This is a genomic window from Shewanella sp. AS1 (assembly GCF_021412565.1).
Lineage (GTDB): Bacteria > Pseudomonadota > Gammaproteobacteria > Enterobacterales > Shewanellaceae > Shewanella.
In genome coordinates, this window is record NZ_JAKCLJ010000015.1 from 1 (window position 1) to 57671 (window position 57671).

The following is a 57671-nucleotide window of genomic DNA, read 5'->3' on the forward strand; positions in this document are numbered from 1 at the left end:
GCATCTTCAGTGACGCCGCCAATCATGTCGACAGTGAGCACAGGGGTGTCGTTGGTGCCGGTAATGGTGATGGACACCGTCTTGGTGTCGGTGCCATTGGTGTTGCCATCATCGACGGTGACATCAAAGCTCAAGGTGATGGTTTCCCCTTCGGCGAGGAACTGCACCGTGCTGTTCAGGATACTGTAATCCCAGCTGTCGCTGTCGACACTGAAGCCATCGATGAGGCTATTTATCTCATCGGCAGTCAGTACCGAGCCAAGGTCTGTGTTGGCGCCGCCAGTCCAGCTGATATCACCATTGTAAACTTCAGTAACGTTGTGAGTGTCATTGACATCCACATCGGTAAAGCTGAGCACGCCGCTGTCGGTGAGGTTAGGGTCGGTAGCATCTTCAACTACGCCGCCGGTCATCTCGACGTTGAGTACCGGAGTATCGTTGGTGCCGGTAATGGTGATGGACACCGTCTTGGTGTCGGTGCCATTGGTGTTGCCATCATCGACGGTGACATCGAAGCTCAGGGTGATGGTTTCCCCTTCGGCGAGGAACTGCACCGTACTGTTCAGGATACTGTAATCCCAGCTGTCGTTGTCGACACTGAAGCCATCGATGAGGCTATTTATCTCATCGGCAGTCAGTACTGAGCCCAGGTCAGTGTTGGCGCCGCCGTTCCAGCTGATATCACCATTGTAAATTTCAGTGACGCTATGGGTGTCATTAACATCCACATCGGTGAAGCTGAGCACGCCGCTGTCGGTGAGGTTAGGGTCGGTGGCATCTTCAGTGACGCCGCCAATCATGTCGACAGTGAGCACAGGGGTGTCGTTGGTGCCGGTAATGGTGATGGACACCGTCTTGGTGTCGGTGCCATTGGTGTTGCCATCATCGACGGTGACATCAAAGCTTAAGGTGATGGTTTCCCCTTCGGCGAGGAACTGCACCGTGCTGTTCAGGATACTGTAATCCCAGCTGTCGCTGTCGACACTGAAGCCATCGATGAGGCTATTTATCTCATCGGCAGTCAGTACCGAGCCCAGGTCGGTGTTGGCGCCGCCGTTCCAGCTGATATCGCCGTTGTACTGCTCGGTGACAGTGTGGGTGTCATTAACATCCACATCGGTAAAGCTGAGCACGCCGCTGTCGGTGAGGTTAGGGTCGGTGGCATCTTCAACTACGCCGCCAATCATGTCTACTGTCAGAACAGGAATATCGTTGGTGCCGGTAATGGTGATGGTAACCACTTGTGTGTCTGTGGCGCCAAATTCATCGGTGACAGTTACCAGGAACTCTTCGACCACTTGTTCGCCTTCAGCAAGGCTGTTGCTGGCTGCATTATCTAAGGTGTAAGTCCACTCGCCTGTGGCGGGATCGATCTCAAAACTGCCGTAGGTCGATGTATCGTCTGTCGTCCAGGTGAGTACGGCGCCGTCATCCACATCGGTTGCTGTGAGTGTGCCGGTCGCGGTTTGTGGGCCGCTCTGAGTGTCGCTATCTTCTTGATATTCGGTCACAGCGCCTGTGGCATCGGCAATTGTAGAGGTAATGATGGGGCTATCGTTTGTGCCTTGAACCGTGATAATCACATTATGGGTAGCGGTGCCGCCAAATTCATCCGTGACTGTGACTAAGAAAGTTTCTGTTAAAGACTGGCCTTCGGCTAAGCTGTCGGCAAGATCATTGTCCAAATCATAGATCCAGGCGCCAGTAGTGGCATCTATGTTGAAACTGCCGTAGGTGCCAGCAGCATTACCGCTCCAGGTCAGCACTGCGTCGTTATCCACATCGGTTGCATCTAGCATTCCACCAACCTGTGGTATTCCGGGAACAAGAGTACCGTCGTCTAAATTACCTGCTTCAACGACTGTACCTGCATCATAACCATCCGTGGGCGTTCCCCCTGGTGGCACTGTGATAACTGGCACATCATTAGTACCAGTAATGGTGATGGTTAATGGGACTAAAACAGAGTCGCCATCACTGTCTGTGAGCAGGTAGTTAAAGGTTTCGGTAACTTGCTCCCCTTGGCCGAGCGCTTGTACATTGGGTGCTGTGTCATCTAGGTTATAACTGTAACTTCCGTTATTAAGTAGGGTTAAGGTACCAAATTCGCCTTCGAGGACTGCAGAGCCATTGATTGTGACGCTGGCCCCTTGGCTGTTGGTGACAGCTGTGACAGTTGCCAAATCAGCACCTTGAGTATCATTATCCAACAGGTTGCCAGTGACACTAATGGCATCATCTTCATTTACGCTGTTATTGTCTGCAAAACCAAGTGGTTGATCGTCAATGATATTAACTGTAATTGTGCCTGCAGCAGCGTTGCCAGAGCCGTCTATGAGTTCGATATTAAATACCAGTTGCTGCTGATCATCGCTACTGTGATCGACACTTGAGCTTAACGCGTAGTCATACACAAATTGCCCTGTCGCGCTGTCAAAACTGGTGATTGTCAGTACACCATTAGGAGTATTGAACACTATGGGGCCTGCAAACTCGCCATTACTTATTATGGTTACGCCATTGATTGTCAGGCTGGCAATACCGGCTTCTGCATTAGTTTGAATATTGGCTGCAAGTTGAGTCAGTAGTGCTGAAGGATCACTACCCAATGGCAGGTTCGCTTCGAAAATTGAAAATTCTGCAGATGAGATAGTGGGGGCGCCCAGAGAGAGATCTGTGAGCAGTTCTGCATCGGGCGCAGTGATCACAGGTTGATCGACACCATCTGTACTCCAGCCTGTGCTGGCGAGGGTTTCATTTCCGGTTCTACTCACAGTAATAAACCCAGAATTCCCTTCATTTCCGGGCGCATTACCAGCGGCAGTTTCGGGTAAATTCAGAGTCGGATCATCACCGGCGAGAATTTGCGCTTGTAGCTCTGCAATCTCGGCATCGACCTCTTCTTCGGGAGTGCGATAGATAGGTGCCTGAGGGCTGGCATTTTCGGCATACTGTTCGTCGGGAAAATCAGCAAGGCTTTCCTGGGTCGTGATTGTGCCGTCAGCATACTCTAAATTGAATTGTGCCTTAGGAGTAAATATGAGTTGTTCACCCGAGCGGATGATATCGCCAATTTTTACTTCTCTAACGTGTCCTTGTTCGTCCCTAACTTTAAGTTGGCCAACAAGATTAATAACAACTGCGTCTTGCGTCGTGATTGATGCGCCCATAATCTTTATCTCATTTGAAACCGATACAAAAAAGCTAGGGTGGAGTTAAAGAGAATGACCCTAGTTTATCGTTTGCTTAATTTATCCGTTTAATTGTGGCTGGCTTTAAATCTGTGTCAAATGGGCTGAAATCATTAAAAAAATAGTCCGTAGAAAGGGATTTTTTTCAGCAATTCGCTAATGGTTTGTTTTAATAAGATTTATATTAAATTAGTGTTAAAAAATCTGTTTTAGAGAATAAAAAACCACGAACAAACGTGGTTTTTATTCTAAAAAAGTATAAGGAAACCGTCAAAAAGTTGCCGCTTTGCGATAGCTTTGCAGGGCGCTATTCTGCTCGCCAAGGTGTTCCTGTGCTTCTGCAAGGGCAATCCAATCTTGTTTAGTCGGTGCAGTTTCGCAGACTCTTTGCCACCATTTTTTTGACTCTCTGTATTCCTTACTCTGATCATAGAGGCGGGCAATACAGGCTTGGTAGTCCCTATTATCACCATGGTGTTTATCCAGATCGAACAGCTGTTTTCTGGCTTCAACATCACTTGGAGATAAAACCTGTGGAAGAGCGTCAAAAATAGCAGTTTGTACATCCTGTTTTAGGGCTTTTAGCAGGAGTTTTTTGGCTTCTGCGCCACGTTCAAATTTCGCTAATCCGAGTGCGTATTGCGCTATAAACTCCGCCTGCTTTCTTTCGCCGCGGCTTAGCCAGTGCCAGGCTTTTTCCAGTTCCTGTTCATTCTGAGCAGCGGCTGTTGCAAGCAGGGCGCGGCTAGCGGTGAGGTTAAGTTGATTAAATTCCTCTTGTGTCAATAAGTTACGCTTTTTTAAGATAGGCAGGAGTAGCTTTAACGCATGCCAGTCTTGCTGCAGTTGATAGAGTTCCCGAGCCAGTCGCAACAGGGGAGCCTTACTCTTACTGTCGGGGTTTAGTTTCTCTAAGATCTCTCTTGCCTGTTGTAATTCCCCCTGCTGCATCAGATAGCGCAGCCGGGTTGTTTGTACCGCTTTGTAGGCTAAAGGGTCTTTTTCCGCTTCGAGCAGATAGTGATCCCTGGCATCGAGATTGTTTTGATGTTGGGCAGCCCTGGCTGCAGCCAATAAATTCAGCACAGGGATCTCGCCTTTATCGGCGCCTCTGGCCATGGCTTGCTCTGCCTCTGTCCAGTTCTCTTCTGCTAGTGCCAGTGCACCTTGAAGCGTATGCTTACGGGCTTTTTTCTTACGCCATTTTTCTGGTAACAGGCGGCTGCTTAGGATGACATTGAGCAGCCAGACCACCACCCACTCGATACATACCAATACGGCATAGAAAAAGATGGCGGCAAAGAGGGCGAAGATGAGGCTGGTCTCGAGTTCATACTCCCCTATGGCGAGATAGAGATACCCATTAAAACCGGATAAATAGGGGCTGATGATAAGGCCAATCAGCACAATAATCAGATAAACCAGCACCTTAATCATAGTGGCTTCTCCTGGGAGCCGACTAAGCTGCCATGATTGACCAACTGCTGTAGTAAAGGCGTAGCGGCAAACTGATTTATCGCTGGCACCTGTAGCTCTAGAGTGGCCAGTGCATCCAGTTCGGTAATTGTCTGTTTGGTTTTATTGTCTTTTAAATTGAAATACTGATAAATCCACTTTCTCGCCATACGCACTGAGTTGCGGTAATTAACTTGATCTTGGCGAAACAGGGCTAACTGTGCTTGCAGAAGTTTATTACGAATGTTTTCCACCAGATACCATTGTTGATCCGGTGCCAGCAGCGGGGCGTTATCAGTAGTGCGTTTACGGATCACCACAAATTCATTGAGCAGGGCTTTCCAGGATTTGGTCAGGTTGCTTTGCCAGTCTTGGAGCGAATCTGACATCGCCAGAGAGTCATCTGGCGTGATCTCTGGCTCGGCCCGATTGAGCTTAAGCTTGGCGAGGTTGTCTATCATGCTGTCCAGTGTTAACACTGTGCCGGCTACGTCCGTGGTTTTTATGCTAGCCACCTGAGCCATATCATCGGCTAAGGCTTTTCGAAGTGGCGTTAAGGCGGGATCTTTGATGGCCAGAATCCGTGCATCGGCGGTTTTTAGCAGTGCCAGTGCCGTTTGGGGATCGTTTTCCAGCCACAATTTATTACCCGCCATCCTGACCAGATACTGGGCTTCTTCGGCCATCCATTGTGAAGGGTTCTGCTCGGCGAGTTTAGTAACCTGCTCATGGAGCTGACTCTGTGTGTTTGTCAGGCTCTCCAGTTTATTGCTGACATCGCGCTCGGCGTTGCGTTGCTGCATCTCCAGATGAGTGAGGCGTGAAATGGGATCGTCCAAGCGTTGCTGCAGCTGTTTAGCCAGCTGGTTGGCTTGCTCTCTCTGGGCCGTGAGCTCTTGATAAAGATAAAACCCACCTGTCGAGGTGGCGAACAAGAGCAACAGGATAAAGATCAGATTAAACAAAAAGCCCCAGGAGACGCCTGAATTTGTATTTTTTTCATGCCGTTTGCTTGCCGATGGCGCTTCAAAGGTCGCATCTATGGCCGGATTACTTTCTGATGTGGTGACGGCTTTGCTCTGTTGCATATCATTGTCCATTCAATAGATCCTTGAAGATGGGGGACCAGAGCTATGCAGGAGAGTCAGCCTTATTCAGCTAATCCTAACGCCGTTAGTACGGCATGATTATTAGCGGCTTGCGCATTGGTGATCTGTGTAAATCCTGCTTCTAGTGCTTGGTCATAAACTCGCTGGCTAGGCACTATGATATGACATGCGTGCAACCAAGAAAACAGTTCTTTAGGAACAAGTGTAATGAGATTCGCGAGCACCTCACCACTGGTGATCACAATAGTATCAATCCCTTGTCCTTGCCAATCCCATGGGATTGTGGCGTCTATTGCCGGGCAAGCGCGTCGATAGACCTGCCAATAGCTGACTTTAGCGCCTCGATGACTGAGCTCTTGGGCCAGGGTTTCGCGGCCGCCTACGCCTCTCACTATGGTGATCTGCTTGCCATCGAGTCGCTGAAGATCGGCTAAGGTCAGCAGGCCTTCGGTTTGCTGGCAATCTGCGGGTGCCTCCTGGGCGGTAATGCCCAACGCTTTGAGGGCTTGACAGGTGGCACCACCCACGGCGAAATAGAGGACGGATTTTGGCAGCTGGTTATTGAGTGCCCTGGCCGCATACTCAACGGCATTGGTACTGATAAAGATAATGATATCAGCACAGTACAGTGCCTTTAAGGCATTTGACTGCATGATTTCGTCACTGGCGACGACTTCGAGTAAAGGCGTCACGACAAAGGGGATATGGCGTTGATTCAACGTCTCTATCATTGACTGATTGCGCCCGTCTGGGCGCGTCAGTAAGACTTTCATCTTATTTGGCGTATACCGCGTCTAAGATGGCTTTGGCACCTTTAGCCAGCAGCTCTTCGGCTAAGGCGATACCTAAAGCTTCGGCATCGGTTTTCGAACCTGTGGTGGTGCCTTCGATGATTTGGCTACCGTCAGGGTTACCCACTAAACCACGTAGTGTCAGGGTGTCACCTTCGATCTCGGCGTAGGCACCGATAGGTACCTGACAGCCACCCTCTAGGCGAGTGTTCATGGCGCGTTCTGCGATCACTCTATAGCGGGTTTCTGTGTGCTCAAGCGGTGCCAGAAGTGCTTTAACACGTTCATCATCGGTACGACACTCGATACCAACAGCGCCTTGGCCGTTTGCTGGCAGCGAGTCTTCGGCAGAGATAAAGCTGGCGATGCGGTCTTGAAGTTTCAAACGCTTAAGGCCCGCAGCAGCCAGAATGATGGCATCGTAATCACCGGCATCTAACTTACCTAAACGGGTGCCAACGTTGCCGCGAAGATCGCGGATCTGCAGGTCAGGACGTGCGGCGCGGATCTGGCACTGACGACGCAGGCTTGAGGTGCCAACGATGGCGCCCTGAGGCAGCTCATCTATGGTTTTGTATGTGTTAGAGACAAAAGCGTCACGGGGATCTTCACGTTCGCAGATCACTTGCAGGCCTAAACCTTCAGGGAAATCGACAGGCACATCCTTCATTGAATGCACTGCGATATCGGCCTTGTTTTCGAGCATGGCGACTTCAAGCTCTTTTACGAATAACCCTTTACCACCAACTTTTGCCAAAGGAGTGTCTAAAATGACATCGCCTTTTGTGCTCATAGGAAGTAGTTCAACGACTAATCCTGGATGGGCATTTTCCAGTTCGGCTTTAACAAATTCAGCTTGCCACATTGCAAGTGGACTTTTACGCGTAGCGATACGAATGACGTTTTGAGACATGCTCGATATTCCATCAGAGGCCATAATTGCGCTAATGCTAACATTGGTTGCAACTAGATGTAAGAAATGGCTGTTGATTCTTTGAAGTGTACCCGTTTATCTGATTTTGAAGATAATAAAAAAGTGTGATCTACATCTCATAAGCTTGCTGTTTTATAATTAACTGTTAGCATGGTTATTAATAAAGTTCATTGTCACTGGGCATTATAACATTGAGTGATCAAGCACATTTTATTAAAACTGCTGAACGCTTAAATCAAGTCCGTTTAGCACGGGCTTTAGCCATTCTGACACCGCTTCAACGGAATCTGTTTCATCTCATTCCTTTTTTCTTTCATTATCATCAGTCCGGTAATCCGGGCTATAACAGTCCTATGACGCCTCGCGGTGTTGTGAATTATGGCCTCGATGATGCGGTGATACAGGCGTGTCAGACCCTGGAGGTCGATATGCCTGTGGTGCTTAAAGAACGCGCCGCCGCGATTCATGGCATCTATACCATGGGCAGTACGGCGACCTTTGGCCAAAACCCAAGGAGTGACATCGATGTCTGGGTGATTTTTGATCCCCATTTAACTAAGAGTGAGCTGGTTCTGCTGCAGCAAAAATCTGACATTCTGACCGACTGGTTTATCGAGCATCAGCTGGAAGTCAATATTTATCTTGTTCATCCCAAACAGTTTTTGGGGCTGGAAGAGACAGATAACTTAGCCTCAACCATAGGCTGTGAAAACAGTGGCAGTGCCCAGCATTGGCTGCTGTTAGAGGAGTTTTACCGCAGCCATATTTGTATTGCGGGTAAGCCTGTGGCCTGGTGGCCCGATGCGGCGACGCCCGATACTCATCTGTTTTTAGGCGATGTGAGAAATCTGCCCGCCAGTGAATATTTTGGCGCATCTTTGTGGCAACTCTATAAAGGGTTGGATAAGCCCCATAAGGCACTGCTTAAAGTCATGTTGCTCGAGGCCTATGCCAGTGATTATCCCAATACCGAACTGGTTACGCGCCAAGTCTGGCAGCGTACCCTCTCGGCGGATTTCTCTACATCGAATGACGCCTATTTCATCTTGTATCAGTCGATTGAAAACTATTTAATCCGCAAAGGGGATATGCGGCGTCTCGAAATTGTGCGTCGCTGTTTCTACCTAAAATGCGGCATCCGCCTCACAGAGAACTCGCATCCTAAAGATTGGCGCTATTTCAAGTTGAAATCCTTAGTACAGGAGTGGGGCTGGTCGGATAATCTGCTGAGCGCGCTGGATAAATGCGATAACTGGCATTGTGGGCAATTGCAATGGTTCAATGAGCAGTTGAATGAGTTGATGCTGGGGAGTTATCAGACCTTACTGCACTTTGCGTCGGAAAACCGCTTGAGTGACAAGCTGAAAATCTCTGAGCTTGGTCTGCTAACGCGAAAATTGCACACCTATTTTAGTGATGATGACAAACAGATAATTAGCCTGAATAAGCTGTGGAGCCGCTCTGTTGAAGAGTCTAACCTCACAGTTATCTATAGCCATAATACCCAAGAATATTATCTGTATCGCTGCCTGCCTGAGTCAAAAAATTTCAGGGGTAATCGCGCCGTCTATCATTCATCCAATAAGGCGAAGTTACTTATCTGGGCCACCCTTAATGGTGTCTCCACAACGCGCACACAGTGGCATGACTTTGGTGGCAATAACGAGCAAACTAAGCAGCTCACTAAGGCCGCCAGACGCCTTCCCGAGATGATGAAAGCGAGCAACTGGCGTGTATCTAAGCTGGATCTGTGCCAGCCTTGGCATTTTAAAAAATTGATATTTTTGATTAATTTTAACAGTGATCCCACTGTTCACTGGCATGGCCAAGAGGTGATGGTGGATTATATCAATGGCAATATTTTCTCTTTAGGGCGAAAAAAGCTGAACATGCTGCAGTCCTTGGATGTGATCTGTCAGAACAGTTGGGGTGAGTGGCACAGTCACCATTTCGACGGCAATGAGGCAATACTCAATGCCCTAGTCTATGTCACCCCTGGTATCCAACGTGCTCAGGGTCAGGTGCAGTTGGATGTAGTCAGTTGTACCAGCCGCTTGAGTAAGCAGTCCGAGCGCGCAATTGCCCATCTAGTAAGCCGACTGAACAGCCTGTGCATCAAGGGCTTGAGTTCATCGACCATGGTGCATCCACTCGAAGTGGGCGGGATAAAATATGGCCTGTTTCTCAATACCAATGGTTTGATCTATCAGGACTTAACCGACTCTGAACCCTTCTATAAAAAGTTGTCCAAACGACAACTGCTGGAACTGCCTCGCCCAGATTTAGGCAACGATCCTTTCAGTAAGATCCCTAAGGTTATTCAGCAATATGCCGCCATCGGGGCGATTCAATATTTCCTGCGTCAAAGGGAGCAGGAGATAGATGTGTTTGTGCTCGATGAGCACAACAATGTGAAGCATTATATTCAGCCAGGGCACAATCTGGAGGAACTCGTGAGCCAGGTGGGTCACCATTACGCATTTGCCGACTCTTACATAGACAATGAACGATTCAATATGCCGCAGTTTTTTAAGTTGATCCGGGTCGATGGCAAGCTGAAGGCCAAACCCTTTGGGGTGAACGTGGATGAGGCTGCCATAGAGTTCTAACCTCATCCATAGGTATGAAGGCTAGAGTTCGAGCTTGATACCACCCTGACGCTGGATAGAGGAAACCACAAAGGGCATAAACTCACCGGCATCGGTGCGCTCATCTATCCATTTTCCATCGACATAGGCAAAGTGATAACCACCAAACTGAGTGGCGACCCAGATCTGGTGTAGGGGCTCCTGCTTGTTGATGACTATCTTGGAGCGATCTTGAAATTCCAGTTGTAGCACGTTGCCAGATGCATCGATATCGATATCGGCATCCTGTTCGTCGATTGCAGTTTCGATGGCATCTTCAATCGCACTAAACATGTCATCTGCGAGTTGGTGATACTGTGAGTCAGTCATTGCCATGACGGAGAGTCCTCAATAGGGTTAACTTAGGCAAATATAGTAACAATGCGCCCGGTTATGCTCCATCGATTTTTTATTTGCGATAAAAATTGGCTTATTGATGAGGTAAAGCAGATCTCCTCTTGACCTGTTATCCCCATCTCTGCAACCATCACGGCAGGGATTTTTACCAATTGTTATCAGAGATATCACCTTGTTTTAGTTTGTGTGTGTTGGGTTACACCTGAGTTGACCCAAACTTGGCTAAAGTTAGCATTTTTCCCGTTTATGGCGATGTTTATCTCGTGGCGATAAAAATAATGGTTTTCGCCAAGAATATTGGCAGAACAAGCGCGAGAATGTGGTATAAATTTGAACTTCAATAAGGTGATGAGACAGTGCCTCTATGCGCTTTGTGTCGTGATATTATCTTAAAATTGCGGAATATCTGATGTTGAAAAAGATGAAGTTGATTACCTTAATGCTGCTGGGATCTTTATTTATGGTCGCCTGTGGCCAGAAAGGGCCTCTGTATCGCTCACCCGAAGCGCAGGATAATCAGGCGCAGGGCGCCACAGATGCCGAGCAGACATATGAATCAACAGAAAATCAGTCGACAGAAAGTGAGTCGACAAAAAATGAGGAACAATAAGAGTGGATTATTTTTTATACCAAGATGATCAATTGTATGCAGAGAAATGTGCCGTTTCTGATCTAGCTAAGACATATGGTACACCACTCTATATCTACTCCCGTGCGACCTTAGAACGCCACTGGCATGCGTTTAACAATGCCTTAGGCGAGCATCCACACCTTATCTGTTATGCGGTCAAAGCCAACTCTAATCTGGCGGTATTAAATGTGCTGGCTCGTCTGGGCAGCGGTTTCGATATCGTCTCTGGCGGCGAACTGGCGCGAGTCATCGAAGCGGGCGGCGACCCGAACAAAGTCGTTTTCTCTGGCGTGGGTAAAACCGTTGCCGAAATGGAGATGGCACTGGAGCTGGGCATCCACTGCTTTAACGTCGAATCCGAGGCTGAGCTTGAGCAGTTAAGTTTGGTGGCTAGCCGTATGGGCAAGGTTGCTCCCGTATCACTGCGGGTCAATCCGGATGTGGATGCAGGCACCCATCCCTATATCTCCACCGGACTGAAAGAGAATAAATTTGGTATCGCCATGGAAGAAGCCGAGCGTATCTTCCTGCGTGCCAGCGAGTTGCCTGGCCTTGCTGTCACAGGCGCCGATTGCCATATCGGTTCACAGCTGACTGAGCTGCAACCTTTCCTCGATGCCATGGACAGAATGTTGGCCCTTATCGATCGTCTTGCCGAGCAAGGGGTGACTATTCGTCATCTGGATGTGGGCGGCGGCCTTGGGGTGACCTATGATACTGAGCAGCCACCCGAGCCCAGCGCCTATGCCGCAGCTTTAGTGGCCAAGCTGGCGGGGCGCGATCTTAAATTGATTTTCGAACCTGGCCGTGCCATTGCCGCCAATGCCGGTATCTTCGTGACTCAGGTGCTTTATCTGAAAGAGAACAGCGACAAGAATTTCGCCCTAGTGGACGGCGCCATGAACGATCTTATCCGTCCTTCGCTCTACAGTGCTTGGCAGAAAATAATCCCGGTACAGCCAAGAGAAGGTGAAGCGCGTAATTATGATATTGTCGGTCCTGTGTGTGAGACTGGCGACTTCCTGGGTAAGGACAGAATGTTGAGCCTGCAAGCCGGTGATCTGCTTGCGGTTCGTTCATCTGGTGCCTATGGTTTTACTATGTCATCTAACTACAACTCCCGCCCCCGTGTGGCGGAGGTGATGGTCGATGACACGCAGCATTATTTGGTGAGAGCGCGAGAAAGCATCTCGCAGTTGTGGCAAGGCGAACAACTGCTGCCGTAACCTTTTGTTAGTTTGTTATTTTAAAGGAAGACGTTTTTGATCCAATTCACCAAAATGCACGGTCTGGGCAACGACTTTATGGTGGTCGATGGCGTGACGCAGAATGTCTATTTTTCGCCGGAACAGATAAAGCGCCTGGCCGATCGTAACTTCGGCATAGGATTCGATCAGCTCTTGCTGGTCGAGGCGCCCTATGATCCTGAACTGGATTTTCATTACCGCATCTTCAATGCCGATGGCAGTGAAGTCGAACAGTGCGGTAACGGTGCCCGTTGTTTTGCTCGCTTTGTGCGCAATAAAGGCCTAACCAATAAACAGAAGATCAAGGTCAGCACCTCGGCAGGTAAGATGACGTTGCGTCTGGAGCCTGATGGCAATGTGACGGTTAACATGGGGGTGCCGATTCTGGAGCCGAGCCGCATCCCTTTTAGCGCCAAGAAAACAGAAAAAACCTATCTGCTACAGGCCCAGGACGAGAATGGCGTCAGCACTCACCTGTGCGGCGCCGTGTCTATGGGTAATCCCCATTGTGTGCTGGATGTAGAAGATGTGGCCAGTGCCGATGTGGATACAGTCGGCGCCTTGTTGACCAAACATGAGCGTTTCCCCAAAGGGGTCAATGTCGGTTTTATGCAGGTAATCAACCGCGGCTATATTAAGCTCAGAGTCTATGAGCGCGGCGCGGCAGAAACCTTAGCCTGTGGCAGTGGCGCCTGCGCCGCCGTAGCGGTGGGACAGCTACAAGGTAAGCTCGACAGACGAGTACGAGTAGATCTTCCCGGTGGTACATTAATTATCAATTGGGAAGGTGAGGGCAAGCCCCTATGGATGACGGGGCCGGCAGAACATGTATACGATGGACAGATACAACAATGAGTGATGTCACCAATACCAAGGCGCAGCCGCCTTTCGATGAGATATTGATCCGCGAGTATCTGCTCGATAATCCTGATTTTTTCAGTCGCTATCCTGAGCTACTGCTGGCGATGCGTATTCCCCATGCCGAGCGTGGCGCAGTCTCTTTGGTAGAGCGCAGACAGGAGATGCAGCGTGCCCGGGTCACTCAGCTTGAAGAGGAGATCACCAGCTTATTGTCTGTGGCCTCACGCAATGAGAAGATCTTTATGTTCAACTCTGAGCTGTCGCTCAAACTGCTGCAGGCTGAAGATCTTGGCGAGCTGAGACAGATTCTCTCCGTCGAGTTAAAGGCGCAGTTTCAATTTACCCATGTCAGGTTAATCACAGTGCACGATATCGACAGCGATCTGTCCCATATCTGGAGTGAAAGGTTAAAGCCAGGGCACTATTTTGGCCGCCTGACTCAGACCGAATCCCAGCGCCTGTTTGGCAGCGAAGTGGGGTCGGTGGCGCTATCGCGCCTGTCGGAGAAGTGCGGTCAGGTGATCTTCGCTATCGCCAGCGCCGATCCTATCCATTTCCATCCTGAGATGGACAATTTGCTGTTAAATCAGCTTAAACAGCTGCTCGACCACCTACTGCCCAAGTTGTAATGAAGCCTGCGGATCTGGATTGGCCTCAAGCGTTTGCCCATTACCTCGCTAGTGAGTGTGGGCTCTCGCCCCAGACAGTACGCAACTATTCCTTCGAGCTCAGGCGAATCGCAGAGTATCTGCCCGATGCAACCCCTTGGCATAAAGTCACTTCAGAACAACTGCAGGGCGTATTAAGCAAGCTGCATCGCCGCGGTCTAGGTCCACGCTCCATCGCCCTGACCTTGTCAGCCTTAAGGCAGTTCTATCAATACCTCTTGCATGAATCTTTAGTGACACAAGATCCCACCATAGGGCTCAACGCACCCAAACGCAGTAAACCTCTGCCGAAGAATATGGATCTCGACTCGGTCACCCATCTGTTATCTATAGATGAAAACTCGCCATTGGGTCTGCGCGATAAGGCCATCATGGAGTTGTTTTACTCATCGGGATTGCGTCTGGCAGAATTGGCTGCGCTCAACACTGGCGACCTCGATTATAGTGATCAGCAGGTTAAGGTGATGGGTAAGGGTAGTAAGGAGCGCATTGTGCCGGTAGGGAGCGTCGCAGTCGCCGCCATACAAAAGTGGCTGGCGGTGCGGGCGACTCTTGCCTGTGAAGATAACGCCCTGTTTGTCACCCTTAAAGGCAAGCGTTTGTCTCACCGCTCAATTCAGACAAGGTTGAATAAGTGGGGGCAGGAGCAGGGGCTGAGCATGCATGTGCATCCCCATAAACTGCGCCACTCCTTCGCCACTCACATGCTGGAGTCCAGCAGCGATCTGCGCGCCGTACAGGAGTTGCTGGGACATGCCAATTTATCCACCACCCAAGTCTACACCAGCTTGGATTTTCAGCATCTGGCCAAGGTCTATGATGGTGCCCACCCCAGAGCGAAGAAGCGGGGTGACAATGGCTAATACCCATACCAGCGCAGCAAACAGGGCGACAATGGTCAATATCCATACCAGAGCGAAGAAGCGCGGTGGCAATAGCTAATGGCAAGTATTCTAATCCGGCCTCAGCCTATCTCTGCCATCAGTTTCGATCTCGATGACACCCTCTATGATAATCGGCCCAATATCCTTAATGCTGAGCAGCAGTTACTCACTTGGCTGGCCGAGCATTATCCCAAGGTTGCCATTTGGCTGCGAGATGACTGGCTTGCCCTAAAACATGCGCTTATCAAACAGACACCGTCATTGGCTCACGACACTAGTGCAGTTAGGTTGGCCCTATTGCAAGCGGGATTAAGGCGATTTGGTTACAGCCAAACTGAGGCTAAACAGGGGGCGAAGGCCGGACTGGCCTGTTTTTTAGAGCACAGATCTAACTTTCTGGTATCCGATGAGGTGATAGCCATACTGACTCAGCTTGCTGAGCGTTTTCCTCTTGTCGGTATCACCAACGGCAATGTGGATGCCAATCGTATCGGTTTGGGCGAGTTATTGACCTTTGTACTGCATCCCGGTAACGGGGTGCGCATGAAGCCCTACGGCGATCTATTTTTTAAGGCAGCGGACAGGCTCTCGATCGAAAATGCACAATTAGTGCATGTGGGCGACAGTTACCGCGCCGATGTGCAGGGCGCCCGCCGGGCGGGCTGTCAGGCGGCCTGGCTCAATCCTGCCTTTGGCGCAGTGACCAGTGATATAGGTGACGGACTGCTGCCCCATCTGCAGCTATCTTCCCTCGATGAGCTCTTGCACTTACTTTGATAAAGCAAGAGGTCGACTTTTCTGCACAGGCAGCACTCAACATTTTATGTTAGCTGAGTAAGTTTTTACCTGTTATAGCGTGTAAATTAAATTTTAACGGTTATAGCGTGTAATTTAATTTTTAACGGTTATAGCGTGTAAAACTTGCTTTACCTGCTATAGCGTGTAGATTGGTTGATAATCTTAGTATTGAGTGAAGGGTGCGAGATGAAGGTGACTACCTCAAAGCAATTAAGCAATTATCTAAAAGACACGCGTTTGTCGATGAAACTGTCTCAAAGTAAAGTGGCTAACAAAGTGGGTATCAGGCAAGACACAGTGTCTAGCTTTGAGCACAATCCAGACTCGACTAAGCTAGATACGCTGTTTAAGCTGCTATCATCACTCAATCTTGAACTAGAGATTAAGCCTAGAGCTTCTCAAAATGACGCTTCAGCTCCTAGTGTTACACCCTCAAGCAATAATGAGTGGCAAGAGGACTGGTGATGGCGGTATTAGATGTTTATATGAACGGTTATCTAATCGGGGAGTTCACCAAGACTGCTACGGGTGCTCATCATTTTAAATACCATGAAGAGTGGCTTAATTTAGCTGGAAGCCGTCCCATATCGCTATCGATGCCATTACGTCGTCAAGCCTATAAAGGAGACGAGGTATATAACTTTTTTGATAACTTACTTCCCGATAACCCTGATGTGCGTAATCGAATCGTTGCCCGTCATCAAGCCGCTTCGTCCCAGCCTTTTGACTTACTGGCTAAAATTGGTCAAGACAGCGTTGGTGCGTTGCAATTAGTCGCCCATGGACAGTTGCCTCATAAGGTGAAACAGATAGAGTCTGAAGCACTTTCAGAAACAGCCTTAGCACAGGTATTGAAAGGCTATATGTCGGGTATTCCGCTAGGCATGCTACGGGAGCAAGAGGACTTTAGGATCTCGATAGCGGGTGCTCAAGAAAAAACGGCCCTTTTGCATGTAAAAGGACAATGGCATTTGCCCCTGCACTCTACACCGACCACGCATATCATTAAGCTACCTATCGGCACCATAAAGAGTCATTCATATACGATTGATATGTCTGACAGCGTGGAAAACGAGTATCTGTGCATGAAGGTCGCTGAGGCGTTTGGCTTAGCGGTGGCGCAATGCCACATCATGCATGTTGGAGATATTAAGGCGCTCGCCGTTGAGCGGTTCGATAGGCGCTATGCCCAAGATGCCAATTGGGTCATGCGTTTGCCTCAAGAGGATTTTTGTCAGGTACTCAATGTGCCACCAGCCAATAAGTATGAGAGTGATGGTGGCCCAGATATTAAAGCCATCATGACTGAGCTATTGGGCTCATCCAACGCTGATCGTGACCGGCATGATTTCATGAAAGCTCAAGTGCTGTTTTGGCTATTAGGGGCTATTGATGGGCATGCTAAAAACTTCTCAGTCTTTATTGAGGCGGGTGGCGGGTATCGTCTAACGCCTCTGTATGACATTTTATCCATCTATCCCGCCCTTGGTGGCAAAGGGCTTAACATACGTGACGCTAAGCTGGCGATGTCGCTAAAAGCCAGTAAGGGGAAAAAGGCTCAGCTGGATAAGATATTTCCAAGGCATTTTATGCAAACGGCTAAAGCCGTTGGTTTTGATACAGACGCCATGGCCAACATCATGATAGAGATGGCAGACAAGGTCGACTTTGTCATTATGCAGGTCAAAGCAGAGCTTCCCGAAGATTTCCCTGTTCACATAAGGGATACGATATTAGAGGGTCTGAAGGCTCGAGCAGCACGTTTAACCCCTGAGCAAATCTGGAGTTAATGATGAACGAACTATGACAGGGCTTAAAGAAAGAGATCGATAAGAACAAATACACAATAGTCACTGTTGGTGATCAGCTGTTTTATACCATAGACATGGCAAAGCATGACCTGCCTGTTGTGATTTTAATTTGTGACATCAGTAAGCGATCAGTTAACACACTATTAGAAAGACTATTTCACCGCTGGCGCATCATGGGTTATTCAAACGAGTTCCTTAACGATATTGATGCCCGTCTTTATTGATGAAATTCGGCATAACACTGCGCTGAGAAGGGTAAAAGATGAATATGTCATGCTGGCTGAAGCCTTTTATAAGCAATACCCCACTTATGCTCAAAATAAACCGCGTTATGTACAAATGCTATGGCCTGACTTAAAGGGCAATTACCCGAATGAATCAAAATATCACCATCCCCATTTTGAGCAGAAATGCCTTTCAAAGCTGCGAAAAATCATATAGTCATGTTTTTTATAGAGTATTCACCGGCTTTTACTGGGTAAAACTTAGGAAAAAACTCTTTAATTTAACGGATCACAATTTCAAATGATTTCGCTTTTCTTACTAATAAAAATGCTTTACGGTTAATATTTAAGCACCATCGAACAGTTCACAACGGAAGTGAAAATGGATGATTTCTCCCCTTCAGATCTCAAAGCGATACTGCATTCTAAACGCGCCAATATGTATTACCTGGAATACTGCCGGGTAATGCAAAAAGATGGCCGTGTGCTTTATCTAACCGAAGCAGATAAAGAGAACCTCTACTTCAATATCCCTATTGCCAATACTACGGTTCTCATGCTGGGTAATGGCACCTCAATCACTCAAGCGGCGATGCGCATGCTCTCACACGCGGGTGTGTTGGTTGGATTTTGTGGCGGCGGTGGAACACCACTGCACATGGCTTGCGAGGTGGAGTGGTTCACGCCACAAAGCGAGTATCGCCCGACAGAATACTTACAAGGCTGGCTCTCATTCTGGTTTGATGACGAAAAACGCTTAGTGGCTGCTAAGCAGTTTCAAAATGCAAGGATTGATTACCTACAAACGGTATGGCGCTCTGACCGTGAGCTTGCTCTAGAAAAGTTCAATGTTCAGGACGAGGTGATCAAACAATCGCTGGATACTTTTCACCAACGTACAGATGCCGCCAACAAACCCTCGGACTTACTGCTCACCGAAGCACAACTGACCAAAGCTTTATACAAATACGCGGCCAACAATACAGGCAAAGACGGTTTTTCTCGCCAGCATCAACCAGACAAAAAATGTACAGATAAAGCCAATGACTTTCTTAACCACGGCAATTACTTAGCTTATGGCTTAGCTGCTAGCTGTTTATGGGTGCTTGGCATCCCGCACGGCTTTGCCGTCATGCATGGTAAAACCCGCCGCGGCGCTTTGGTATTTGATGTCGCGGACTTAATCAAAGATGCCATAGTGCTGCCATGGGCATTTGTTTGCGCCAAAGAAAACGCCAGCGAGCAAGAGTTTCGTCAACAAATTCTGCAAGCCTTCATCGAACACAAGGCGCTTGACTTTATGTTTGACACAGTGAAACACATCGCACTGCAAGGCAAGGATGAAGAAGAGAGCGAGGCACGCGAATTATGATGGTGACCTTTGTCAGTCAATGCGAGAAAAACGCCCTCAAGAAAACCCGCCGCGTATTGGATGCTTTTGCCAATCGGATTGGTGATAACACTTGGCAGACGCTCATTACCGAAGATGGCTTACAAACGGTAAAAAAAATGCTGCGTAAAACCGCCAGTCGCAGCACCGCAGTGAGTTGCCACTGGATCCGCAGCCGTTCACGTACGCAACTGTTATGGGTAGTAGGAAATCGTTTGAAATTTAATGCCGAGGGCGTAGTGCCGGTGAATCGAACTCAACTGAATTTAGAGCACAAAGAGTGGGAACAAGGCTGGTATCTCAATGAGGCTGTGGTGCTGGCGACGAGCATTGCGGCATTGTGGCATGATTTTGGAAAAGCCAATGATCTATTTCAGAGCAAATTGCAAGGCTTAACTGAGAGTAAAGGTGAGCCCTATCGACATGAGTGGGTATCATTGCGTCTATTTCTGGCGTTTGTAAAACGTAAACCGGATCACGAATGGCTGAGTCAGCTTGCAGGTTTAGCTGAACAAACCCTAGCTGAGCAAGTGCAACGCGATATTTTAGCTAATTTGATCCGTGATGATCTTGAGCCTCAGCGTCCTTTTATTTCTTTAGCTCCATTTGCAAAGCTGGTGGCTTGGTTGGTTGTAACTCATCATCGCACACTGTACGTGCAGAGTGACGATGTGGTGAAGACCGAAAATATCGATAACTGGCTGAATAGCGTTAATTGCGGTTGGAACTCAACTAACGAAAAATTAGGGAAGGAGGATCCTGCGCTCTGTGAGAAGAATTGGTCATTTGGTAATGGTTTGCCTTTGCTTAGCCAAACTTGGCGTGATAAAGCTAATAAACTAGCGAAACGAGCTCTGAACTATCCTGAGCTGCTTAATCGTATCGATTGGTTTGAGCAGCGCTTTGTGGCGCACATGGCGCGTTTATCTCTGATGCTCGCGGACCACTATTACTCCTCTTTGCCGCTTGAACAATCAAAAGCAACTTGGTGCGATGTAAATTATCTTGCTTACGCTAATACCGATAGAGCGACCAACCAGCTTAAACAGAAACTCGACCAGCACAATATTGGTGTGGCAGTGAACGCCCAGCGTTTTGCTCAAAATTTACCAGCATTGCGTCACACCTTGCCTGCATTGGCGCAACATAAGCTTTTTACTCGTCGTAGTGAAAACGCCAAATATCAGTGGCAAGACAGAGCGTTTAAGGCCGCCAAAGAGGTAGCCACGCTCAGCGAGCGGCAAGGTTTTTTTGGCGTTAATATGGCTTCAACTGGGTGCGGTAAAACCATGGCCAATGCGCGCATCATGTATGCACTCTCCGATGAGCGCCAAGGGTGCCGTTTTTCCGTGGCGTTAGGGCTGCGCACGTTAACATTGCAAACTGGGGATGCTTATCGCGATCTGCTTAAACTAGGTGACGATGAGCTGGCAGTGCTGATTGGATCGCAGGCGGTGAAGGCGCTGCACCAACTCAACCAGCAGCAAGAGTTCGAGTCAAAGAGTGGCAGTGAATCCGCCGAGGATCTGCTCGACCAACTCTATGTCAGTTATGAGGGGCAGATCTATGACGGCCGTTTAAAGCATTGGCTCGCCGCCAGTCCGAAACTGGAGCAGTTGGTGAGCGCGCCAATTCTGGTCAGCACCATTGACCACTTGATGCCGGCTAGTGAAAGTTTGCGTGGCGGTAAACAGATAGCGCCCATGTTGCGACTTCTTAGCTCCGATTTAGTGCTCGATGAGCCGGATGATTTTGGCTTGGAAGATTTGCCAGCGTTGTGCCGTTTGGTCAACTGGGCCGGGATGTTGGGTTCAAGGGTGTTGCTCTCCTCTGCCACGCTACCGCCATCTTTGATTAGTACTTTGTTTGATGCCTATTTAGAGGGGCGTAAGCAGTTTAACCAAGCCAATTTTGCAGGCCAAGCGGATAAACCAGTGGTATGCGCTTGGTTTGATGAGTTCAAAAGTGTCACCGCTGAGCTGGTGGATAAGACCAGTTTTCTGGCAGAACACAAAGCCTTTGTCGATAAGCGGATTGTGAAACTTGGGCAGATTGAGCAGGTGATACGCAAAGGGGCGTTGGTGCCTATCACATCAGATTCGCCAAAGACCGAAGCGGTTTACCAAACGGTGGCGTCGACCATCTACCAGCAGATCCACGCGTTGCATCAACAGCACCATGTAAGTCATCCGAGTGGGCGTAAAGTCTCGCTCGGCGTAGTGCGCATGGCCAATATCAAACCCATGATGGCGGTAGCGAAATTGCTTACCGCTATGGCCCCTGATGCGGACACCAGTATCCATTTTTGTGTTTACCACTCCCAATATCCATTGGCGCTGAGATCGCATAAAGAGAATCGGTTGGACGCCATTTTGACTCGTCATGACGCTAACGCTTTATGGCAGCATGCGGAAATCGCGCAAGCGTTAGAGGCCACTCAAACGAAGAATAATATTTTTGTGGTGCTGGGAACCTCTGTTGTAGAAGTGGGGCGCGACCACGACTACGACTGGGCGATTGCTGAGCCCAGTTCGTTGCGTTCGCTCATTCAATTGGCGGGACGTATTCAGCGTCATCGCCAGTTGCCGCCCGCAACCCCAAACCTGATGGTGTTAAGCCAAAACGTGCGAGCGCTGAAAGGTGAAGTTCCCGCGTATGCCAAACCGGGATTTGAGAGCAGAGAGTTGCCGCTTGCGAGTCACGATTTACAACAACTGCTGGACGGTGAATTAGAGGCTATCTCTGCTATTCCGCGTATTGTGGAGCCACCTAAATTCCTAAGTAAAAGTAATTTTCAATGTGGCGAGGGCGATAAAGCTTGTGTGGTTAACTCTTTTGTTATTCAAGAGCACCGCGCTCTGCGGATCGCTTTAAATGATATTGGACAGGGAATGTACCGTAACCACAAAGAGGCCTCTTTGTGGTGGAAGGAGGAGATAGCTTGGAGTGGTGAATTTGTGCACCAAACTGAGTTTCGTCAATCGAGTCCACAAGAGGCGTTGGTATTGCGCTACGGTGATGACGATGAGCTGGGCTGGTATCAGTTGGATACCACGCGCAAGCCCTACTGTTATACGGCGAAAAATAATAGCTTTAAAGCGGATGCTTGTTTATTGGCGAGAGGTTGTTACTGGTGGTTCGATGCTAGCGCCGAGGTGATTTACCAGCAACTGGCAGAACGCTTAGCTATTGATGCGGGTAAAGCCAGCGAGCAGTTCGGGGAGATTCGCTTGCGCATGCCGCATAAAGATCAAGTGGCCATTGAGTGGCAGTGGCACCCGCAACTGGGTGTGTATGAGCAATAAGGAAAAGCCCAATGCATTGCTGCATTGGGCTGACTACTTGTGCAGTAGTGAACATCTATTACTTTAATTTCTGAGCAGCTTGTACAGCTGTGCTGCGCAGTATAGCTATCCAATGTGAGTGAGTCACATTTTTCTCTGACCTTTAGTTTATTTATTATTTTAAGGTTGATCAATTTGGGGTGGGGCGTATACTAGCGCCCATGGAACAATTAATGATAAAGGAGTCTCGATGGAGTTCACTTTAAGTGATGCGATTGCCGAATATATCGAGCAACGCAAACAGACCAAGCTGGAGCCGCTGCAAAAAGCGCGCGACAAGGTGTTGGCGAGTACGGATGATGCCGTGGCGATAGTGGTTGCTCAAACGGAATACGCGCAAGCCGCCGCGCCGATAGAGGCGATGTTTGAGCCCAAAGAGTGGCTGACCAATGCAGCGGGTCGTGCTAAGCAGATCAGCTTGGCCACACACGCTCCCAAATTTACTCACGGTGATTCTAAAGCGAGCAGTATGTTAGTCAGTGGTGATGCGCCAGTGGAAACTACTCATCTGGTGACGGCACACTTAGCCGAGAAAGCTATCGATGCGGTAGGCAATGCGGCCGTGTTGGATGTGGCGCGTCTGCTCAAAATTGAGGTTAATGGCGAGAGTTTGATCCAGCAGTTACAGAGTGGTCATGTTGAAGCGTTGAGCGCTTTTACTCAAGATGCCGAGCAGTTAGCGCAGTGGCAAGCGGGTTTTAAATTGGCGTTGGGCGATGAAAAACTCTCTGGTCACACCTTGACCAAGCAGCTCTATTTTCCTTTAGCGAGTGACGGTAAGGATCAAAATTATCACCTGCTTTGTCCGTTGTTTTCCTCTTCGATGGCGCACGAACTTTACCAGCAAGTGACCGCGACAAGGTTTGGTGATGAGCCGAAGGCGATCCGTGAAGCGCGACGTAAAGAGCAATACCATCCTGAGTTAGACCAAAGTTTTCCTGCTACTGCGGTGCAAAATTTTGGTGGATCTAAGCCATTGAATATTTCACAGTTAAATAACGAACGTTCTGGTCGGAGCTTTTTGCTGAGTTGCGCACCACCGAGTTACCAAAAGCAGGAGAAACCACCACTTAATCGTCGCTCTTTGTTTGATCGTCAATTGAGTTATCAAACTCGCTCTCTGTTAAGCGCCTTTAAGGTCTTTTTAGAGAGCCTTACCGGGCAAGAGAGCAACTTTAAGATCCGTTATCGTCGTGATTATCACTATGTGATGCCCTTGATTGATGCAGTCCTGACGCAGGCGGCGTTAGTGCAAAGTATGGGCGAGCACGCAGGTTGGGCGAGCCACGAAGATTGCCAACTTAAAGCGGCGCATGGTCTATGGCTGGATGTTGCTAACCCATCGGCGGCATTCCAAGCAGAGCGAGATAAAGGGGATTGGCTGACTGTGGTCGCGCAAGATTTTGCCGCTTGGCTGACGCTGCAACTGAAAAGCAATGATCGTTATCTGCTGGGCGATGTAGAGCAAAATTACTTCAAAAAACTGTTCATGCAAGAGCTTAAACGTTTAGAACGAGGTGTGAGATGAGTTGTTATCTATTGATTGAGCGCCTGTCGGTACAAAACGCCAATGCGATTGCAGGGCTTACCTATGGCTTTCCCGCTATTACTAACTTTTTGGGTTTTGCCCACGCTTTGTCACGCAAACTCGACGCGAAGCTAAACGTCTCATTGGGTGGTGTGGTGGTGGTGAGCCATACCAATACTGTGCATGTGCGCCAACCCAAAGGGTGGGGGGATTATGTTTTTGCTTTAACCCGTAATCCATTGACGCAGCAGGGGAATACCGCGCCAATCAATGAAGAGGGACGCATGAATATGCAAGTTTCCCTGTTGATTGAACTGGAAGGATTCAGCGCTGGTGATGTTTATCTGGAGTCGGATCTATTGGCTGCTTTGCAACAGAGCATTCCAACTTCGCGTCTGGCGGGGGGCCAAATTACCAATTACAGAGATGTACGAATTCTGGCGACCGAAGAGCAGCAAGTTAAAGCGCTGCGCACACTAATGCCAGGCTTTGTGTTAACCGATCGCAGTGATTATCTGACTGAGCACTATGCCGCGTTGTCGAGCCAAGATGAAAATGCCAGCTTGTTCGATGCTTGGTGTGATTTTGCCAAACTTAAGTTTCAAGCGCCGCAGCGCAATGAGTCGAATAGCGATGATACAACTCCTGATAATAGTGGTAATGGCAAATGGCACTATGTGCCGAAGCCTTACCCCGGTTATCTGGTTCCGATTGCGGCTGGGTATTGCGCTATTTCACTCCTGTATGAGGCGGGAGTAGTCGAGAACGTGCGAGATAAATCGGTGCCGGTAGCATTCGCTGAAACCGCTTACAGTGTTGGAGAGTGGCGCAGCGTACACGCATTACGCGATATCAGTGACGGTGTGTGGCGTTATGAACACAGTTATCCTTGGTATTTAGCGAAAAACAAACCTTTTATTGTCGATATTCCAGAGCTTGATGCCGACGATGAAGAGACATTATTAGAAGACAATTGATCATATTTTGGAGATTTCAACATGGCAGTAGAAAAACTTAAAACCCCATCGGTATTGGCATTTGAAGCAAAACTTATTCCTTCTGATGGTTTGATGTTTGCAGGTAACTGGGATAAAAACGAGTGGACACCCATTAATGTCGGTGAAAAAGCCGTACGTGGCACCATCTCGAATCGCTTGAAAGCCGCAGTGGCCAACGACCCAGCCAAATTGGACGCCGAAGTATCAAAAGCTAACCTGCAAACTGTGGATGTGGCGGCGCTTGCTCACACGACAGACACCTTGAAATTGGCGTTTACCTTACGTGTACTCAGTGGCTTACACGTGCCATCGACCTGTAACTCTCCCGAATATCAAGCAGCACTAGCGGAAAAAGTTCAAACGTATCAAGCGCAAACCGAGTTTGCAGAGCTGGCTAAACGCTACGCCTACAATATTGCTAACGGCCGCTTCCTATGGCGCAACCGCGTGGGTGCGGAAGCGGTAAAAGTGGTAGTAACTTATAAAGAGACCTGCTTTGAATTTGACAGTTATGCTTTGAGTCTGCGTGAATTTGGTGATGATGCCCAAGTGAACCAATTGGCGACCATTATTCAACAAGGTCTTACTGACGAGCATGTACTGTTGAAAGTGGAAGCTTATAGCCAATTAGGCCAAGGCCAGATGGTCTACCCGTCACAAGAGTTGGTAATGGGCGGTGGTAAAGGGGACAAGAGTAAATTCCTTTATCAACTGGATGGCCAAGCGGCGATGCACTCGCAAAAAATTGGCAACGCACTGCGCACCATTGATACTTGGCACCCAGAAGCGGACGAAATTGGCCCGATTGCGGTTGAACCGTACGGCTCTGTGACCAACCGTGGTGCGGCATACCGTCAGCCAAAAGCGAAGAACGATTTTTACAACTTGTTAGACGGTTGGATGATCAAAGGCAAAGAGCCAGAGCTTGAGCAGCAACACTATTTAATGGCGATGTTGATCCGTGGTGGCGTATTTGGCGAATAAGGTGGCGCAATGAAATATTATTTAGATATTACTCTGCTGCCGAGCGAAGATATGGGACACCATTTTTTGTGGGAGAAGCTGTATCACCAAGTGCATTTGGCACTGGTAGAGCACAAAAATAGCCAAGGGCAATTTGTCATTGGCGTGGCATTTCCCCAGTTTGATGGGCAGGTACAGCGCCTCGGCAGTAAGTTGCGCCTATTGGCGCAAAGTGAGGAGTCACTTGAGCAGCTGGCGATTGATAAGTGGCTTGCCCGTTTTAGGGACTATTTTCATGTCACCAGCGTGCGCCCTGTGCCTGCTCAGGTTGAGTCATACGTCAGTTACTCTCGACCTAAAGTTCGCACTGGCAAAGATCGCGAAATACGTCGTCGCATGAAGCGTCACAATGAAACGTTAGAGCAAGCGACAGCGCATTTTGAAGGATTTGAAACTCGCACAACCAAAGCGCCTTTTGTCTATGCGCAAAGCTATAGCTCGGGTGCACGTTTTCCTCTGTTTATTGAGGAAAAAGTAGCACTTGGGGTAGGGGAGTCAGCGGTAACTTTCGACAGTTACGGCCTATCATCCCAAGGTGTTTTACCCAAGTTTTAACCCTTTATTTTTGATCTTTAAAAATAAGTAATTAAAACAGATGGTTACATCAAGTGGTTTTTAATAAGGTGAAAACAAGGTTTTTGCCTTAACTGCTTGTTGTAACTTATTTTTGTGCTGATATTCTACTCTTCACTGCCGCACAGGCAGCTCAGAAATAAAAAGCTGTAGAAGCGCCGAGCCTGAACACCTTCACTGCCGCACAGGCAGCTCAGAAATCTATGTAATAAAGGCAGCCCCCTTGCTTCGCCTTCACTGCCGCACAGGCAGCTCAGAAAGCTACCAAGATCGTCCCAATCCTCTAAGGTTTCTTCACTGCCGCACAGGCAGCTCAGAAATGAGAATGAAAGGTATGTGGCTCTTGCAACTCCTTCACTGCCGCACAGGCAGCTCAGAAAACTGCCGACGATTTGAAAGGCAAAGACTTTGCCTTCACTGCCGCACAGGCAGCTCAGAAATTAACGATCAGCAAAATCATTTCAACAAGCTCCTTCACTGCCGCACAGGCAGCTCAGAAAATCATCTTTTCGCCATTGCACATCGTAAGCGACTTCACTGCCGCACAGGCAGCTCAGAAAGATCCATTACTACTGCCGTGGTGGCATTAGTGCTTCACTGCCGCACAGGCAGCTCAGAAAAGAAGCGAGCAAGGCCAGACGCCCGCGAATTGCTTCACTGCCGCACAGGCAGCTCAGAAAAAACATTAATAAGATTTTGAGGCGTATTAAAACTTCACTGCCGCACAGGCAGCTCAGAAATCGCACTTGGCTGTAAATGTGATCGCCAAGCGCTTCACTGCCGCACAGGCAGCTCAGAAATCACTTCTAGATTTTGACGCCTTAAGCGATGGCTTCACTGCCGCACAGGCAGCTCAGAAATCCAGCAAACTCTAGATATGAGAGCGCCTCTCCTTCACTGCCGCACAGGCAGCTCAGAAAACAGGCCCGAAATACTGCATTCCTCGCTCAACCTTCACTGCCGCACAGGCAGCTCAGAAAACTACAAAATCCCCATATCAACCAACTTCTTCCTTCACTGCCGCACAGGCAGCTCAGAAAGTTATAAGTCCATGCGTTTGTCCCATCAAATCCTTCACTGCCGCACAGGCAGCTCAGAAAAATAATGATGTAAGACTGTGTAACGGGCACAACTTCACTGCCGCACAGGCAGCTCAGAAAGTCACAGCAGGAACAGTGCCAAGCGCGCCAGACTTCACTGCCGCACAGGCAGCTCAGAAATCCCGCAGATAACTTGTTAGCCCGCGAGTATTCTTCACTGCCGCACAGGCAGCTCAGAAAATTCAATATCGCTATCAATATCAACCCAGTCGCTTCACTGCCGCACAGGCAGCTCAGAAAATGATGGGCGAACGTCAAACAGAAATGGCCTTCTTCACTGCCGCACAGGCAGCTCAGAAAATAAGAACGCCAACATACGCATGAATGGCGTCCTTCACTGCCGCACAGGCAGCTCAGAAACCCAGCTCGACAATCTCATTCATTGCGCAGTCCTTCACTGCCGCACAGGCAGCTCAGAAAGACCAGTTACGACAAACCCGCAGCGATACCGCCTTCACTGCCGCACAGGCAGCTCAGAAATTGAACAAAGTAAACAGCCATAAATCACCTCTCTTCACTGCCGCACAGGCAGCTCAGAAAGCTGGAAGAAACCACGGAACCAGTAACAACAACTTCACTGCCGCACAGGCAGCTCAGAAATGCCAATCGACATTACATCGAGACAGCGACGACTTCACTGCCGCACAGGCAGCTCAGAAAAAACTGGACGCTTGCAGATGAAAAAGGCTTAGCTTCACTGCCGCACAGGCAGCTCAGAAAAAAGCCTTTGCGCGTAACGGCATCCATGAGCTCTTCACTGCCGCACAGGCAGCTCAGAAATAAAAGGATAAAACCATGAAACAACATCTGATCTTCACTGCCGCACAGGCAGCTCAGAAAGGTATATACCCACCGTTCAATTAGTGGGCTAGCTTCACTGCCGCACAGGCAGCTCAGAAAATTGAGTACATCGAACAGCAAGATGTGAGCAACTTCACTGCCGCACAGGCAGCTCAGAAAATCACGACCATTTGACCTGACCTATTGCCAGACTTCACTGCCGCACAGGCAGCTCAGAAACCTTGCTCAGCTTCCTGAACCCCCTCACTGGGCTTCACTGCCGCACAGGCAGCTCAGAAAGCCAATATGTTGAATAGCCGCTCCCCGAAAATCTTCACTGCCGCACAGGCAGCTCAGAAAAATGGTCAAACTAAAGCCGTTCGCGCCGGTGCCTTCACTGCCGCACAGGCAGCTCAGAAAATCACGGCTGCGCTGAATGGCAAGATCATAATCTTCACTGCCGCACAGGCAGCTCAGAAATCACGGGGTTCAGGGTGCGCTTCGCGCGGGGTCTTCACTGCCGCACAGGCAGCTCAGAAATGTTAGCTGCTTAAAGTAGGTTTCATCGGTGACTTCACTGCCGCACAGGCAGCTCAGAAAAAAGACCTTAGCACCGGGTAAATAAGAGTAAACTTCACTGCCGCACAGGCAGCTCAGAAATGCTTAACTAAACCAAGGCCAAGGACGGCTATCTTCACTGCCGCACAGGCAGCTCAGAAAAAGACGGTGACATGAAAATGCAACGTGATGCACTTCACTGCCGCACAGGCAGCTCAGAAATCTACGTGCGACTTGATCAGCAGCGAAAACAGCTTCACTGCCGCACAGGCAGCTCAGAAACTTGAATGCTAATTCCTCATTAGTTTGCTTTTCCTTCACTGCCGCACAGGCAGCTCAGAAACTTGCGTGATGCTACAGCCATCGGCGTAAAGGCTTCACTGCCGCACAGGCAGCTCAGAAAGATAGCGCCGCCCCTGCTGAGATAACCACCCACTTCACTGCCGCACAGGCAGCTCAGAAATGCACTGACATAGGACCTCGCTTTAATTAGCGCTTCACTGCCGCACAGGCAGCTCAGAAAATCACCATCGCCAGTACCAGTTCCATCTTCACTGCCGCACAGGCAGCTCAGAAATTGTTGAATAGCAGTAGAAAAACCAGCCCTTACTTCACTGCCGCACAGGCAGCTCAGAAAGACTGGGATATTCAAGAAAGCGACCCCGATCCCTTCACTGCCGCACAGGCAGCTCAGAAAGCTTTTTACACAAAGTGGTTAAATATCTATCACTTCACTGCCGCACAGGCAGCTCAGAAACAGAGGCATTAAAAACAATAACCCGCTGAATACTTCACTGCCGCACAGGCAGCTCAGAAATAAGAGCAGCGCGGCGAACCCTGCCGATCAAACTTCACTGCCGCACAGGCAGCTCAGAAAAGATAGCGATATACCCGGCGCCGACCCCAAACCTTCACTGCCGCACAGGCAGCTCAGAAATAATTGCAAAATGGATCAGCGGTCTGGCGATGCTTCACTGCCGCACAGGCAGCTCAGAAAATTAAGAATGCGTTATACCCCTCAGTTTTGGACTTCACTGCCGCACAGGCAGCTCAGAAAGTGGCGTGGCGCTGCCCTCTGTTACCCTGCAACTTCACTGCCGCACAGGCAGCTCAGAAAACGGTATTGAGCGTGGCGGTGGCGGGGTCGCCCTTCACTGCCGCACAGGCAGCTCAGAAAAGAAATAAACTAAAGCAGTGGGCTGACTCATGCCTTCACTGCCGCACAGGCAGCTCAGAAATGGCAGAGAATGGCCTAAAACCCTACATGGACCTTCACTGCCGCACAGGCAGCTCAGAAAGCAACAGTGTAGCGGGTACGCTCGATTTACACCTTCACTGCCGCACAGGCAGCTCAGAAAAATCGCCGTCGTCTTTGCGCCATTGCACATCGCTTCACTGCCGCACAGGCAGCTCAGAAATTGATTTGGCTGGTCGTATCCGTTGGGCTAAGCTTCACTGCCGCACAGGCAGCTCAGAAATGCAATAACCGCAGCGGCGACTGATTTCATAACTTCACTGCCGCACAGGCAGCTCAGAAAACCTCACGGGCAATGGCTGCAGGGTCGTTACCCTTCACTGCCGCACAGGCAGCTCAGAAAATCGAGGGAAGTTATGCCGTGATCGCAGCTAACTTCACTGCCGCACAGGCAGCTCAGAAATAAAGGGTTTCCCCTCGCTGGCCGGTGCTGCTCTTCACTGCCGCACAGGCAGCTCAGAAAAACAAGTTTGATCCCAAGTTGCGCGAGCGTAACTTCACTGCCGCACAGGCAGCTCAGAAATCAATAAATTGGGAGCCACTTTTAAAGCTCGTCTTCACTGCCGCACAGGCAGCTCAGAAAACAACCAAATGACGAAACATGCGAATCTTATTCTTCACTGCCGCACAGGCAGCTCAGAAAATCCCTAAATTTCACCTTGCTACCGTACAGTATCTTCACTGCCGCACAGGCAGCTCAGAAACAACAGGCAAACACAGGAGGCTAAACCATGAACTTCACTGCCGCACAGGCAGCTCAGAAACGACCGAGGGGATGCGGCTAAACTGTTCGGCACTTCACTGCCGCACAGGCAGCTCAGAAACGTCTGTGCCCGTATTGTACTGCCAGCTATAGCTTCACTGCCGCACAGGCAGCTCAGAAAATCCCAACGCTCATTTTTCAGCTTATACAAACCTTCACTGCCGCACAGGCAGCTCAGAAAAGCCATGGCGAAAGGCTTTGACGGTTGCATGGCTTCACTGCCGCACAGGCAGCTCAGAAAGACTCAGACGGCTGGACTGGCGAGATAGTCAGCTTCACTGCCGCACAGGCAGCTCAGAAAATCGTCTACGCCAGGCGTATTAATAACATGATCTTCACTGCCGCACAGGCAGCTCAGAAAAATTGCGACTATTAAACCAAATACCACACTCACTTCACTGCCGCACAGGCAGCTCAGAAAAAGATACCGGTTCAATTTTCCAACCAGCAGCACTTCACTGCCGCACAGGCAGCTCAGAAAGCACTGTTCCCTAAGAGCAGCGCGGCGAACCCCTTCACTGCCGCACAGGCAGCTCAGAAATAATCGTGTTTGGCTTGGGTGTATTGCATCGCCTTCACTGCCGCACAGGCAGCTCAGAAAATGACGTGCCAGTCAGGGATGCCGCTCTTGCGCTTCACTGCCGCACAGGCAGCTCAGAAAGCGCGGATACATCTTTTTAGCACAAGAGAAAGCTTCACTGCCGCACAGGCAGCTCAGAAAAAGACAAAGAAATCGTTTCTTGCGATGTATTCCTTCACTGCCGCACAGGCAGCTCAGAAACTGCGGTTTAATTCTGCGCCGTATTGAACGCTCTTCACTGCCGCACAGGCAGCTCAGAAATTAGCATGAATTCAATCTCAGCCTTGGTTGGCCTTCACTGCCGCACAGGCAGCTCAGAAAACAAAGGAAATATGATGAAACTACTCACCAAGCTTCACTGCCGCACAGGCAGCTCAGAAAACAATGTGAAGCGGTTATAATGTCGCCGATGACTTCACTGCCGCACAGGCAGCTCAGAAACATTGGTGGCAAAGGGGCCAATTTGCTGCATCCTTCACTGCCGCACAGGCAGCTCAGAAATTTGTTTGACAAGGCAAAACAAAAGGAGAGTTCTTCACTGCCGCACAGGCAGCTCAGAAATCTAATAGACGGCGCTCGGCCTCGTGACGCGCCTTCACTGCCGCACAGGCAGCTCAGAAAGCACAGTACGCGGGGAAACGCCACAAAATTCGCTTCACTGCCGCACAGGCAGCTTAGAAAACACAGGCGGAAACGAGAGGAACGGAAAAAATGTTCACTGCCGCACAGGCAGCTTAGAAAAATTATCGAACAATCGGTTATCCCTGCCGGATGTTCACTGCCGCACAGGCAGCTTAGAAAGCGCCGCACTGCTCAGGCTCTGCGCTTTCGTCGTTCACTGCCGCACAGGCAGCTTAGAAATATTGGATATGGAAACACCAGGCGGCACAGTGGTTCACTGCCGCACAGGCAGCTTAGAAAAGTAATTGCAAGCATGACAGGCCACGCTTTAGGTTCACTGCCGCACAGGCAGCTTAGAAAAAGAGCTATATGTAACAATAATCTCAACAGAAGTTCACTGCCGCACAGGCAGCTTAGAAATTGATCAGTTTATTTGTAGACTTCTTACTTCTGTTCACTGCCGCACAGGCAGCTTAGAAAAGCCAGACCCGCCGCCGCTTTATCACTCAAAAGTTCACTGCCGCACAGGCAGCTTAGAAATCTCAATTTGATGGGTAATGATGACTGTGAAGGTTCACTGCCGCACAGGCAGCTTAGAAATGAGTTACCGTTGCTGCTAATTTTAATTTGGGGTTCACTGCCGCACAGGCAGCTTAGAAAACAGATCCGCAGGGCCTATATCATGCAACCAAGTTCACTGCCGCACAGGCAGCTTAGAAAAATAACACCCGTGTAGTTAGAGGTGGTTTTATGTTCACTGCCGCACAGGCAGCTTAGAAAGTGACCTATGACGGCGCACCCTACACCATAGGGTTCACTGCCGCACAGGCAGCTTAGAAATCAAGCTTTAACAGGTCAACGGTTGCGACCCCGTTCACTGCCGCACAGGCAGCTTAGAAATCTATTGTGATTTTGTCTAGTTCTCTATCAAGGTTCACTGCCGCACAGGCAGCTTAGAAAGTTTGCAGCTTGGGCTTTAGCAAAACGCTCAGGTTCACTGCCGCACAGGCAGCTTAGAAAAGTATTCTCATTTGATGAAAATCCTGTTGATTGTTCACTGCCGCACAGGCAGCTTAGAAACGTCAGAACCAACAGACTTAACACCAATGCTTGTTCACTGCCGCACAGGCAGCTTAGAAATACTTGTGTATCCGGCTCCAATTATTGCACTCGTTCACTGCCGCACAGGCAGCTTAGAAATGTGTGTGCATGATTACATTTCGATGGAATCGTTCACTGCCGCACAGGCAGCTTAGAAATCAACCCCCTTGCCTTTCGACCAGTCAAATTGGTTCACTGCCGTACAGGCAGCTTAGAAATTGTCAAACAAAGGTACCTAGAGCGAACTTTAGTTCACTGCCGCACAGGCAGCTTAGAAAATTATGTGAAAAGAACTTCATGTTCGAAATGAGTTCACTGCCGCACAGGCAGCTTAGAAATATTCAGTGATATCGATATAGACAAAGCTGATGTTCACTGCCGCACAGGCAGCTTAGAAATTTGACGAGCTGTGCATCAGCTTTGTCTATATGTTCACTGCCGCACAGGCAGCTTAGAAATCGTTGAGGTGGATTTTTGAGTTTATGCTCTAGTTCACTGCCGCACAGGCAGCTTAGAAAGCTAATGTTTAGCATTGCATCTGGAAATCTTCGTTCACTGCCGCACAGGCAGCTTAGAAATCTAGTTTGTAGAAAGCCATGCACCGCGCCTTGTTCACTGCCGCACAGGCAGCTTAGAAATCAAGCGTTAACGGTCTGCCAGTCATATCGTAGTTCACTGCCGCACAGGCAGCTTAGAAAAGCCCCCTCGCCTGTGGTGGTTAGCCGATGTTGTTCACTGCCGCACAGGCAGCTTAGAAATATCGCAGGTATTATTGCGTCAATTTCAGCTTGTTCACTGCCGCACAGGCAGCTTAGAAATTAATAATCCCTTACTTAATAATCCCTTATTTGTTCACTGCCGCACAGGCAGCTTAGAAAAGAGGGTGGTTCTTTGCCATGTCTTGGCTCTAGTTCACTGCCGCACAGGCAGCTTAGAAATTTCAGCGGTTTCTTCTCATTGATAAGCTCATGTTCACTGCCGCACAGGCAGCTTAGAAAACAATTCCAACGTCAAAAGCTAACCGCTTCAGGTTCACTGCCGCACAGGCAGCTTAGAAAATGATCAGCCATTAAGTTAATTAGCGCGTCATGTTCACTGCCGCACAGGCAGCTTAGAAATAAAACGCTATCATTAGCAGTACAAAAGGCTCGTTCACTGCCGCACAGGCAGCTTAGAAATTCTTCGTAATTGTTTACTGATGAACAATTAGGTTCACTGCCGCACAGGCAGCTTAGAAATTAATTGGTCTAGGTTGGGGTATTTGTGTAGCGTTCACTGCCGCACAGGCAGCTTAGAAATGCAACGGGTCGCTGGTTAGGATCATCAGCAAGTTCACTGCCGCACAGGCAGCTTAGAAATTTCGCAGCATCCACGCGCCCACATGACTTGAGTTCACTGCCGCACAGGCAGCTTAGAAATATCGTCGACTGGTTAGAAAATACAGCACGGCGTTCACTGCCGCACAGGCAGCTTAGAAATCAATTTTGTCGGTCCACATCTTGCGGTACTTGTTCACTGCCGCACAGGCAGCTTAGAAATATCGAGTAACTTGGTGCCGTTATCGATGGCGGTTCACTGCCGCACAGGCAGCTTAGAAATTAAGCGCCATCGCCGATGGCCGCTGGGACGAGTTCACTGCCGCACAGGCAGCTTAGAAATTGTATTTATCTTCTAATGATCTTGCGATTAAGTTCACTGCCGCACAGGCAGCTTAGAAAAATAAAACAGTGGGTTTCTACAGTGCCTCTCCGTTCACTGCCGCACAGGCAGCTTAGAAATGCTCGCCGCGCGTTACGGTAAAAACTCACCGTTCACTGCCGCACAGGCAGCTTAGAAAGCAATATTTACGGCAAAACGGCCAAATTCAAAGTTCACTGCCGCACAGGCAGCTTAGAAACGAAAGCTAACTACGAGTCATTTGCACGTTTCGTTCACTGCCGCACAGGCAGCTTAGAAATTAAGCGCCCCGCGCGGATAGCGCCTGAGTAAGTTCACTGCCGCACAGGCAGCTTAGAAAAACAGGGTTATTAAGGGGCGCATTGACCAGCGGTTCACTGCCGCACAGGCAGCTTAGAAATGCAGGCTATGAGGTGATCGTCGCGCAATACGGTTCACTGCCGCACAGGCAGCTTAGAAATGGCACCTCTGACAGCATGCGCAGGATCACCAGTTCACTGCCGCACAGGCAGCTTAGAAATTGCGGATCACTTGCCCCCACCAAGGCGGTGCGTTCACTGCCGCACAGGCAGCTTAGAAATAATGCTAGTCACCACAGCAGAGCATACCGTAGTTCACTGCCGCACAGGCAGCTTAGAAATGAATCTCTTACTTGGACTCAGATACCAAAATGTTCACTGCCGCACAGGCAGCTTAGAAATATGGCTTCCAGCGCCTGGGAGCGGAAATCGTGTTCACTGCCGCACAGGCAGCTTAGAAATTACTGTTGAAATCAGTTCGCTATCAGTATTAGTTCACTGCCGCACAGGCAGCTTAGAAATCATCGGTCCAGAACTCGGGCTTAATGGTGCGGTTCACTGCCGCACAGGCAGCTTAGAAAAATAACATTTAATAGACATAAAGCCCCCTACAGTTCACTGCCGCACAGGCAGCTTAGAAATTGTTCACCCAAGTGGGACGGCTATTTTATTGGTTCACTGCCGCACAGGCAGCTTAGAAAAAAAGGCCGTTATGAAAACATCGGCTCATTAAGTTCACTGCCGCACAGGCAGCTTAGAAAAGATAGCGATATACCCGGCGCCGACCCAAAACGTTCACTGCCGCACAGGCAGCTTAGAAAGTCACTGTCCAGTACGGCTTCGATGATTGAATGTTCACTGCCGCACAGGCAGCTTAGAAATTCAGGAAACTAGAGCTGGATATCACCGCTACGTTCACTGCCGCACAGGCAGCTTAGAAAGCCCAATGGTTGGGGCTGTCGCTGTCGCGTTCGTTTACTGCCGCACAGGCAGCTTAGAAATTGTGTAATGTATTGATCTATAAGTGTAGATCGTTCACTGCCGCACAGGCAGCTTAGAAAAACAACTAAGCTTGGTTATTTTTACTTTACTGGTTCACTGTCGTACAGGCAGCTTAGAAATGTTGAATCAGTTTGGCTTGCGAGAATAAAGTCGCCCCTTTTGCAGGGGCGAATTGGTTTGTCACTTAGTCGGCGATAGCGATCGCTTTCGGGAAGAGAATATTGTTTTCTAGGTGTATATGCTGGTTAAGGTCGAGGACAAATTCATTAAGGGTGTTGTAACAGATACGCCAAGTGGTGCAAGCATGCTCCGGAGGGGTAAAGTTATTGGTTAGGGTTCTGAGTCTGTCGATGATCTCGCCGGCATCATTATGTTCATGTTCCATGGCGTTGATCGGGTTGCCAATATGACCAAAGCAGCCATTTACTTGTTCACCTGCGGCCAAGGCTCGAATCGCGGGGAATAGGATCTGTTCCTCTTTCATCAGGTGAGGCATTAACTCTTCGATCAGGGCTTTAATCCAACCCGCGAAAGGCTTTATCTCTTGATAATGTTCACCGTGGGCGCGTACCATTTTTTGGCTGTACTCAATCAGTAATGGTGCCTTTTCACGCACATAGTTATGGTGTGTCGATTCGATGTAATCAATTAGCTCGCTCAATGGCAGTTGGCTAAGGGTGTTATCTTCAAGGCCCTGCTGCTTAATCTGATCTAAGGCTGATTCTACTTCTGCCAAGTCGATATCTGCCTTTTCGCAAGCTTTGGCTAAGGTACGTTTGCCGCCACAGCAAAAATCGATACCGTATCGACTAAACACATGAGCGCGCCTAAAGTCAGCCGCAACAAGGCTACCGACGGTTTCATTGGCATAATTAATGGTGACACTGTTAGCTGGAGATAAAGGCATGATGACTCCCAAATAAAAAGGTTCATATAAAAAGCATGTTTATAGTATGAGGCTTACTGAGCAAATTCAAATAAAACTTGAGTAATTTACTCGGGTAAAAGCGGTTTGTTGAGCTAGATCATAATTTGATCTTACTTAGATGAGTTTTAGCTGTGTGCTTAGGAAGGCTGCTCACGAGGCAGATCAAGCTTGGGGCAAGAACACTACGGGTGACAGGGACAGATAACAAAAAACGGGTTTCCATTGCTGGAGAACCCGTTTTGATACAGTTAACTAAGAGTGATTCTTAGTTCATGCCGTATTTTTTCAATTTCTTGCGTAGTGTGCCACGGTTGATACCTAGCATGTTGGCAGCGCGAGTCTGGTTGCCACGAGTGTGCTGCATGATGATATCTAGTAGAGGGGCTTCAACTTCACACAGTACCATTTCGTAGACTTCTTCCGCTTCTTGACCGTCCATTTGAGCGAAAAAGTTAGTGACGGCACGCTTTACAGCGTCACGAAGTAATTGAGGCTTGATTGTGCCGTTAGCGGTTTCAATTTTGCCTACGGTAAGCTGATGAGCTTCTGGTTGAGTTGTCTGATCAAACATTCGTATTCTGCTCTTTATTAATTCTTTACTAATTCATCAAAATAACGCTCCAACATGGAACGTTGTTCTTCAACAGTTTCCAGCCGATTGAAGTCGGCTCTAAATGGTCTCAGCGCGTCTTGGTCGAGATACCATCCAACATGCTTCCTGGCGATACGTAAACCTTTGTATTCACCGTATAATGCATATAAGTCTTTGAGGTGTTCCAGCATCACTTGACGCTTTTCGTCCACGTCAATGGGCGCTAGCTTATTACCTGTTTCCAAGTAATGTTGGATCTCTCTAAATAACCAAGGTCGTCCTTGAGCGCCTCTTCCAATCATCACTGCATCTGCGCCTGTATGATCTAACACGTAACGTGCCTTCTCTGGGGTGCAGATGTCTCCGTTCGCAACGACAGGAATCGAGACATTCTGTTTAATAGCCGCAATGGTGTCGTACTCGGCTTCGCCTTTGTACATGCATTGTCTCGTGCGGCCGTGAACGGCTAAGGAGGCAATACCACATTCTTGTGCTATTTGTGCTATTTGAACACCATTACGGTGTTCTGGTGCCCAACCGGTGCGAATTTTTAGCGTGACAGGCACATCTACTGCAGCGACCACCGCCTGTAAAATTGCTTTTACCTGCTGTGGGTACTGCAATAAGGCTGAACCAGCCAGCTTCTTATTCACTTTTTTTGCAGGACAGCCCATGTTGATGTCGATGACCTGTGCGCCCTGTTGTACGTTGACAACGGCGGCATAGGCCATCATGTCGGGGTCGGCTCCTGCGATTTGCACGGAGCGGATCCCATTTTCACCTTCATGCGCCATACGCTGACGGCTTTTATCGCTATCCCAAACCTCGGGATTAGATGAAAGCATCTCAGATACGGCTAAGGCTGCGCCATAGCGTAAACAGAGATTTCGAAAGGGTTGGTCTGTGACTCCTGCCATGGGAGCCACGATCAGCTGATTCTTCAGTTGATAGGGTCCAATTTGCATTTGTCGTGACACCTTACGCTTCAAAGGGGCGCTATAGTACGCCTTTTTTCAGTTCATGAAAAGGTCAATAAATGACCTAAACAAAACTTTTTTGCTTGACTTTTAAAAGGTGAGAAGTCATTGGCAGCCTAGAGATAGCTGCCTATTACCGCTATTTACGTGTGCCTGTCAAGCGGCTCCAATCCTCTTTGTGAGCAGGCTCATCCATGTCAAACCACTGGGTGTAATACTCGCGGATCTCTTCGGCTTGCTCTTTTAACAGACCCGAGAGTGCCAGCAGGCCGCTAGTTTGTACTTTCTCGGCGATCAGCGGTGCCAGCTCTCTTAAGGGGCCAGCAAGAATATTGGCGACTAAGATTTCCGCTTGCAGATTGGCAGGCTGATCTTCTGGCAGATAGAGGGCGAGTTTGTCGGCCACATCATTGCGCTCGGCATTGGCTTTAGAAGCTTCGATGGCCTGATAGTCAATGTCGACACCTGTCACTTTGCCCGCACCCAGTTTGATGGCAGCAATGGCCAGGATGCCTGAGCCGCAGCCAAAATCGATCACTTCTTTACCTTTTAGATCCAGTCCATCCAGCCACTCCAGACACAGGGCCGTTGTCGGATGGGTGCCGGTTCCGAAGGCCAGACCTGGGTCTAGCATCACATTCACCGCTTGTGGGTCTGGCACGTCACGCCAGCTTGGGCAGATCCATAATCTTTGTCCAAATTGAATGGGGTGGAAGTTATCCATCCACTCTCTTTCCCAGTCTTTATCTTCGACTTGCTCGATTTTATGGCTGAAATCCTTGCCTAAATAAGGTTGGAGTCTGAGCAGCTCGACTATGGGCGCGAGATCGAAGCTGGCATCAAACAAGGCGGTTAATACTGTGTGGCTCCAGAGGGGAGTCTCACCCAGTTTAGGTTCATAGATGGGTTTGTCTTCACCATCTTCATAGGTGATAGACAGGGCGCCAAACTCCATCAGCAGATCGCTTAGGGTTTCGGCGTGTTGGTTATCGGTATCGATTTTTAACTGGATCCAGGCCATGGGATCGCCTCAATGATTTAATAATGGCGTTATTGTAAACCATGGCAGGACTGAAAGGCAGTTTGGATCTGCGATTGCAGTGGTTAACTGAGAATAAAGTTAAATATTCAACAACTTATGCTTAATGGTATGATTTTATGTTCACTGTTTGAAATGGTTGTTTAAACTATTGATTATTATTGGTTAAGTGGTAATACCTTTGTTTGGAAGTGGCGGCTGGTTTGTGATCCTTGTCATGTGTTTTGCTTGATTTGGGTGAGATCGATCACGCTTTAGTGTTAGCAATATTCTCAGAAGTCAGCACCCTGATATGGTGTAAGTTCCGATATTAGGCATTAACGAAAAATGAACACAAAAACCATGAAACATCACCAGCAACATTACGCTTCAATGGGTAATCCGTGGTCCGCCCGCGCCGATCAAGTACAGAGTGCAACGGGTGTGTTGCTAGGCTGTTTTTTGTTGGCACACTTGCATTTTGAATCTTCCATATTACTGGGTAAAGAAGTTTTTTATCGGGTAGTACAGTTTCTCGAGGGAGGTATGTTTACCAGCTCGGGGCATGGTATGCCTATTGTGACACAGATTTTCTCTGTATTTGTGCTCTTCGTTGTGGTGTTACATGCGGCGATGGCGCTACGTCGTTTTCCGGTCCAGTTAGGTCAGTGGCGTGCCTTAAGACGCAATTTACAGGTGATTAATCACAAAGAAACCACGATTTGGTTTTGGCAGATGATCACAGGTTTTATCCTGTTTTTCCTCGCTCCTGTCCATATTTTTACCATGATCACTAACCCCGAAATCGGCCCACACCTTTCTGCTGAGCGAGTTTATCACGATAACGTTTGGTTACTGTACGCACTGTTGTTGCCAGCAGTCGTGATACACGCCATGGTGGGTTTATATCGTGTGGCGGTAAAGTGGGGTGTCGTCAATCGACGTTCGGCGCTGCGTAAAACCATCAAGATACTGATCATCTACTTGATGGTGCTCGGAACGGCTAGCCTGATCTCTTATCTGCTTATTGGCAGTGAGTTGAGTTTTCCGGTGCAGCCATTCGTGCCCCATTAGATAACAGATGCACTTATCTGTCAGATGATATGGCGAGTGTTGAGACAAGTACCCAGCCGAGTCATCTGAACAGGTATTTCGTTGCTAATATTTAAGGGTTTGGTTGATTATCCATCTCCTAGTTGATCTAACTCAGGTTTTTATTAGGCCTATGAGTGGTATTAATTACCGGGTCGGTAACTTAATAAGATTGACTTAATCAAGGTCAACGATGTGAGGCGAAAATGGCAATAAAAATAAAAAAATGGAGTGCATGGCTCGACTTAAGTCAGAGCCTGTCGGGTGTCATTCTGGCGGTGTTTTTATGGACCCACTTAATACTGGTGTCGTCTATTTTGTTAGGCAGTGAGGCCATGTCCTTCGTGGCCCGCACAATGGAGCTGAGTTTTCTCTCTGACGATGGTCACGGTTACCCCTGGGTGGTGACTTGTATCGCTATACTGATCGCACTGTTAGCGATAGTACACGTGGTGGTGGCATTGCAGAAGCTACCCGTGAGCTTACAGCAGCAACGCGCATTAAAAGCGCAGATGCAGGTGATCAATCACAGTGATACGCGTCTTTGGCGCATGCAAGCCATGACAGGTGTGGTGATTTTATTGCTATTGCCTGTGCATCTGTGGCTGATTGGCTCGGCACCGGAAACCATAGGTCCTCAGGGCAGCGCCGACAGGATCTGGAATCAGGGGGTCTGGATGCTGTATCTGCCTCTCTTGTTGACAGTAGAGCTGCACGCCGCCATTGGTGTTTATCGAGTGGCTTTGAAGTGGGGCGCGGCGCGGGATCTCAATACCCGTAAGCGTTTAAGAAACCTGAAAACCATTATGAGTGTGTTGTTTGTTGTTGTGGGGGGCGCTTCATTATTGGCCTTCTTACCCTATGCGGGCTAAACCGACATAAATAGAATTAATGATTACAAGCGGTAGCGCACAACTAAATGATAAACCACATAATAACAACAGCAGTACCCGTTAAGGAGCAAGTGTGAAACTGATTTATACCGATTCTCTCGTCGTGGGCGCAGGGCTTGCGGGACTGAGAGTCGCCATCGCCTCAAAAGAGCGGGGCTTAGATACAGTCGTATTATCGCTTATTCCGGCTAAGCGTTCCCATTCTGCTGCGGCTCAAGGGGGCATGCAGGCCAGTCTGGGAAATACAGTCAAGGGAATGGGCGATGATGAAGATGTGCATTTTCAAGACACAGTAAAAGGGTCTGACTGGGGCTGCGATCAGGAAGTGGCGCGAATGTTTGCCCACTGTGCACCGAAAGCGGTGCGAGAGCTGGCTAACTGGGGTGTCCCCTGGACGCGGGTCACCAAAGGCCCACGTCAGGTGGTGGTCAACGCCGAGAAAGTGACGATTGAGGAAGCAGAAGCGGCCCACGGTCTGATCAACGCCCGTGATTTTGGCGGCACCAAGAAATGGCGTACCTGTTACACCGCTGATGGCACTGGGCATTCTCTCCTGTATGCGGTGGATAATAAGGCGATCTCCCTGGATATTCCCGTCCATGAAAGGGTGGAAGCTTTGGCGCTGATCCATGATGGCAATCGCTGTCATGGTGTCGTCGCTCGCTGCCTGATCACAGGCGAGCTGCGCGCCTATATTGGCAAGTCGACCACAATCGCCACCGGCGGTTATGGTCGTCTGTATGAGGTATCGACCAATGCCATCATCTGTGAGGGTATTGGTCAGGCGTTGGCACTGGAAACTGGTGTCGCCAAGCTGGGTAACATGGAAGCGGTGCAGTTCCATCCTACTGCCATTGTGCCAGTGGGCATCTTAACCACAGAGGGTTGCCGTGGTGATGGCGGCTTGCTGCGTGACAAAGACGGTCACCGTTTCATGCCCGATTATGAGCCTGAGAAGAAAGAGCTGGCCTCCCGAGATGTGGTGTCGCGCCGCATGACAGAGCATATCCGTAAAGGTAAAGGGGTCGACAGTCCTTATGGCCCGCACCTATGGCTGGACATCACTCTGCTTGGCCGCAAGCATGTGGAGACTAACCTCAGAGAAGTGAAAGAGATTTGTGAAAACTTCCTCGGCATCGATCCGGCAGAAGAGTGGATCCCGGTACGTCCGACTCAGCACTATTCTATGGGTGGCATACGCACAGATGCCACTGGCCAGAGTCCGCACCTCAAAGGTCTGTTCAGCGTCGGCGAGGCGGCCTGTTGGGACATGCACGGCTTTAACCGCTTAGGGGGCAACTCACTGGCGGAAACTGTGGTCGGTGGCATGATAATCGGCAAATATGTGGCCGATTTCTGTGAGCAGACCAGCCTTGAGATAGATACTCAGCTGGTGGATAAATTTGTCACTCAGGTGCAGCAGGAGATAGATGAGTTAGTCGAGGGTGGGGGCCAAGAGTCTCCGTTCGACCTCAAGCTTGAGATGCAGCGCATCATGATGGATTACGTGGGGATCTTCCGCAACGGCCCCGAGCTGAATAAGGCGATCGAGGAGCTACAGGCGTTGTTAATCCGTTCGCGCAATTTAGGGCTTAAGTGTAAGAAGCGCCATGCCAATCCTGAGCTGGTAGAAGCATTGCGGGTCAAGCGCATGCTGAAAGTCGCGCTGACCGTGGCCTGTGGCGCCGAGGCGCGTACCGAAAGTCGTGGTGCTCACGCCAGGGAAGATTATCCACAGCGTAACGATAAAGATTGGCTCAATCGCACCCTGTCCAGCTGGCCAAGCAGCGATGCGACCCTGCCGCAGTTGGATTATGAGCAGCTGGATGTGATGAAGATGGAGCTGCCTCCCGGTTACCGTGGTTATGGTATCAACAATGCCATCGCCCATCCGGATACCGAGAAGCGTCAGCAGCAGATCACAGAGATCCTCGCAGGACTCGATGAAAAGGCCGATCGCCATGCGCGTCAACGTGCCCTGATGCCCTTTGAGGTGCCGGAGTCACTGCAGGCACCTAATGAACGTTTATATGATAAGCCGCTGAATCAGCAGCAGTCTGGAGAGAAAACCAAATGAGCCAGGGTCGTACTTTAACCTTTAATATTTTCCGTTATGACCCGCAGCAGCCCGGTGATAAGCCTAAGATGGTGAAATATCAGCTTGAGGAAGCGCCGGGAATGACAGTGTTTATCGCGCTGAACATGCTGCGTGAACAGCAAGATCCTTCGCTGCAGTTCGATTTTGTCTGCCGCGCCGGGATCTGTGGCAGCTGTGCCATGGTGATCAACGGTTTCCCCACACTGGCTTGCCGCACCCTGACCAGCAAGTATCCTAAGGGCGAGATCACTCTGATGCCGCTGCCGGGATTCGAGTTGATCGGCGATCTGTCGGTCAATACGGGCAAGTTTATGCGTGAGCTGGCCGAGCGTCTGAAACTCTGGCTGCACCCGAGAAGCGACGATGTGGATATTCACAGAATCGAGGCACCTATGGCACCGGAAGAAGCCGCGCGTCTGTATGAGCTGGAGCGCTGCGTCGAATGTGGAGTGTGTGTTTCTGCCTGTGCCACGAAACAGATGCGCGACACCTTCGTTGGCGCGGTGGGCATGATGAAGATTGCCCGCTTCGAGCTTGACAGCCGCGATGCCCGTAGTGCCGAAGATTTCTATCATGTGATAGGGAATCAGGATGGGGTGTTTGGTTGTATGACTCTGCTGGGTTGTCAGGACAACTGCCCGAAAGACTTGCCACACATGCAGCAGATCGCCTACCTGCGCCGCAAGATGGCGAGTACCCTGGTCTAGTCTCAGGCAAATAAAAATGCCGCAAGTTTGCGGCATTTTCTTTACTGAAAGCGAGGCAGATTAGCTCTTGGCGCGTTTCATCGCGGTAAAGAACTCATCGTTGGTCTTGGTCATTGCCAGCTTGTCGATAAGGAACTCCATCGCGCTGACCTCATCCATGGGATTGAGGATCTTACGCAAAATCCACATCTTCTGCAGCTCGTCAGGAGTCGTAAGTTTCTCTTCGCGGCGAGTGCCAGAACGGTTAAAGTCAATTGCTGGGAAGACGCGCTTCTCTGCCGCCTTGCGTGATAGATGCAGCTCTTGGTTACCAGTACCTTTAAACTCTTCGTAGATCACTTCATCCATTTTCGAACCAGTATCGACCAGCGCCGTGGCGATAATGGTCAGGCTGCCGCCGTTTTCGATATTACGTGCAGCGCCGAAGAAACGCTTAGGACGGTGCAGGGCGTTGGCATCCACACCACCGGTTAATACCTTGCCCGATGAGGGGATAACAGTGTTGTAGGCGCGCGCCAGACGGGTGATAGAGTCCAGCAAAATTACCACGTCTTTCTTGTGTTCAACTAAACGCTTGGCTTTTTCGATCACCATTTCGGCCACTTGTACGTGGCGGCTGGCTGGCTCGTCGAAAGTCGATGCGATCACTTCGCCTTTCACCATGCGCTGCATCTCGGTGACTTCCTCTGGACGCTCGTCAATCAGCAGTACCATCAAGACCACTTCGGGATTGTTGTAGGTGATGCTTTGCGCCATGTTTTGCAGCAAGAGCGTCTTACCGGCTTTTGGCGGTGCCACGATAAGGCCACGTTGACCCTTACCTATAGGTGAACAGAGATCCAGAATACGTGAGGTAATATCTTCGGTCGAACCGTTACCACGCTCCATACGGATACGTTCTTCTGCATGCAGTGGGGTTAAGTTTTCGAAGAGGATCTTGTTGCGGGAGTTTTCTGGCTTGTCGAAGTTAACTTCGGTGACTTTCAGTAGGGCAAAATAGCGTTCGCCTTCTTTTGGGGGACGGATCTTGCCGAAGATGGTGTCACCGGTACGCATATTGAAGCGGCGGATCTGGCTCGGCGAAACATAGATATCATCCGGACCCGCTAGGTATGAACCATCGGCACTTCGTAGGAAGCCAAATCCGTCTTGTAAAATCTCTAAAACACCGCCGCCGAAAATATCTTCGCCACTCTTTGCATGGGCTTTAAGGATAGAGAAAATAATGTCCTGCTTGCGGGCACGGGCCATATTTTCGAGCTTCATATCTTCGGCAAGTTGGACTAGATCGGAAATCGAGGTGTTTTTTAATTCTGATAAATTCATCTTGGTGGGTCTTGTTTTTACGTGACAATGCCATCATTGATCAACGAATGTGTAACTGTAAGAGTATCGATCGGATAGCGGGAAGTGGGTTAGTTAGAATGATTCTGGTTATTAAAGTAGCACTAACGAGGCGAGCCGTCTAGAAATTTAGCGACTCTCGGCACAATTACTTAAACAAGCTGTGCCGCGAGTCACTTTATAGAACTAAAAAGTTACAACTGGGTGATTTACACCTGTGCGTCGATAAACTCTTTTAGTTGTGTCTTAGACAGCGCACCCACTTTGGTGTCTGCCAGTTCGCCGTTTTTGAACAGCAGCAGCGTTGGGATACCACGCACGCCATATTTGGCTGGAGTTGCGTTGTTTTGGTCTACATTGAGCTTGGCGATAGTTACCTTGCCTGCGTACTCGTCTGCAACGTCATCTAAGATAGGTGCAATCATCTTACAGGGGCCACACCATTCGGCCCAGAAATCCACTAATACAGGGGTATCAGATTTAAGTACGTCGTTTTCGAAGCTATCGTCAGTTAAGGTAATGATTTTATCGCTCATGATGTTCTCCAGTTAAGGGTGCCATTGCTGGTTTGTTGATGGCTTAACCTGTATATTGGGACTGAAATTAGCTTTTCAAGAGATAATAGCGGCTTTCAGCGCTCTTTTTCATTAGCCGCTATTTCAAACGATCGAGTTCCTTATTGCAACCCTAACTGGTATGCTTGCGCTATGAGCGAAACACATTTAACGAATCAGAAGTTTGCCGACTTTTCTCTGCATCCAGAGATCCAACAGGCACTAACCGAAAGCGGCTTTGAATATTGCACCCCTATTCAGGCACTATCCCTACCTATTTTACTCCAGCAGAAAGATATTGCGGGTCAGGCACAGACAGGTACAGGCAAAACCTTGGCCTTCCTGGTCGCCACCTTTAATCATCTGATGAGTATTCCTGTTCCCGAAGGACGTGAGCTGAACCAGCCCAGAGCCATAGTGATGGCACCGACCCGTGAACTGGCGATTCAGATCGCCAAAGATGCTAAGTTGCTGGCAAAGCATACCGGTCTTAAGGTCGGCATAGTCTACGGCGGCGAAAGCTATGAGGTGCAGCGTAAGGTGCTGGATAAGGGGGTCGATATTGTCGTAGGCACCACAGGGCGCATTATCGATTATGTTCGCCAGGGGGTGATCAACCTCAGCGCCATTCAGGCCGTGGTGCTGGATGAAGCCGACCGCATGTTCGACTTAGGTTTCATCAAAGATATCCGTTTTCTGTTTAGACGCATGCCGGATGCTAAGTCCCGTCTGAATATGCTGTTCTCGGCGACCCTGTCGATGAAGGTGCAGGAGCTGGCCTATGATCATATGAATGATCCTGAGAAAGTGGAAATAGCGCCGAGCGAGAAGACCTCACGCAACATCACCGAGGAGATCTTCTATCCCTCGATGGATGAGAAGATGCGTCTCTTGCTGACGCTGATCGAGGAAGACTGGCCCGAGAAAGCCATCGTCTTTTCCAATACCAAACACAGCTGTGAAAATCTCTGGGCTCACCTAGAAGGTGACGGACACAGAGTCGGTCTGCTGACTGGGGATGTGCCGCAGAAGAAACGTATTCGCATCTTAGAACAGTTCACTCAGGGTGAACTGGATATTCTAGTGGCGACCGACGTGGCGGCGCGGGGCCTGCATATCTCTGATGTGTCTCATGTGTACAACTATGACCTGCCCGATGACTGTGAAGATTATGTGCACCGCATAGGTCGTACTGGCCGCGCGGGTCAAAAAGGGGTCTCGGTGAGTTTTGCCTGTGAAGAGTACGCGCTCAACCTGCCGGCTATCGAGACTTACATTCAGCACTCTATTCCTGTGACTAACTACGACAGTAATGCGCTGCTCGACGATATCCCGCCACCAGTGCGTATTCATCGCAAACACAATCCTCGTCCCGCAGGGCGCTCAGGCGCCAAACCTCAGGGCGGCCGTCCTGGTGCTCGCCCAAGACGTCACGACAGGACGCGCAGACACGCTTAAATGACGCCACCTGCCACTGGGCCGCGTTATGCGGCCATCACCTTAGGGTCAAACAGTTTTAATATGCTGGTAGCGACCACAGTGGCCGGCAAGCCTAAGGTGCTGGCTAAATATAAGCGTAAAGTGCGTCTGGCCGAGGGGATAGGCTCTGATGGCAGCCTAAATCCACAGGTGTTTGCCCGGGGACTGGACTGCTTAGCTATGTTCTCCCGTATGCTGGATAAAGAGCAGGTGAGCCGTGAGCATATTGCTGTGATTGCCACCGCCACCCTGCGCTGTATCGCCAATGCCGATGATTTTTGTCAGGCAGCTCTCCCCATTCTTGGACAGCCGATTGAGATCATCTCAGGGCTGAAAGAGGCCGAACTTATCTATCAAGGGATGTCGGCGACGACTCAGGGCGAGGGGCGGCGGCTGGTGATCGATATCGGCGGCGCCAGCACAGAATTTATTATCGGCGAAGATAAGAAAATTCTGCTAAAAGCCAGCCTGGCAATAGGCTGCGTCACCTTCAATGACAAATTCTTCAATAGTTTTCCCTTTCAGCCCCAGGACTTCGATGCCACCCAGGCGCATATTGAGACTGAGTTGGGTCAGTATCGCGAACGTCTACGCCAGCATGGCTGGCATGGTGTGGTTGGCGCTTCCGGTGCGGTTCAGGCCGTGGTGGAGTTGCTTAACGCTCGGGGCTTGTCTCAGACCATCACCTTAAAGGTATTAAGCGAGCTTAAGGATGAGATCTTAATTCAGAGGGACAGCAGCCTGAGTGAAATAATCGGCTTGCATCACGAGCGGGTGGCGACCTTCGCCTCGGGTGTCGCCATCTTGCTGGCGCTGTTTAACCTTCTGGAAATTAACGCTCTTGAGCTGTCCGGCGGTGCATTGCGCGAAGGTGTGCTTCAACAGTTGGCCGAACGACTGACATAGAAAAGGCGCTCAATGAGCGCCTTTTTTGGGTTTAGCTGAATTAGTTTAAGATCTTCACTAAATCTGCTTCTAGAGAGACTTCTGGGCGCTCGACGATGCGGCCTATCTCTTCACCCTTTTGTTTCACGATAAAGGTAGGAATACGCTGGAAGTCGTACTTAGCGGCCAGGCCTTCTGGATCTTGTTTCTTGCGATCCACACCGATAAAGGTCACCTTGATATTAGGGTTGTTAACCAGCTCTAAAATGTGAATAAAACGCGGCGTTTCGCGGTGACAATCTGGGCACCAAGTACCAATAATCACGACAATCTCAGTCGCTTCAGTGACAGATTTTAGCGGCTCAATCGCGGCAGTATCGACCTTGTAGCTGTTATAGCTTTCAGCATACCAGTCCTGCTCGGTTAAGGTTTGAGTGGTAACTGCGCCTGTGATAATCACTTCTTGTTTCTCCTCACTGCAAGTGGCGATAAAGCCGGCTTGCTTCTCTTCGAATCCACAACCGCTGTTGGCTAGCACATGGGTGCTGAAAAAGAGGGCGGTGGTGGCAAGTAATGCTGCAATATTCTTGGTCATGCTAGTGCCTCAGATGAGATTCAGAAACCACGTTCAGTTAATGAACGCGCTGTCGTTATTCAATCACCTAAAGTCGTCAGAGAATAGCCCATTGCAGAAGAGCTGTTAACTGGATCACGCGCTTAATCTGGTTTTGCTAAAGTAATCACATATTCTTGGGCGCGATAAGTTATGCAAAACCGAGAATTAACGCCAACTTAAGCGAGCGCCTAAGTTGGCGATGCAAATCAGTTGTTAGGCCTTTAGCAAACTGGCGAGATCCGCCGGGCGGTAATAGACAGATTTTAGTACCTTGCCCTGACGCACGATTTTGCTGGCCATTTCCACATCTTTGGCGCATTTGGCGATAATAAAATCGCCCTTGCGACTGCCAACAATCTCGACGCCTTGTTTGGCATAGAAGTCGACAGTCTCCTGCAGTTCCTGTTCGTTATGGCACACCTTGCTCATATTGCTCGAATGCACCTCATCCCAGCAGCGGATGAAGTCGATATCGCGGTTATTGGCCACATGCAGCAGCAGATCGATGAGATAGCTTATCTCAATATTGTCATCGATCTCTTTCGCGCCTAAGTGCACTAAACGTCCCATCAGCACATAGACGGAATCGACTATGGCATCGGCTTGTTCGACTCGATTATCGGCTTCTGCCAGCTCGGTTAGCTCTTCAATCGCCAGGGAGGTGTGCAAGGTATCGGCTTTATCATCCAGGCTTGCTGGGTCTTCTACCGGCAGATCGAAGGTGGAGCGGAACTGATAAATATCACGGTAGAGGTGATCATACAGGGGTTGAGTCAGGGCATTGAGTTTCATTGGTAAGCCTGTGGTTGAATTGGTTATCTGTTTAATTTACGGACGGGGGTATAAAAAGCAAGCCCCGACTGAGAGTCAGGGCCATAACCTGTTTAACTCGTTTAGCGCATGTTATTTAATGAAGGCGAAGGCATCACCATAGAGATGGGCCTCTTCAACGCCCATGGTGCGAAACAGCTCTCTTGCAGCCCCCACCATGTCGAAACGACCGGCAATATAGATGTCGTAGCCATTGAGGCTGATGAAATCCTGTTTTATCTGCTCCAACAGATTAGCCTGCTTGCCGTTCCAGTCAGCCTTTGCTTCTTCGACAACGGGCACAAAATGCAGCCAGGGATGCGTCTCTTGCCACTCTCGGGCGATGCGCTCGTAATACATGGCGTGTTGATCGCGACAGCCCCAGTAGAGTGTGGTCTCAACTTTCTGATCCAGAGCGATCTGCTGCTCTAGGATGCTCTTGATATAGGAGAAGCCCGTGCCACCAGCGATCAACAGGCGGGGACGCTTGCTGTCATGGCGCAGGTAGGCGTTGCCGCCCGGCGCTTCGATATCGATATACTCGCTGTTTTGCAGGCGCTCAACCACCTGCATCGGATAGCTTTCACTCACGGCGGCACCAATATGCAGTTCAAGCTGCTCAATACCGGGGGCGCTGGCGATAGAGAAGGGGCGCTTATCTTTTTCACCCATTACGATGCAAAGGTACTGGCCCGCCTCGAATGGAAATTGTGTTTCTGGGGTCAAGGCGACCTGATACACGGCATCATTGAAGGCCGTGACATGTTCTACTTTACAGCGAATGGTGTTCATTAATGTTCCTTGTTTACCTCTCTTGGGAGGTTTGCTATTCAGATGAATAGTTGAGTTATTATATCAGGTACTCCCTAGTGGAGTACCTTAAATGACGATATCTGCTAAAGGAAAATTTAGAGCGTGGGGATGTCGTCTATCCCCAGCTCGTCCCAGATAGCATCCACTCTCTGTTTGACCGCTTCGTCCATCACTATGGGGGTGCCCCATTCACGATCTGTCTCTCCCGGCCATTTGTTGGTGGCATCCATCCCCATTTTTGAGCCCAGTCCGGCAACCGGCGAGGCAAAGTCGAGGTAGTCGATAGGCGTGTTATCTATCATCACTGTGTCGCGCTTGGGATCCATGCGGGTGGTGATCGCCCAGATCACGTCATTCCAGTCGCGGCAGTTCACATCCTCATCCACTATGATGATGAACTTGGTGTACATAAACTGGCGCAGGAAGGACCAGGCGCCCATCATGACCCGCTTGGCGTGGCCCGGATACTGTTTACGGATAGAGATCACCGCCATGCGATAGGAGCAGCCTTCTGGGGGCAGGTAGAAATCGACAATCTCAGGGTATTGCTTACGCAAAATCGGCACAAACACTTCGTTGAGCGCGACACCTAGCATGGCGGGCTCATCGGGTGGCCGACCTGTGTAGGTGCTGTGGTAGATGGCATCTTTTCTGTGGGTGATATGGGTGACGGTAAATACCGGAAACTCATCGGTTTCGTTGTAATAGCCGGTATGATCTCCGTATGGGCCTTCGACCGCCATCTCATCTGGCTCAATATAGCCTTCTAAGATGATCTCGCTGGTGGCCGGCACTTCTAAGTCGCAGCTCAGCGCCTTACACACTTGGGTGCGCTCGCCACGCAGCAGGCCAGCGAAGGCGTATTCGCTCATAGAATCGGGAACTGGGGTCACTGCGCCTAAGATGGTGACAGGATCTGAGCCCAGCGCCACTACCACGGGATAGCGTTTGCCTGGGTGTTTCTCTTTGAAATCTTTAAAGTCCAGTGCGCCGCCGCGGTGATCCAGCCAGCGCATGATCAATTTATTCTTGCTAAGCAGCTGCTGACGATAGATACCAAGATTCTGGCGTTTCTGTCTCGGCCCTTTGGTGATAGTGAGTCCCCAGGTGACCAAGGGGGCCACATCGCCCGGCCAGCAGTGCTGAATGGGTAGCTGAGTGAGATCCACTTCATCACCGGTTATTACCACTTGCTGGCAGGGCGCATTACGCACTGTCTTTGGCGGCATATTCAGCGCCTGTTTAAACATGGGGATCTTGGCGATGGCGTCTTTAAAGCCCCGTGGCGGCTCTGGCTCTTTCAGAAAAGCCAACAGTTCACCTACATCACGCAGTGCGAGGGGATCTTCTTTTCCCAGCGCCATGGCGACACGTTTTGGGGTGCCAAATAGGTTGGCGAGTACCGGCATGGTTTTTCCGACGGGATTTTCAAATAGCAGGGCGGGGCCTTTGGCGCGCAGAACCCGGTCGGCAATTTCTGTCATCTCAAGATGGGGATCGACAGCATGGCTGATACGCTTTAATTCACCGTTTTGTTCCAGATGATCGATGAAGCTGCGTAAATCCTTAAAACTCATTTGGACATACTCGCACTAAAATGTGATATGGCGCGCACTATACCATTTTTGCCCGTTATTCCCAAATGGCTTCTATGCTTGAAAGAGGAGAAATAGGCGTGAGTTTGAAGCCGGTGACGATAGGCGTATCATAGGCTATTGGCGTTAAATGGGGGCTTGCTGATGAAAGCGAAACAGCAAAGGTTGATGTATGGGGCTTGGCTATTGTGCTTAAGTCTGGTTTGCACCTTGACCGCTCTGTCGGTTGAGGCGAAAACGCCCGATCGCTCAGGGTATGAGAAGGCGCGAGGTGATAAGCATCAGCGTCATCACTCCCATCATAGACACCACAGGCACAGGGATTTTTGGCGCTGGGGTTTGGGATTGAGCCTGACATATCCTCTGTGGTCTAACACTTGGGGTTATTGGGGGAATCGTGATTATTTTCCCTATGGTTATCGTCAATCGCCGCTGATTCTTGGTCCGGCGCAGACTCTTAGCCCACCGCAGACCTATCGCCCTCAAACAGTGACATCGCCGCCGTTAAAGCTAGCACAGCCAAGCACGCCGGTGAGCGTGACTCGCCAGATAAAGACGAGCCAGACGATTCAATCTCTGCCGGCCAACGCCAGAGTGATCCAACGAGAGGGTGGTACTGTGTATGAGTGGCAAGGCACAGTGTATGTCTACGATTGGCAAAGCCAAAGCTATAAGGTGGTGAAGCCAGCCTCCCCTAAAAGTGACTAAGGTAAAAGACTACCGTTTTTGTTAATGGCCGATTTAGACAGGGCATATTTAGGCATTGCCAGTACGGGCGGCATTTGCGTAAACTCTGGCCGCAACCGCTAGGTTGTTTTATTCCCATTTTAGCTACACAGACTTAGCTACTCAGGCTTAACTACACAGACGATGCGCTTATCTCATGAACAATACCCAAACGCGATATAAATGGATCTTATTTGACGCCGATGAAACCCTGTTTCATTTCGATGCCTTTAAGGGGTTACAGCTGATGTTTTCCCGTTTTGGCGTTGATTTTACTTTAGCCAATTTCGAGCAATATCAGTTGGTTAATCAGCCGTTGTGGGTGGATTATCAGGATGGCAAAATCAGTGCCGATCATCTGCAAGTGACTCGATTTCAGCATTGGGCTGAAAAACTCAATGTGACGGCGCATCAGCTTAATCAGGCCTTTTTAGAGGCAATGGCCGATATTTGCAGTGTATTGCCTGGTGTTAAGGAGCTGATCGCCTCACTGCAGGGACGGGTCAAGATGGGGATAATCACCAATGGATTTACCGCGCTGCAAACCATAAGACTCGAGCGAACCGGTCTGCTTGAGGCCTTCTCTCCTGTGGTTATCTCAGAGCAGTTCGGGGTGGCTAAACCCGATGTGGCGATTTTCGAACACGCCTTGTCGTTAATGGATAATCCTCCCAGAGAGCATGTGCTTATGGTGGGTGATAACCTGCACTCGGATATTCTCGGGGGGCTTAATGCCGGTTTCGATACCTGTTGGCTCAATCATGACAATCAGATGCCAAGAGACGGGATTTCGCCCCACTATCAGGTCAGTTCAATATTCGAGCTGCAACAGCTGCTAGATGGCAAGCTAAGTGTGAAATCTGCTAACCTAAAAGGTAATTTTTAAGGCGTTTAGCCGGAAAAAAGCCTTAAATGGATATTTGTTGCTCAGTTAGTGAAATTTAGACTTTACATTTATCTTTGGTGTCCTTATTATTCACGGCGTTCGGAGAGATGGCAGAGTGGTCGAATGCACCGGTCTTGAAAACCGGCACGGGTTTATAGCCCGTCTAGGGTTCAAATCCCTATCTCTCCGCCACATTAACAAAGCCCGCTAACTAGCGGGCTTTGTGCTATCTAGTGTATAGCATTTGAGTCATAGCCGGGTTCCTAACATTTAAAATTAGCTATCTCTCCGCCATATTAACAAAGTCTGCTAACTAGCGGGCTTTGTGCTATCTGGCATATAGCATTTGAGTTATAGCCGGGTTCCTAACATTTAAAACCAGCTATCTCTTTGCCACATTAAGAAAAAAGGCTTCCAGAATTGGAAGCCTTTTTCGTTTGGGCTGGGCATTACCTAAAGTTTGGTTATCGGATTCTTTGAACCCAGGGTTCTAAAACTAATGCCTTTCAATAGAGTACCTAGCTATCTCTCCACCACATTAACAGAGCCCGCTAAATAGCGGGCTCTGTGCTTTCTGGCTTTCTCAGCTCCAACCTCTGATCTAAGCACCTATCAAAGCGTAAATGTCGCTGCTGTATTTGCTGCCCTTCTATAATGCCCTCAGGACTAAACACCATTCATTAATCACTACAAATGAATATCTATTCATTGTAAATGAATTATTTTAGGCTTGGATATTGTTCTTTTACTGGTTGGATTACCCTGATGAAACGAGAAAATTGATAAGGCCGCTGTCACGGAATCGTCTTTTTATGTGATCTAAATCTGTGTTTTTGTGGTTAAAAAAATGTTAAATTGCAATTTTTATTTATCTTTTGTTTGTTTTTTACTCAAAAGGTTAGGGTTTGACTTTCTTTTGGTTATCGGTTTTTGCTACTCTCAGGATGGCATAAAAATACAGGCTAAATGATTAACGCTTAGTTTAGCCTCAGTGAGTCGTTGTTCCACTCGGATAGCATTAATTGAAACTAGAATACAGATACTTCTTTCGCCAGGTTCAGCTTGACCTTGCCAAACGAGGAAGCAGTAATAGCAGACAGTTTGCTCAATTCTTGAGCCTGTTGCTGATCTGTTTTTGTCTGTCTATGCTGCTTTCCTGCTATGTGGATGGGCCAGAGTTGATGCAGCTGTTATCAAACTGGTTCCTGGCCGAGTCTGTGGACTGCTTTATGCTGGGTACCCTATTGGCGATGCCCCTTTATCTGCAACAGCTGCTCTGTTTATGCTTCATCATCTATCTCCTGTTTTATCATCTGGCGTCCGAACGCGCCCTCTACTTTGCGCTTAGTCGCGCACTCCATGCCGTCGAGTATGATGCTCACGGCTCCCGTGCGCCGCCGCTATCAACCTCTCTCTAAAACGATTTTTTGCGTATCGGTTTCACTAAACCGTCAGTATTGCTCTGGGTCTGACTCAATCCGAGTCCTCATCTTCACTGTTAGCGTTTGGCCGCATCGATACGCCTGCTAAGGAATTTTTAGTAGCCCTGTAATAGGGTTAGAGGTTACTCCTTGTGTTAATTCGAAATTTTAGCAAGTTATTGCTGCCCCTTATGGCCTTGATGCTAACGGGGTGTGAAGGCGGTGTCCTGGATCCTAAGGGGCAGGTGGGCATGGATGAGAAGCAGCTCATCATCATCGCCACTGTGCTGATGTTGATTGTGGTCATTCCCGTCATAGTGATGACCCTGTTTTTTGCCTGGAAGTATCGCGATGGACGCGATCACGAGATCTATGCGCCTAAGTGGGCACATTCAAAGACCATTGAGTTAGTCGTCTGGTTGGTGCCGGTTGTGATTGTATTGATTCTGGGAGTGATCACCTGGGGCTCGACCCATAGGCTTGATCCCTACAAGCCCTTAGAACATGAGGCCAAACCCATCACGGTTGAGGTGGTGTCCCTTAACTGGAAATGGCTGTTTATTTATCCGGATTTGGGGATCGCTTCAGTCAATGAGCTGGCTTTCCCTGCCAATGTGCCGGTGAACTTCAAGATAAGTTCAGATACGGCAATGAACTCCTTCTTCATTCCTCAGCTGGGTAGTCAGATCTACTCCATGGCGGGGATGACCACTAAGTTACATCTGATCGCCAACGAACCAGGTACCTATAAAGGGATCTCGGCCAATTACAGTGGTGCCGGTTTTACCGGAATGAAATTTAACGCTATCGCCACGGCGACCAGGGCCGATTTCGATGCCTGGGTTGCCAGAGTCAAACAGCAGGGCGGGCGGCTAAACAGCAAGAGCTATGCCGAGCTTGCTAAAGAAAGTTCAAATAATCCAGTTGCTTATTACTCATCTGTCAGCCATGGCCTGTTCGAACAAGTGGTGATGCAATATATGCACAAGGATGAGATGCATCATCAGATGGATATGCATGCCATGTCATCGGTGGAGCAAGTCGAGACCATGTCCATGGAGCAAACCCAAGCTACCTCTGCCAGTCCAGCTGCTGCAACTGTCGGGATCCACTCTGAGTCATCTAGCTCAATGGGAGGCGCGAAGTAATGTCGTCGTTCTTAGGTAAATTAACAATCGATGCGGTTCCCTACCATGAACCCATCATCATGGTGACGCTAGCGGCAGTTGCCGTCATAGGCGTCATTATTCTTGGCCTGATCACTAAGCATAAGAAATGGAGCACCCTGTGGCACGACTGGCTGACCTCGGTGGATCATAAGCGCCTGGGGATCATGTATATCCTGCTGGCCTTCGTCATGCTGATCCGCGGTTTCTCCGATGCCATCATGATGCGTACCCAGCAGGCGCTGGCCACCAACGGTGCGGCGGGATATCTGCCGCCGGAGCATTACGACCAGATCTTCACCGCCCATGGGGTGATTATGATCATCTTTATGGCGATGCCATTTATGATAGGTCTGATGAACCTAGTGCTGCCGCTACAGATTGGCGCGCGGGACGTGGCGTTCCCCTTCCTGAATAACTTAAGTTTCTGGCTGACGGTTTCGGGAGCGGTATTGATCAATATCTCCCTCGGGGTCGGCGAGTTTGCCCGCACTGGTTGGGTGGCTTATCCGCCCTTATCCGAGCTCTCCTACAGTCCGGGGGTGGGAGTCGATTATTATATCTGGGCGCTGCAGATCTCCGGCATAGGGACGACCCTGACCGGGGTGAACTTCCTGGTGACTGTGCTTAAGATGCGCTCGCCAGGGATGAAACTGATGCAGATGCCTATCTTCACCTGGACCTGCACCTGGGCCAATATTCTTATTGTCGCATCATTCCCCATCTTAACGGCCGTACTAGCCCTGCTCACCTTAGACAGGTACATGGATTTCCACTTCTTCACTAACGCAGGTGGCGGTAACGCCATGATGTATATCAACCTGTTCTGGGCCTGGGGACATCCGGAAGTTTACATCCTGATCCTGCCCGCCTTCGGTATCTTCTCCGAGG

The 57671-nt window shown here is 49.4% G+C and carries 42 protein-coding genes, 1 tRNA gene and 1 CRISPR repeat array (1 of these 44 running past the window's edge); of the genes, 27 read left to right on the forward strand and 16 right to left on the reverse strand.

Annotated elements, in window-relative coordinates; genetic code table 11:
* From LZP69_RS14965 to hemC, 5 genes are all read right to left on the reverse strand, one after another.
* The coding region (locus tag LZP69_RS14965) for a retention module-containing protein (RefSeq protein WP_234201524.1) at nt 1-3170 on the reverse strand (3170 nt) is incomplete at its 3' end.
* Nucleotides 3171-3461: 291 nt separating this feature from the next.
* Nucleotides 3462-4628, reverse strand: a complete 1167-nt coding sequence (locus LZP69_RS14970; protein ID WP_234201525.1) for a heme biosynthesis HemY N-terminal domain-containing protein — start codon at nt 4626-4628, stop codon at nt 3462-3464.
* A complete protein-coding gene (locus LZP69_RS14975) occupies nt 4625-5746 on the reverse strand; it encodes a uroporphyrinogen-III C-methyltransferase (protein ID WP_234201526.1) in 1122 nt (373 codons plus the stop codon). Before LZP69_RS14975 ends, LZP69_RS14970 begins: the two co-directional genes overlap by 4 nt.
* 50 nt (nt 5747-5796) lie before the next feature.
* Complete coding sequence (locus tag LZP69_RS14980; protein ID WP_234201527.1) at nt 5797-6528, reverse strand: uroporphyrinogen-III synthase; 732 nt, start codon at nt 6526-6528, stop codon at nt 5797-5799.
* Nucleotide 6529: 1 nt separating this feature from the next.
* The gene (gene hemC, locus LZP69_RS14985; RefSeq protein WP_234201528.1) at nt 6530-7459 is read right to left on the reverse strand and encodes a hydroxymethylbilane synthase; all 930 of its coding nucleotides are present in this window, start codon (nt 7457-7459) and stop codon (nt 6530-6532) included.
* Between the two features lie 212 nt (nt 7460-7671).
* Here hemC and LZP69_RS14990 point away from each other — a divergent pair, with 212 nt between their 5' ends.
* Nucleotides 7672-10089: a class I adenylate cyclase gene (locus tag LZP69_RS14990; RefSeq protein ID WP_234201529.1), complete on the forward strand. Its 2418-nt coding sequence runs from the start codon at nt 7672-7674 to the stop codon at nt 10087-10089.
* A 21-nt stretch (nt 10090-10110) separates the two neighbouring features.
* On the opposite strand, the gene cyaY is transcribed toward LZP69_RS14990, so the two are convergent.
* On the reverse strand, nt 10111-10443 hold the full coding sequence (gene cyaY, locus LZP69_RS14995; RefSeq protein WP_234201530.1) for an iron donor protein CyaY: 333 nt from the start codon (nt 10441-10443) through the stop codon (nt 10111-10113).
* 442 nt (nt 10444-10885) lie between these two features.
* On the opposite strand from cyaY, the gene lptM reads away from it, so the two are divergent.
* The 14 genes from lptM (at nt 10886) to cas6f (ending at nt 26426) form a co-directional block, all read left to right on the forward strand.
* Complete coding sequence (gene lptM / locus LZP69_RS15000) at nt 10886-11074, forward strand: LPS translocon maturation chaperone LptM (protein WP_234201531.1); 189 nt, start codon at nt 10886-10888, stop codon at nt 11072-11074.
* A gap of 2 nt (nt 11075-11076) precedes the next feature.
* Nucleotides 11077-12321: a diaminopimelate decarboxylase gene (lysA, locus tag LZP69_RS15005; protein WP_234201532.1), complete on the forward strand. Its 1245-nt coding sequence runs from the start codon at nt 11077-11079 to the stop codon at nt 12319-12321.
* A gap of 36 nt (nt 12322-12357) precedes the next feature.
* Entirely contained in the window at nt 12358-13197 is an 840-nt protein-coding gene (gene dapF / locus LZP69_RS15010; RefSeq protein WP_234201533.1) for a diaminopimelate epimerase, read from the forward strand.
* Nucleotides 13194-13832, forward strand: coding sequence for a DUF484 family protein (locus tag LZP69_RS15015; RefSeq protein ID WP_234201534.1), 639 nt, complete (start codon nt 13194-13196; stop codon nt 13830-13832). The genes dapF and LZP69_RS15015 overlap by 4 nt, the downstream gene beginning before the upstream one ends.
* Nucleotides 13832-14734 (forward strand): tyrosine recombinase XerC, encoded by a 903-nt coding sequence (gene xerC, locus LZP69_RS15020; protein ID WP_234201535.1) that lies wholly within the window; start codon nt 13832-13834, stop codon nt 14732-14734. The genes LZP69_RS15015 and xerC overlap by 1 nt, the downstream gene beginning before the upstream one ends.
* Before the next feature lie 78 nt (nt 14735-14812).
* Nucleotides 14813-15532, forward strand: coding sequence for an HAD-IA family hydrolase (locus LZP69_RS15025; RefSeq protein WP_234201536.1), 720 nt, complete (start codon nt 14813-14815; stop codon nt 15530-15532).
* Nucleotides 15533-15739: 207 nt separating this feature from the next.
* The gene (locus LZP69_RS15030; RefSeq protein WP_234201537.1) at nt 15740-16018 is read left to right on the forward strand and encodes a helix-turn-helix domain-containing protein; all 279 of its coding nucleotides are present in this window, start codon (nt 15740-15742) and stop codon (nt 16016-16018) included.
* The gene (locus LZP69_RS15035; protein ID WP_234201567.1) at nt 16018-17343 is read left to right on the forward strand and encodes a type II toxin-antitoxin system HipA family toxin; all 1326 of its coding nucleotides are present in this window, start codon (nt 16018-16020) and stop codon (nt 17341-17343) included. The genes LZP69_RS15030 and LZP69_RS15035 overlap by 1 nt, the downstream gene beginning before the upstream one ends.
* A gap of 627 nt (nt 17344-17970) precedes the next feature.
* The gene (gene cas1f, locus LZP69_RS15040; RefSeq protein ID WP_234201538.1) at nt 17971-18960 is read left to right on the forward strand and encodes a type I-F CRISPR-associated endonuclease Cas1f; all 990 of its coding nucleotides are present in this window, start codon (nt 17971-17973) and stop codon (nt 18958-18960) included.
* Complete coding sequence (gene cas3f / locus LZP69_RS15045) at nt 18957-22283, forward strand: type I-F CRISPR-associated helicase Cas3f (RefSeq protein ID WP_234201539.1); 3327 nt, start codon at nt 18957-18959, stop codon at nt 22281-22283. The genes cas1f and cas3f overlap by 4 nt, the downstream gene beginning before the upstream one ends.
* A gap of 229 nt (nt 22284-22512) precedes the next feature.
* Nucleotides 22513-23850 (forward strand): type I-F CRISPR-associated protein Csy1, encoded by a 1338-nt coding sequence (csy1, locus tag LZP69_RS15050; RefSeq protein WP_234201540.1) that lies wholly within the window; start codon nt 22513-22515, stop codon nt 23848-23850.
* Nucleotides 23847-24827 (forward strand): type I-F CRISPR-associated protein Csy2, encoded by a 981-nt coding sequence (gene csy2 / locus LZP69_RS15055; RefSeq protein ID WP_234201541.1) that lies wholly within the window; start codon nt 23847-23849, stop codon nt 24825-24827. Before csy1 ends, csy2 begins: the two co-directional genes overlap by 4 nt.
* A gap of 21 nt (nt 24828-24848) precedes the next feature.
* Nucleotides 24849-25832 carry a type I-F CRISPR-associated protein Csy3 gene (csy3, locus tag LZP69_RS15060; protein ID WP_234201542.1) on the forward strand — a complete coding sequence of 328 codons (984 nt, stop codon included), beginning with the start codon at nt 24849-24851 and terminating at the stop codon, nt 25830-25832.
* Between the two features lie 9 nt (nt 25833-25841).
* Nucleotides 25842-26426 carry a type I-F CRISPR-associated endoribonuclease Cas6/Csy4 gene (gene cas6f, locus LZP69_RS15065; protein WP_234201543.1) on the forward strand — a complete coding sequence of 195 codons (585 nt, stop codon included), beginning with the start codon at nt 25842-25844 and terminating at the stop codon, nt 26424-26426.
* Nucleotides 26427-26556: 130 nt separating this feature from the next.
* A CRISPR array of direct repeats spans nt 26557-36299; the repeat unit is 28 nt; unit sequence CTTCACTGCCGCACAGGCAGCTCAGAAA.
* A 65-nt stretch (nt 36300-36364) separates the two neighbouring features.
* On the opposite strand, the gene ric is transcribed toward cas6f, so the two are convergent.
* The 4 genes from ric to prmA all read right to left on the reverse strand — a co-directional run bounded on the left by ric (nt 36365) and on the right by prmA (nt 39698).
* Nucleotides 36365-37087, reverse strand: a complete 723-nt coding sequence (gene ric / locus LZP69_RS15070) for an iron-sulfur cluster repair di-iron protein (RefSeq protein ID WP_234201544.1) — start codon at nt 37085-37087, stop codon at nt 36365-36367.
* Nucleotides 37088-37373: 286 nt separating this feature from the next.
* On the reverse strand, nt 37374-37679 hold the full coding sequence (fis, locus tag LZP69_RS15075) for a DNA-binding transcriptional regulator Fis (protein WP_011864135.1): 306 nt from the start codon (nt 37677-37679) through the stop codon (nt 37374-37376).
* Between the two features lie 17 nt (nt 37680-37696).
* Nucleotides 37697-38665 carry a tRNA dihydrouridine synthase DusB gene (gene dusB / locus LZP69_RS15080; protein WP_234201568.1) on the reverse strand — a complete coding sequence of 323 codons (969 nt, stop codon included), beginning with the start codon at nt 38663-38665 and terminating at the stop codon, nt 37697-37699.
* Nucleotides 38666-38816: 151 nt separating this feature from the next.
* Entirely contained in the window at nt 38817-39698 is an 882-nt protein-coding gene (gene prmA, locus LZP69_RS15085) for a 50S ribosomal protein L11 methyltransferase (protein ID WP_234201545.1), read from the reverse strand.
* Between the two features lie 345 nt (nt 39699-40043).
* Between prmA and LZP69_RS15090 the strand changes: the two genes are divergently transcribed.
* The 4 genes from LZP69_RS15090 to LZP69_RS15105 all read left to right on the forward strand — a co-directional run bounded on the left by LZP69_RS15090 (nt 40044) and on the right by LZP69_RS15105 (nt 44485).
* A complete protein-coding gene (locus LZP69_RS15090; protein ID WP_234201546.1) occupies nt 40044-40769 on the forward strand; it encodes a fumarate reductase cytochrome b subunit in 726 nt (241 codons plus the stop codon).
* A 224-nt stretch (nt 40770-40993) separates the two neighbouring features.
* Nucleotides 40994-41659, forward strand: a complete 666-nt coding sequence (locus LZP69_RS15095; protein ID WP_234201547.1) for a fumarate reductase cytochrome b subunit — start codon at nt 40994-40996, stop codon at nt 41657-41659.
* 94 nt (nt 41660-41753) lie between these two features.
* Nucleotides 41754-43757 carry a fumarate reductase flavoprotein subunit gene (locus LZP69_RS15100; RefSeq protein WP_234201548.1) on the forward strand — a complete coding sequence of 668 codons (2004 nt, stop codon included), beginning with the start codon at nt 41754-41756 and terminating at the stop codon, nt 43755-43757.
* The gene (locus LZP69_RS15105) at nt 43754-44485 is read left to right on the forward strand and encodes a fumarate reductase iron-sulfur subunit (protein WP_234201549.1); all 732 of its coding nucleotides are present in this window, start codon (nt 43754-43756) and stop codon (nt 44483-44485) included. The genes LZP69_RS15100 and LZP69_RS15105 overlap by 4 nt, the downstream gene beginning before the upstream one ends.
* Before the next feature lie 60 nt (nt 44486-44545).
* On the opposite strand, the gene rho is transcribed toward LZP69_RS15105, so the two are convergent.
* Together rho and trxA are read right to left on the reverse strand one after the other, a co-directional pair.
* Nucleotides 44546-45811: a transcription termination factor Rho gene (gene rho / locus LZP69_RS15110; RefSeq protein WP_234201550.1), complete on the reverse strand. Its 1266-nt coding sequence runs from the start codon at nt 45809-45811 to the stop codon at nt 44546-44548.
* Nucleotides 45812-46038: 227 nt separating this feature from the next.
* Complete coding sequence (trxA, locus tag LZP69_RS15115) at nt 46039-46365, reverse strand: thioredoxin TrxA (RefSeq protein WP_234201551.1); 327 nt, start codon at nt 46363-46365, stop codon at nt 46039-46041.
* 171 nt (nt 46366-46536) lie between these two features.
* Here trxA and rhlB point away from each other — a divergent pair, with 171 nt between their 5' ends.
* Nucleotides 46537-47841 (forward strand): ATP-dependent RNA helicase RhlB, encoded by a 1305-nt coding sequence (gene rhlB, locus LZP69_RS15120; protein ID WP_234201552.1) that lies wholly within the window; start codon nt 46537-46539, stop codon nt 47839-47841.
* Nucleotides 47842-48768, forward strand: a complete 927-nt coding sequence (locus LZP69_RS15125; RefSeq protein WP_234201553.1) for a Ppx/GppA phosphatase family protein — start codon at nt 47842-47844, stop codon at nt 48766-48768.
* 40 nt (nt 48769-48808) lie between these two features.
* On the opposite strand, the gene LZP69_RS15130 is transcribed toward LZP69_RS15125, so the two are convergent.
* The 4 genes from LZP69_RS15130 to ubiD form a co-directional block, all read right to left on the reverse strand.
* Nucleotides 48809-49342 carry a thioredoxin family protein gene (locus LZP69_RS15130; protein WP_234201554.1) on the reverse strand — a complete coding sequence of 178 codons (534 nt, stop codon included), beginning with the start codon at nt 49340-49342 and terminating at the stop codon, nt 48809-48811.
* A gap of 234 nt (nt 49343-49576) precedes the next feature.
* Complete coding sequence (locus LZP69_RS15135) at nt 49577-50155, reverse strand: nucleoside triphosphate pyrophosphohydrolase family protein (protein WP_234201555.1); 579 nt, start codon at nt 50153-50155, stop codon at nt 49577-49579.
* A 111-nt stretch (nt 50156-50266) separates the two neighbouring features.
* The gene (gene fre, locus LZP69_RS15140) at nt 50267-50965 is read right to left on the reverse strand and encodes an NAD(P)H-flavin reductase (RefSeq protein ID WP_234201556.1); all 699 of its coding nucleotides are present in this window, start codon (nt 50963-50965) and stop codon (nt 50267-50269) included.
* 116 nt (nt 50966-51081) lie between these two features.
* Nucleotides 51082-52563, reverse strand: coding sequence for a 4-hydroxy-3-polyprenylbenzoate decarboxylase (gene ubiD, locus LZP69_RS15145; protein WP_234201557.1), 1482 nt, complete (start codon nt 52561-52563; stop codon nt 51082-51084).
* A 162-nt stretch (nt 52564-52725) separates the two neighbouring features.
* Between ubiD and LZP69_RS15150 the strand changes: the two genes are divergently transcribed.
* The 6 genes from LZP69_RS15150 to cyoB form a co-directional block, all read left to right on the forward strand.
* Nucleotides 52726-53289 (forward strand): hypothetical protein, encoded by a 564-nt coding sequence (locus LZP69_RS15150; protein WP_234201558.1) that lies wholly within the window; start codon nt 52726-52728, stop codon nt 53287-53289.
* Between the two features lie 175 nt (nt 53290-53464).
* Nucleotides 53465-54193 (forward strand): pyrimidine 5'-nucleotidase, encoded by a 729-nt coding sequence (yjjG, locus tag LZP69_RS15155; RefSeq protein WP_234201559.1) that lies wholly within the window; start codon nt 53465-53467, stop codon nt 54191-54193.
* A gap of 101 nt (nt 54194-54294) precedes the next feature.
* Nucleotides 54295-54385 (forward strand) — tRNA-Ser (locus tag LZP69_RS15160).
* Between the two features lie 830 nt (nt 54386-55215).
* Complete coding sequence (locus LZP69_RS15165) at nt 55216-55611, forward strand: hypothetical protein (RefSeq protein ID WP_234201560.1); 396 nt, start codon at nt 55216-55218, stop codon at nt 55609-55611.
* Between the two features lie 155 nt (nt 55612-55766).
* Nucleotides 55767-56762: a ubiquinol oxidase subunit II gene (gene cyoA, locus LZP69_RS15170; RefSeq protein ID WP_234201561.1), complete on the forward strand. Its 996-nt coding sequence runs from the start codon at nt 55767-55769 to the stop codon at nt 56760-56762.
* Nucleotides 56762-57671: the 5' end (the start) of a cytochrome o ubiquinol oxidase subunit I gene (gene cyoB / locus LZP69_RS15175; RefSeq protein WP_234201562.1), read on the forward strand. The gene runs 1079 nt beyond the window's last position; only the first 910 of its 1989 coding nucleotides appear in the window; it begins with the start codon at nt 56762-56764; its stop codon lies beyond the right edge, outside the window. The genes cyoA and cyoB overlap by 1 nt, the downstream gene beginning before the upstream one ends.

Coding starts and splice junctions, on each gene's coding strand:
- LZP69_RS14970 (WP_234201525.1), bottom strand. CDS start 4,628: ATGATTAAGGTGCTGGTTTATCTGATTATTGTGCTGATTGGCCTTATC.
- cas6f (WP_234201543.1), top strand. CDS start 25,842: ATGAAATATTATTTAGATATTACTCTGCTGCCGAGCGAAGATATGGGA.
- ubiD (WP_234201557.1), bottom strand. CDS start 52,563: ATGAGTTTTAAGGATTTACGCAGCTTCATCGATCATCTGGAACAAAAC.
- fis (WP_011864135.1), bottom strand. CDS start 37,679: ATGTTTGATCAGACAACTCAACCAGAAGCTCATCAGCTTACCGTAGGC.
- LZP69_RS14975 (WP_234201526.1), bottom strand. CDS start 5,746: ATGGACAATGATATGCAACAGAGCAAAGCCGTCACCACATCAGAAAGT.
- lptM (WP_234201531.1), top strand. CDS start 10,886: ATGAAGTTGATTACCTTAATGCTGCTGGGATCTTTATTTATGGTCGCC.
- dusB (WP_234201568.1), bottom strand. CDS start 38,665: ATGCAAATTGGACCCTATCAACTGAAGAATCAGCTGATCGTGGCTCCC.
- rho (WP_234201550.1), bottom strand. CDS start 45,811: ATGAATTTATCAGAATTAAAAAACACCTCGATTTCCGATCTAGTCCAA.
- csy2 (WP_234201541.1), top strand. CDS start 23,847: ATGAGTTGTTATCTATTGATTGAGCGCCTGTCGGTACAAAACGCCAAT.
- LZP69_RS15015 (WP_234201534.1), top strand. CDS start 13,194: ATGAGTGATGTCACCAATACCAAGGCGCAGCCGCCTTTCGATGAGATA.
- LZP69_RS15130 (WP_234201554.1), bottom strand. CDS start 49,342: ATGACCAAGAATATTGCAGCATTACTTGCCACCACCGCCCTCTTTTTC.
- LZP69_RS15150 (WP_234201558.1), top strand. CDS start 52,726: ATGAAAGCGAAACAGCAAAGGTTGATGTATGGGGCTTGGCTATTGTGC.
- LZP69_RS15105 (WP_234201549.1), top strand. CDS start 43,754: ATGAGCCAGGGTCGTACTTTAACCTTTAATATTTTCCGTTATGACCCG.
- LZP69_RS15090 (WP_234201546.1), top strand. CDS start 40,044: ATGAACACAAAAACCATGAAACATCACCAGCAACATTACGCTTCAATG.
- yjjG (WP_234201559.1), top strand. CDS start 53,465: ATGAACAATACCCAAACGCGATATAAATGGATCTTATTTGACGCCGAT.
- LZP69_RS15125 (WP_234201553.1), top strand. CDS start 47,842: ATGACGCCACCTGCCACTGGGCCGCGTTATGCGGCCATCACCTTAGGG.
- csy1 (WP_234201540.1), top strand. CDS start 22,513: ATGGAGTTCACTTTAAGTGATGCGATTGCCGAATATATCGAGCAACGC.
- cas1f (WP_234201538.1), top strand. CDS start 17,971: ATGGATGATTTCTCCCCTTCAGATCTCAAAGCGATACTGCATTCTAAA.
- cyaY (WP_234201530.1), bottom strand. CDS start 10,443: ATGGCAATGACTGACTCACAGTATCACCAACTCGCAGATGACATGTTT.
- LZP69_RS15035 (WP_234201567.1), top strand. CDS start 16,018: ATGGCGGTATTAGATGTTTATATGAACGGTTATCTAATCGGGGAGTTC.
- LZP69_RS15095 (WP_234201547.1), top strand. CDS start 40,994: ATGGCAATAAAAATAAAAAAATGGAGTGCATGGCTCGACTTAAGTCAG.
- LZP69_RS15025 (WP_234201536.1), top strand. CDS start 14,813: ATGGCAAGTATTCTAATCCGGCCTCAGCCTATCTCTGCCATCAGTTTC.
- prmA (WP_234201545.1), bottom strand. CDS start 39,698: ATGGCCTGGATCCAGTTAAAAATCGATACCGATAACCAACACGCCGAA.
- ric (WP_234201544.1), bottom strand. CDS start 37,087: ATGCCTTTATCTCCAGCTAACAGTGTCACCATTAATTATGCCAATGAA.
- cas3f (WP_234201539.1), top strand. CDS start 18,957: ATGATGGTGACCTTTGTCAGTCAATGCGAGAAAAACGCCCTCAAGAAA.
- hemC (WP_234201528.1), bottom strand. CDS start 7,459: ATGTCTCAAAACGTCATTCGTATCGCTACGCGTAAAAGTCCACTTGCA.
- xerC (WP_234201535.1), top strand. CDS start 13,832: ATGAAGCCTGCGGATCTGGATTGGCCTCAAGCGTTTGCCCATTACCTC.
- rhlB (WP_234201552.1), top strand. CDS start 46,537: ATGAGCGAAACACATTTAACGAATCAGAAGTTTGCCGACTTTTCTCTG.
- LZP69_RS15135 (WP_234201555.1), bottom strand. CDS start 50,155: ATGAAACTCAATGCCCTGACTCAACCCCTGTATGATCACCTCTACCGT.
- fre (WP_234201556.1), bottom strand. CDS start 50,965: ATGAACACCATTCGCTGTAAAGTAGAACATGTCACGGCCTTCAATGAT.
- csy3 (WP_234201542.1), top strand. CDS start 24,849: ATGGCAGTAGAAAAACTTAAAACCCCATCGGTATTGGCATTTGAAGCA.
- LZP69_RS15030 (WP_234201537.1), top strand. CDS start 15,740: ATGAAGGTGACTACCTCAAAGCAATTAAGCAATTATCTAAAAGACACG.
- trxA (WP_234201551.1), bottom strand. CDS start 46,365: ATGAGCGATAAAATCATTACCTTAACTGACGATAGCTTCGAAAACGAC.
- LZP69_RS14980 (WP_234201527.1), bottom strand. CDS start 6,528: ATGAAAGTCTTACTGACGCGCCCAGACGGGCGCAATCAGTCAATGATA.